Source organism: Psychrobacter sp. Arc9 (genome assembly GCF_041431295.1).
GTDB lineage: Bacteria > Pseudomonadota > Gammaproteobacteria > Pseudomonadales > Moraxellaceae > Psychrobacter.
Genome location: NZ_JASMRK010000025.1, coordinates 1 through 43,107 on the forward strand (window position 1 = coordinate 1; position 43,107 = coordinate 43,107).

General features: G+C 42.6%; 32 protein-coding genes and 3 pseudogenes. 17 read left to right on the forward strand and 18 right to left on the reverse strand.

Translation table 11 applies throughout. The features are described from left to right. Positions 1-102: 102 nt before the first annotated feature. Positions 103-408 carry a hypothetical protein gene (locus QO187_RS11310; RefSeq protein WP_102094549.1) on the reverse strand — a complete coding sequence of 102 codons (306 nt, stop codon included), beginning with the start codon at positions 406-408 and terminating at the stop codon, positions 103-105. 431 nt (positions 409-839) lie between these two features. On the opposite strand from QO187_RS11310, the gene QO187_RS11315 reads away from it, so the two are divergent. From QO187_RS11315 to QO187_RS11325, 3 genes are all read left to right on the forward strand, one after another. Further along, complete coding sequence (locus tag QO187_RS11315) at positions 840-2,141, forward strand: glutamate-5-semialdehyde dehydrogenase (protein ID WP_102094548.1); 1,302 nt, start codon at positions 840-842, stop codon at positions 2,139-2,141. Positions 2,142-2,262: 121 nt separating this feature from the next. Beyond that, the gene (locus tag QO187_RS11320) at positions 2,263-3,015 is read left to right on the forward strand and encodes a ribonuclease domain-containing protein (RefSeq protein WP_102094547.1); all 753 of its coding nucleotides are present in this window, start codon (positions 2,263-2,265) and stop codon (positions 3,013-3,015) included. Between the two features lies 1 nt (position 3,016). Then, positions 3,017-3,466, forward strand: coding sequence for a barstar family protein (locus QO187_RS11325; protein ID WP_240990915.1), 450 nt, complete (start codon positions 3,017-3,019; stop codon positions 3,464-3,466). 149 nt (positions 3,467-3,615) lie between these two features. Here the strand turns inward: QO187_RS11325 and QO187_RS11330 are convergent, their stop codons facing one another. From QO187_RS11330 to QO187_RS11345, 4 genes and pseudogenes are all read right to left on the reverse strand, one after another. Further along, on the reverse strand, positions 3,616-4,374 hold the full coding sequence (locus QO187_RS11330) for an IS5 family transposase (RefSeq protein WP_102078915.1): 759 nt from the start codon (positions 4,372-4,374) through the stop codon (positions 3,616-3,618). Between the two features lie 71 nt (positions 4,375-4,445). Then, positions 4,446-4,619, reverse strand: a pseudogene (locus tag QO187_RS11335) (IS1595 family transposase); the annotation flags it as partial. A 202-nt stretch (positions 4,620-4,821) separates the two neighbouring features. Then, positions 4,822-5,565 carry a TorF family putative porin gene (locus QO187_RS11340; protein ID WP_071001644.1) on the reverse strand — a complete coding sequence of 248 codons (744 nt, stop codon included), beginning with the start codon at positions 5,563-5,565 and terminating at the stop codon, positions 4,822-4,824. Between the two features lie 348 nt (positions 5,566-5,913). Further along, positions 5,914-6,141 (reverse strand): annotated as a pseudogene (locus QO187_RS11345) (threonine synthase); the annotation flags it as partial. Positions 6,142-6,314: 173 nt separating this feature from the next. Between QO187_RS11345 and QO187_RS11350 the strand changes: the two are divergent. Further along, positions 6,315-6,461: pseudogene (locus tag QO187_RS11350) on the forward strand (DUF3817 domain-containing protein); the annotation flags it as partial. A gap of 64 nt (positions 6,462-6,525) precedes the next feature. On the opposite strand, the gene QO187_RS11355 reads toward QO187_RS11350, so the two are convergent. Next, positions 6,526-7,284, reverse strand: coding sequence for an IS5 family transposase (locus QO187_RS11355; protein ID WP_093071332.1), 759 nt, complete (start codon positions 7,282-7,284; stop codon positions 6,526-6,528). Between the two features lie 94 nt (positions 7,285-7,378). Here QO187_RS11355 and gltS point away from each other — a divergent pair, with 94 nt between their 5' ends. After that, a complete protein-coding gene (gene gltS, locus QO187_RS11360) occupies positions 7,379-8,653 on the forward strand; it encodes a sodium/glutamate symporter (RefSeq protein WP_102093316.1) in 1,275 nt (424 codons plus the stop codon). A gap of 156 nt (positions 8,654-8,809) precedes the next feature. Next, the gene (locus tag QO187_RS11365; protein ID WP_102093286.1) at positions 8,810-9,673 is read left to right on the forward strand and encodes a TIR domain-containing protein; all 864 of its coding nucleotides are present in this window, start codon (positions 8,810-8,812) and stop codon (positions 9,671-9,673) included. A 286-nt stretch (positions 9,674-9,959) separates the two neighbouring features. Here QO187_RS11365 and QO187_RS11370 read toward each other — a convergent pair whose 3' ends face one another. The 4 genes from QO187_RS11370 to QO187_RS11385 all read right to left on the reverse strand — a co-directional run bounded on the left by QO187_RS11370 (position 9,960) and on the right by QO187_RS11385 (position 15,897). Beyond that, complete coding sequence (locus QO187_RS11370) at positions 9,960-11,468, reverse strand: sodium:alanine symporter family protein (protein ID WP_102093288.1); 1,509 nt, start codon at positions 11,466-11,468, stop codon at positions 9,960-9,962. A 608-nt stretch (positions 11,469-12,076) separates the two neighbouring features. After that, a complete protein-coding gene (gene glyA / locus QO187_RS11375; RefSeq protein WP_057758295.1) occupies positions 12,077-13,333 on the reverse strand; it encodes a serine hydroxymethyltransferase in 1,257 nt (418 codons plus the stop codon). 551 nt (positions 13,334-13,884) lie between these two features. Then, a complete protein-coding gene (locus tag QO187_RS11380; RefSeq protein ID WP_102093289.1) occupies positions 13,885-14,385 on the reverse strand; it encodes a chorismate lyase in 501 nt (166 codons plus the stop codon). A gap of 99 nt (positions 14,386-14,484) precedes the next feature. Next, positions 14,485-15,897, reverse strand: a complete 1,413-nt coding sequence (locus QO187_RS11385; RefSeq protein WP_371548410.1) for a GNAT family N-acetyltransferase — start codon at positions 15,895-15,897, stop codon at positions 14,485-14,487. Positions 15,898-16,504: 607 nt separating this feature from the next. On the opposite strand from QO187_RS11385, the gene QO187_RS11390 reads away from it, so the two are divergent. Next, the gene (locus tag QO187_RS11390; RefSeq protein WP_191114679.1) at positions 16,505-18,724 is read left to right on the forward strand and encodes an NADP-dependent isocitrate dehydrogenase; all 2,220 of its coding nucleotides are present in this window, start codon (positions 16,505-16,507) and stop codon (positions 18,722-18,724) included. Between the two features lie 233 nt (positions 18,725-18,957). Here the strand turns inward: QO187_RS11390 and icd are convergent, their stop codons facing one another. Beyond that, entirely contained in the window at positions 18,958-20,217 is a 1,260-nt protein-coding gene (gene icd, locus QO187_RS11395) for an NADP-dependent isocitrate dehydrogenase (protein ID WP_371548411.1), read from the reverse strand. 445 nt (positions 20,218-20,662) lie between these two features. Between icd and QO187_RS11400 the strand changes: the two genes are divergently transcribed. Continuing rightward, a complete protein-coding gene (locus tag QO187_RS11400; protein WP_102093296.1) occupies positions 20,663-21,277 on the forward strand; it encodes a pseudouridine synthase in 615 nt (204 codons plus the stop codon). A 213-nt stretch (positions 21,278-21,490) separates the two neighbouring features. Next, positions 21,491-22,354, forward strand: coding sequence for a DUF305 domain-containing protein (locus QO187_RS11405; protein WP_102093298.1), 864 nt, complete (start codon positions 21,491-21,493; stop codon positions 22,352-22,354). Positions 22,355-22,540: 186 nt separating this feature from the next. On the opposite strand, the gene QO187_RS11410 is transcribed toward QO187_RS11405, so the two are convergent. Beyond that, the gene (locus QO187_RS11410; RefSeq protein WP_102093300.1) at positions 22,541-24,571 is read right to left on the reverse strand and encodes a M61 family metallopeptidase; all 2,031 of its coding nucleotides are present in this window, start codon (positions 24,569-24,571) and stop codon (positions 22,541-22,543) included. A 323-nt stretch (positions 24,572-24,894) separates the two neighbouring features. On the opposite strand from QO187_RS11410, the gene QO187_RS11415 reads away from it, so the two are divergent. After that, positions 24,895-25,380 (forward strand): peptidylprolyl isomerase, encoded by a 486-nt coding sequence (locus QO187_RS11415; RefSeq protein WP_057758283.1) that lies wholly within the window; start codon positions 24,895-24,897, stop codon positions 25,378-25,380. A gap of 506 nt (positions 25,381-25,886) precedes the next feature. On the opposite strand, the gene QO187_RS11420 is transcribed toward QO187_RS11415, so the two are convergent. Then, positions 25,887-28,097 carry a carboxy terminal-processing peptidase gene (locus QO187_RS11420; protein ID WP_102078101.1) on the reverse strand — a complete coding sequence of 737 codons (2,211 nt, stop codon included), beginning with the start codon at positions 28,095-28,097 and terminating at the stop codon, positions 25,887-25,889. A gap of 430 nt (positions 28,098-28,527) precedes the next feature. On the opposite strand from QO187_RS11420, the gene nagZ reads away from it, so the two are divergent. After that, on the forward strand, positions 28,528-29,604 hold the full coding sequence (gene nagZ, locus QO187_RS11425) for a beta-N-acetylhexosaminidase (protein WP_102093301.1): 1,077 nt from the start codon (positions 28,528-28,530) through the stop codon (positions 29,602-29,604). 112 nt (positions 29,605-29,716) lie between these two features. On the opposite strand, the gene QO187_RS11430 is transcribed toward nagZ, so the two are convergent. Beyond that, positions 29,717-31,315 carry an OmpA family protein gene (locus tag QO187_RS11430; RefSeq protein ID WP_102093303.1) on the reverse strand — a complete coding sequence of 533 codons (1,599 nt, stop codon included), beginning with the start codon at positions 31,313-31,315 and terminating at the stop codon, positions 29,717-29,719. Between the two features lie 302 nt (positions 31,316-31,617). After that, on the reverse strand, positions 31,618-33,261 hold the full coding sequence (locus tag QO187_RS11435; protein ID WP_102093304.1) for a hypothetical protein: 1,644 nt from the start codon (positions 33,259-33,261) through the stop codon (positions 31,618-31,620). A gap of 414 nt (positions 33,262-33,675) precedes the next feature. Between QO187_RS11435 and QO187_RS11440 the strand changes: the two genes are divergently transcribed. The 6 genes from QO187_RS11440 to QO187_RS11465 all read left to right on the forward strand — a co-directional run bounded on the left by QO187_RS11440 (position 33,676) and on the right by QO187_RS11465 (position 38,906). Continuing rightward, on the forward strand, positions 33,676-34,284 hold the full coding sequence (locus tag QO187_RS11440) for a rhomboid family intramembrane serine protease (protein ID WP_165598370.1): 609 nt from the start codon (positions 33,676-33,678) through the stop codon (positions 34,282-34,284). A gap of 103 nt (positions 34,285-34,387) precedes the next feature. Then, positions 34,388-35,344, forward strand: a complete 957-nt coding sequence (locus tag QO187_RS11445; RefSeq protein ID WP_371548415.1) for a metallophosphoesterase — start codon at positions 34,388-34,390, stop codon at positions 35,342-35,344. Between the two features lie 107 nt (positions 35,345-35,451). Further along, positions 35,452-36,003 (forward strand): 5-(carboxyamino)imidazole ribonucleotide mutase, encoded by a 552-nt coding sequence (purE, locus tag QO187_RS11450; protein WP_371548417.1) that lies wholly within the window; start codon positions 35,452-35,454, stop codon positions 36,001-36,003. A 197-nt stretch (positions 36,004-36,200) separates the two neighbouring features. Continuing rightward, the gene (locus QO187_RS11455) at positions 36,201-37,580 is read left to right on the forward strand and encodes a 5-(carboxyamino)imidazole ribonucleotide synthase (protein ID WP_102093308.1); all 1,380 of its coding nucleotides are present in this window, start codon (positions 36,201-36,203) and stop codon (positions 37,578-37,580) included. Further along, entirely contained in the window at positions 37,580-38,029 is a 450-nt protein-coding gene (locus QO187_RS11460; protein WP_102093310.1) for a DUF188 domain-containing protein, read from the forward strand. Before QO187_RS11455 ends, QO187_RS11460 begins: the two co-directional genes overlap by 1 nt. A gap of 235 nt (positions 38,030-38,264) precedes the next feature. After that, complete coding sequence (locus QO187_RS11465; protein WP_102093312.1) at positions 38,265-38,906, forward strand: NAD(P)H-binding protein; 642 nt, start codon at positions 38,265-38,267, stop codon at positions 38,904-38,906. 157 nt (positions 38,907-39,063) lie between these two features. Here the strand turns inward: QO187_RS11465 and epmA are convergent, their stop codons facing one another. The 3 genes from epmA to QO187_RS11480 all read right to left on the reverse strand — a co-directional run bounded on the left by epmA (position 39,064) and on the right by QO187_RS11480 (position 42,488). Beyond that, positions 39,064-40,092 (reverse strand): EF-P lysine aminoacylase EpmA, encoded by a 1,029-nt coding sequence (gene epmA, locus QO187_RS11470; RefSeq protein WP_102093313.1) that lies wholly within the window; start codon positions 40,090-40,092, stop codon positions 39,064-39,066. Between the two features lie 50 nt (positions 40,093-40,142). Next, positions 40,143-41,252, reverse strand: a complete 1,110-nt coding sequence (locus tag QO187_RS11475; RefSeq protein WP_102093318.1) for a 4-phosphoerythronate dehydrogenase — start codon at positions 41,250-41,252, stop codon at positions 40,143-40,145. Between the two features lie 108 nt (positions 41,253-41,360). Further along, positions 41,361-42,488: an AI-2E family transporter gene (locus QO187_RS11480; RefSeq protein ID WP_102093315.1), complete on the reverse strand. Its 1,128-nt coding sequence runs from the start codon at positions 42,486-42,488 to the stop codon at positions 41,361-41,363. Positions 42,489-43,107: the final 619 nt, after the last annotated feature.

Genomic DNA, 43,107 nt, shown 5'->3' on the forward strand with positions numbered 1-43,107 from the left:
TTTTATGATTATGTTTGATGACCGTATCAGTAAGCATTTAATCTAAATGGCAGTTACACAGAATCTGGGATGGTCTCAGCTAATATATTCTATAATATGCGATTAATACGTCGATACATGCTCTGAGTCTTCAGTACCATCCATCACATCCGCATCTTCTGCTGTCGCCACTGCCACATCATCGTTATTGGTAACGTCCATACCTTCATCATCGGCACTAGCAACGGCCACATCATCATTGTCGCTTGCTGTTGCACTTTCTTCTACAGAGGTTTGAGCGTCTACAGTAGTATCAGCTTCAGTCTCCATCGGTGTCTCGTCTTTTTTGCTACAAGCACCTAATGCCAGAGCGCCTGCTACCAAGCCAACCGTTAACCAATTTTTATAAGTTGTATTTTTCGTAGCCATGTTCGTTCTCCATCACTCATCATAATAAGATTAAGTACTATCTACTGATAGCCTTGCTGTTTTAATGCTTACTATACTGAGGATATCTCGCAGCTACCTTAGTATTTACAGCGCAATTCTGTTAAAAACACGTAAAGATATAGTGTAGTACTGATAACGCGGCTATCTTAAATAAATATTGCTTAGCATGAACAATATTACTTTGAATAAGCCCCTACAAGAGCGCTACAAAGCGGATTCTGTTCACAAAATCATCTTTACTATCGCCTCAATCTGCTCTATGTTAAATAGCATAATGACCTATCGCTATTTCAGTAGGCATTCAAAACTTCTTTTTTTGCGACATTTTTCGCCTTTTTAGGTACTTTTACCTATATAAAACTGGGCGCTTTTAGTTATAAAAAACCTGTACCACATAAGGAAAATAATTTATGAGTCAATCGAATACTACGGATATTACGACCTATATGCAGTCTGTCGGCAAGCAAGCACGAGCTGCTTCTCGCGCACTCGCTGCTGCCAATACTGGCGATAAAAATTCAGCACTCTTGGCCATTCATGATGAGCTGGTCAATGCCAAACAAGATATTTTGGCTGCCAATAAAATCGATATGGACAACGGTCAAAAAAACAATCTTGATAGCGCACTCCTCGATCGCTTGGAGCTAAACGAAGCACGATTTAACGGTATGCTACAAGGTCTTAAAGACGTCGCTGGCCTTCCTGATCCAATCGGTGAAGTCACTGACATGACCTATCAGCCATCGGGTATTCATTTGGGCAAAATGCGGGTGCCACTTGGCGTAGTCGGTATGATTTATGAGTCGCGCCCTAATGTGACTTTAGAGGCTGCCTCACTGGCACTCAAATCAGGCAATGCTATTATCTTGCGCGGTGGTTCTGAAGCATTTGAATCTAACCAAGCGATTGCCAAATGTATCATCAAAGGACTTAGTCATACTGATCTATCGGAACATAGTGTACAAGTGCTACAGACGACCGATCGTGCAGCCGTTGGTGAGCTGATTACCATGACTGAATATGTCGATGTCATCGTACCACGTGGCGGTAAAGGTCTGATTGCGCGTATTAGCAACGATGCCAAAGTACCTGTAATTAAGCATTTAGACGGTAATTGTCATACCTTTATCGATAGTGATGCGGATCCTGAGATTGCGATTAAGGTCAGCGTCAATGCCAAAACACATCGCTACGGCACTTGTAATACGATGGAGACGCTACTGGTCGATGAAACAGTCGCAGATGAGCTATTGTCTAAAATAGCAGAGGCCATCGTCGCTGCTGATGATGCAATGCAACTACGCCTTGATGACAAGTCACAAGCTATCCTAAATGAAAACGCTAAGCTTGAAGGTCATTTATCCGCTGCCACGGCTGAGGATTGGGATACTGAATATTTAGCTCCTATCCTAGCGGTAAAAGTGGTCGCAGGTATTGACGAAGCGATTGAGCATATCAATACGCACGGCAGCCATCATACCGATGTCATCATCACTGATAACTATACCAAGTCGCAACGCTTTATCCGTGAAGTGGACTCGGCCAGCGTTATGATTAACGCCTCTAGCCGTTTTGCTGATGGTTTTGAATACGGTCTCGGTGCTGAGATTGGTATCTCAACGGACAAAATCCATGCGCGCGGCCCTGTCGGTCTCGAAGGTCTGACTTCACAGAAATGGATCGTTTATGGTCATGGCGAAACCCGTGCTTAATCATACTAGCATCGACTATCGAAACGAGTAATCAGAAACGTCAGCAATTATGCTGGCGTTTCTTCGTTTGCATCATAAGTATTTTAGTTAAGGCATTTAAATTATAGGGAGCGGTACGAGCATGCAAAGTGGCAAGATTAAGCACTGGAACGAAGATAAAGGCTATGGCTTTATCGATGTAGATAATCAAAGTGAAGATGTGTTCTTTCATATTAGCAAAGCACAGTTGGCGAAGCCTATAACGGTTGGTCAAAACGTCTATTTTAACAGTGCCCGTAACGACAAAAATCAATTAAGAGCCACTGAAGTGACCTCGTCTTCATTGAGCCTTGACCAAGATACTGCATCAGATATTCCAAACTATACACCTACTAATGCTAATAGAAATAGCAATCAACGCACTCGTAACTCAAATCGTAGCAGTCACAATAGCAGACCCAATAAAAGAAGCTTAGGCTCTACGCTATTTAGCCTTATCGCTATAATCGCCGTCGCTTTCTATTTCTTTGGCGATTTAAATTCGACATTGCTTGCTGATAGCATCGAGTCGACAACGGTATCGCAGGACGTCGCTAATAATACGAGTCAGGCCGCAGTATCAGGAATAACAGGTGACGCACAGGTCGATAATACGATTGCGCTTATTCAGCAAGGCGGCCCGTTTCCGTATCCAAATAAAGATGGCACGACATTTTATAACCGTGAAGGCAGACTACCCACCCAGTCACAAGGTTACTACCGCGAATATACCGTACCCACCCCTGGTGTCTCTCATCGCGGCGCACGGCGTATCGTCACTGGTGGCAACCCACCTACTGTCTATTACTTGACTGTCGACCATTATGATAGTTTCCAAAGACTACAGGTGCCTTAATATGAAACGAGCTGATATGAAACAAGCGAATACGGACAAAGCCGATATGAATCGAGAAAGTATGAACCAAGCCATCCACTATGTTAGTCAAAGCCATGTTAATCAGGACCACATTAACCAAAACGGTACAGCACTGGGTACTAGCATTCCTGCGCAGGCTGTTACTATAGCCGTCGGTGACACGCTCGAAAAAACTGAGCTATTGACGAGTTTGGCTAAGGCTTGTGATTTTCCTAGTCATTTTTCGCACAACTGGGACAGTGCATGGGATTGTCTAACAGACAGTGAGGTAATTCATTTAAGGCTGGATTTGACAGACGTCAAAAGAATAAACACTGAGGACTTCAATGTCTTTAAAAGCATCATTGAGGATGCCTTTAGAGAATTTGGCAAACCACAATTGTGGATCATCGTGCCATCTGAGGATGAAGCTTATAAGTTAGAAAGTTAGTCGCTAAAAGCCTGTATATTGCAAGCCCGACCGCCGATAGTCACCGATAATTATTCGTCATCATAGAAACCTGAATTCGAGATAAAGCCATATTTATCCCGAATTCAGGTTAATTTATTTTACAGAAAGGATTAGGGTGTGTATAGAATTCAAATGAGTGGCAACCAGATAAAGACACAAGCAAGCATTACCGCCGCTGCATAGCTATCTTTGAGCTTATCATATCGCGTGGCAATGCCCCTAAAATGTTTCAATCTAGCAAAAGCGTTTTCTACCAAATGACGGCAACGATACAAATACCAATCTAGTGTGTCGTTACAGCTTTTAGAGTTCGACTTAACGGGTATGACTGACTCAGCACAGTGCTTGAAGATACACTCTCTAATATCACTACTATCGTAGCCCCTGTCTGCAATCACCGCTTTAGTCTGGTTATTAATCGTGCTATCTATCAACGTCTTTGCCATCTTAGCGTCATGCACTTGCCCACCTGTCAGCTCAATATGTATAGGGTTACCACAAGCATCGACCACTAAGTGCAGTTTGCTGCTATTACCTGCAACACTTTTACCAATGGCCTCATCAAGATGACTGGCTACACCTGAACTATGCTGATGAGCTTTGACCACGCTACCGTCTATAAATAACCATTCACTATCATAGTTTGCTGTGACTATCTTCATGAGCTTTTGCCATTTACCGGTTTTACGCCAGTAACGGTATTGATGATATATGCGAGACCAATGACCAAAATAAGAAGGTAAGTCTCGCCATGGACAGCCTACTCGTATGCGGTACAACATGCCTTCAACGGTACGTCTTAGATTGGGCTTGTTATATACGTTAATTTGTCGCAATATAATAAATAGCTTGTGCCAATGTTCATCGTTGAGCTTGGTGCGAGTCATAAGTGATGCCTTATTTCTTTGTTGTGGTAAACATTAGAGTAAGGCGTTGCTTATTTTTTTCAATGTTTTCTCAATTCTATACAGCCCCTATTCTCGTAAATAAGCAGTCTTAGCCTATGAAAGTAATAACTGGCTGTGGTTTTATTAACACCAATTAGGCTTGCTGCTGTTCTCGCGGTAGAACCGGCAACAAATAACTCGATGAGTCTGCTTTGTTTATACCAACTTAGTTTACTCTTTCTCATAGTGCTATCCTAAATAATTTTACTCATCTAGGACAGCCCCTTCTTTTTAATCTATTCAAACAATCTTTATTCGATATAAATATTAAGCATTTAACATGCCAAGACGTATTTAGAACCAATTCTCCATAAAAAAATCCTGCCTTGAAGTAAGACAGGATTTTTTTATCGCAAGGCTAATTTTCTAGCCTATGCTATTTACAACTTAGAATGCTTTAGTAATTGTAAATACAGCACCAGTCTCTACACCACGTTTGTACGGGTTGGTGTCGGCGTCAATATTTGTGCCGACAGCAGCAAGCTCAGCTGACAGGTCTTCAACAGAAGCAAAGCTGTAAGTCACACCAACTTTCCAGTCGATGTAGTTATCATCGCCACTAGCGTTATCACTGAAATCATAATCGTCAGCAGTGGTATAACCTAAGCTTGCTACACCACCGAAAGATGCGCTCAATGGCATGCTATAAGTCAGGTTTAAATACCATGCATCAGTATCTAAGCCAAAAAAATCATTAGTGAAATTCACGCTTGCAAGCAAACTGTCACCAACAGTGATGGTGTCTGCAAAACCTAGACGTGCATACAGCTCAAGCCAATTCAAATCAGAAGCACTTGGATAGCCGTAGTACCATAAACCGACATCTAAAACTGGTTTAGACGCCAAAGAGCCAAGTTCAGTGCTATAACCTACATATGGATCGAGCTCTAATGAGCTACCAAAGCCGACATTCGAGCCCCAGACACCTGCGTATAAGCCAGAGCTATGGGTTAATCCATAACCAACTTGAACGGCAGGGTCGCTTTCAGTTTGTGTCATACCACGATAGCGGTAATCTGAAGTCATTGCTGCAGTACCAGAGAATGATACATCGCTTTCAGCTGCCATAGTCAAGCCACTTGCACAAGTGAGTAAAGATGCAGCCACTAATGTAGAAAGTTTAAAGTTCATGTTGGTATTCCCCCAAGCTGTTTATTACAAATGTTCAAATCGAAATGATTTGACTCTGAACTTGTTATTGAAATAGCAAAGGGCGTGCCAACTTTATTAAGTTACTGTTTTATCTTATTTCTTTGCAATAAAACTGCAATAACTTACAAAACCAACTTTGAAGCATTATTGTATTGCACAAATATTGGGCGATTTATTGATTTTGCACCAAAACAAATCAAACTGTATCAAATTGTTTGTAAATAGGAATTATTCTTATACAGTTTATATTCTGCACGATGCAATAAAAAAAACCAACCGCAGTTGGTTGGCTTTTTAAGTATTTTCTTCTGAGCAAAGCATGAAAAATTATTTTTCCATATTTGATAGGATTGATGTTCTGACATCATCCAATGTGGCATTGATGGTGAGCATCACGGCATCGGCACATTGTTTGATCGCAGTGTCAGGATCTTTTAGACCATTACCCGTCACTGTGCAAACGATCACCGAACCTTCAGCGATTTTACCTGCTTTAATATCACGGATTGCACCGCCGATTGAAGCCGCCGATGCAGGCTCAACGAATACGCCTTTTACTTCTAATACTCTTGGATTAGGTTTGGTCATTTTTTATCCTTTTAGCTGTCTAGTTAACCCACTTTAAAAATGATACAGTGCTACTGGGATGAATTTTGTGCAGCCTCTGTGTAAGCAGCACGCAAAGAAAATTTATACCAGTAGCGCGTTTAAATCCATAACATTTTTACATTCAGCTGACTATAGGCTATCTAGAAGGCACCTCTTTCTTATTATTGCTCTTCATCGCCATGCCACTAAAATATATGATGGACATTCCAGAAGGTGTGAAATACATCGGTATGGCACACGGTATGTTGTTTATTACCTATATCATACCCCACTCTCAACTTCGAAAGTGATTGAAAAAAGAAGAGCACCTCACTAGGGTGTGTATAGAACTCAAATGAGTGGCAACCAGATAAAGACACAAGCGAGCATTACCGCCGCTGCATAGCTATCTTTGAGCTTATCATATCGCGTGGCAATGCCCCTAAAATGTTTCAATCTAGCAAAAGCGTTTTCTACCAAATGACGGCAACGATACAAATACCAATCTAGTGTGTCGTTACAGCTTTTAGAGTTCGACTTAACGGGTATGACTGACTCAGCACAGTGCTTGAAGATACACTCTCTAATATCACTACTATCGTAGCCCCTGTCTGCAATCACCGCTTTAGTCTGGTTATTAATCGTGCTATCTATCAACGTCTTTGCCATCTTAGCGTCATGCACTTGCCCACCTGTCAGCTCAATATGTATAGGGTTACCACAAGCATCGACCACTAAGTGCAGTTTGCTGCTATTACCTGCAACACTTTTACCAATGGCCTCATCAAGATGACTGGCTGCACCTGAACTATGCTGATGAGCTTTGACCACGCTACCGTCTATAAATAACCATTCACTATCATAGTTTGCTGTGACTATCTTCATGAGCTTTTGCCATTTACCGGTTTTACGCCAGTAACGGTATTGATGATATATGCGAGACCAATGACCAAAATAAGAAGGTAAGTCTCGCCATGGACAGCCTACTCGTATGCGGTACAACATGCCTTCAACGGTACGTCTTAGATTGGGCTTGTTATATACGTTAATTTGTCGCAATATAATAAATAGCTTGTGCCAATGTTCATCGTTGAGCTTGGTGCGAGTCATAAGTGATGCCTTATTTCTTTGTTGTGGTAAACATTAGAGTAAGGCGTTGCTTATTTTTTTCAATGGTTCCTCAATTCTATACAGCCCCTAACCTATGGAGATTACTTTAAACGGTTATTACACCCTGATATTGGCCACCTTAGTGCTGCTGCTTGGGCGGTTTTTGGTGCGAAGAGTCAAGTTTTTAGAAGACTTTAATATTCCAGAACCTGTCGCAGGTGGCTTAGTCGCAGCGGTTGTGGTCTATATTCTCAATATGGTTTGGGGATATAGCTTCAACTTTCATCAAGGCTTACAGACCGCCACTATGCTAATGTTCTTTGCTTCTATCGGTCTGAGTGCTGATTTTAGTCGCCTAAAGGCAGGCGGCACACCATTATTGATTTTTACTATCGTTGTTTCAGTGTTTATTGTATTGCAGGACGTCGTTGGTGTGGCCATGGCAAGTGCATTGGGACTTGATCCTTTGCTCGGTCTAGTGACAGGTTCTATCGCTCTAACGGGTGGTCATGGTACAGCAGGCGCTTGGGGAATCACGTTAGAACAAGACTATGGTGTGGTCGGTGCGACTACATTGGGTATCGCGGTTGCTACTTATGGTTTGGTCGCGGGTGGTATTGTTGGCGGTCCTGTTGCCCGTCGCTTGATTAATCGACTTGGACTAAAACCAACGCCAGCTAACCCTGATCCTAGCGATATCGAAAAAGTTGCTGGTGCACAGTCGTTATATAGCACCAAACACGATGAGGAGTCTGCAGGTAGTAATAAAGATATCTTTGAAAGACCTGATAGCATGCGCTTTATCACCGCTTCTTCTACTATCGAAACCTTGGCACTATTCGCAGGTGCTTTGGCTTTTGCTGATGTAATGGCCATCGTTGCTGAAGGTACATGGTTTGAGCTGCCCACTTTCGTATGGGCGCTGGCAGGCGGCGTCATCATTCGCAATGTACTAACGATGGTCTTCAATTTTGAGATGTTTGATCGCTCGATTGATGTGCTTGGTAATGCGTCTTTAAGCCTATTTTTAGCGATGGCATTGCTGTCCCTGAAACTCTGGCAATTAACGGACTTGGCAGGTCCTGTACTGATCATATTGGTCGTACAGACCATCATTATGATTATCTATGTCTACCTCATTACCTTTAAAGTGATGGGCAAAGACTATGACGCGGCAGTATTATCAGCGGGTCATTGTGGTTTTGGTATGGGTGCAACACCGACAGCAATTGCAAATATGCAGGCAGTCACGGATCGCTACCTACCTTCACCTAAAGCATTTCTAATTGTACCAATGGTTGGTGCGTTCTTTGTTGATATCGTCAATGCCACGATCTTGCAGATTTTTACGAAGTTGCCGTTTATGTAGAATAGAAAGAAAAAATTATCTATCATAGATTGTCATGTGATTTGGCTTTACTATTGTAAGGTAAAGGCTACTAATACGGAACGTATAATATATTTTTACCTTAATTTGTAATCATAACTTACCTTCAAATCAAACATCAAAAACGGGTATTCATCTATGTATTATCATGTAATTTTGGAACTTGATGGTAAACATCATAAAAACGCATGGGATAAAATTGAAATAAAATCAGATATAGAGGACTTAGATAATTTAAAAGCTAAATTTTCTGAACCTTATCAAGTAGGACGCCCAATATTGATAAATGGTAGAACTATACCGATAGATCATATTGAGCGTTTAAGATTCTTTTCGAGTAATGATCCTAGTAATATTTTAGAAGCGCGACAGGCGACACAAAGAAAGGCTGAGGAAAGAGCATCTGATGTGGCATTTATAGGTTTTTATGAAAATTATTTAGAGTCAGCACTTTTGAAAGAAAAAGATATTACCGATGAATTGATTACGTATGCGAAAGGAACGAAAACCTCAACCTTGGCTGCAGAAGACCAAAAAAATGTGAGCTTACCAACTAAGGTTTTTATTGTTCATGGACACGATGACGCGCTTATAAACGAAGTCAAATCGTTTTTGCTAGCTCAATCCATCAAGCCAGTTGTACTTAGAGAGCAACATGATGCTGGTATCACGATCATAGAAAAGCTAGAACGCTATACCAAAGATCCATCGATTGGGTTCGGTATAGTTTTATACACACCTGATGACGAGGGAAAAGCAGTTGGCGCAGAAAGCTATCAATCCAGAGCCAGACAAAACGTTGTTTTTGAACATGGTTTGCTAATAGGATTATACGGTCGGGAAAAAGTTGTAAGCTTGGTAAAGAAGCAATCTAATATTGAAATGCCAGGTGATGTAAACGGTGTAATATACGCTGATCATGGTTCTGGAGATTGGCGTCTGAGTGTCGCTCATATGTTGAAAAAAGCTAATTACAGTATTGACTATAACGAAATAACTTAAATATTTTTAGTTGGGGACTCCTGACAACCTAAACTATGAACAATTAACAGATCACAAAAAACCGCCCTATCACAGGCGGTTTTTTGCATTATATAACTTGCAGCAAAATCTGATTACTACTGACTGCTTTTTTTCGTAAGTAGGCAATGCTTTACAGATCGCTTCTATTTAAAGTTTAACAGCTATCTAGCAAATAACAAGTACCAGCCATCGAAAAGCCCGCCAAGACTCATCTTGGCAGGCTTTTTTAATTATCAAGTTATAATAGATTGTTCAATCAAACCTATTATTTATACTTTTTAATTTCACCACTTTTCACACGCGCTATGAAAGAATTAACCTCTCTTTTCACAATTGGCATTAAGAAGTACAGGCCGATGATGTTAAAGATAGCCATAGCGAACAGAGCCGCATCTGAGAAGTCGATAACGAAGCTAAACTGTACGATGGTACCGATAACAACGAAGATTAAGAAGATAAGTTTGTATATCATCTCACCGCCTTTCCCTTCACCGAAGAGGTAAGTCCAAGCTTTTAGACCATAATATGACCATGAAATCATCGTTGAGAAAGCAAACAACAATACCGCGACAGCTAGGAAATACTGGAAGATAGGTGCCGTTTCCATGAATGCTGTACGGGTTAGATCCACACCAGTAAGCGCTTGGGTTTGTAAGTTTGCGGCAGTATTTACCCCAGAGATAGTAATAACAAGTGCCGTCATCGTACAGATAACAACTGTATCAATGAAAGGCTCTAATAGCGCTACTAGGCCTTCAGTAGCAGGCTCTTTGGTTTTTACTGCTGAGTGAGCAATAGCGGCTGAACCAACACCCGCTTCGTTAGAGAAAGTTGCACGTTTCAAACCTTGAATCAACGCGCCAATAAAGCCACCAGCCACGCCAGCACCAGTAAAGGCACCCGAGAAAATCTCGCCAAATGCAGTGCCGATATGATTAAAGTTAGCAATCAGTACGATTACCGCCATAGTAATGTACAACAAGGCCATAAAAGGTACGACTTTTTCGGTAACGGTTGCGATGCGCGGCATACCGCCAATGATAACCATACCGACTAAAAACGCTAAGCCAATACCAAAGAAAACACTGTAATCCGTTGGAATGCTAAAAGTAGAGCTCATGACTGCAAAGGCTTGGTTACCCTGAAACATGTTACCAGCACCAAAGGTCGCCAATATACACATGAGTGCAAAACCAACAGCCAGGAACTTACCTAATCCGCCCATACCACGTTCAGCCATACCGCGGCTTAGGTAGTACATAGGGCCACCTGATACGACGCCAGATGGTAGTACCGTACGGTATTTGACACCTAGCGCACATTCTACAAACTTAGTCGCCATACCGAATAGGCCGACCATAATCATCCAAAAGGTAGCGCCAGGTCCACCAATAGCGAGTGCTGCACCGACACCAGCAATATTACCAAGACCAACCGTACCTGACAAAGCAGTGGCTAGTGCTTGAAAATGGCTAACCTCGCCTTCTTCTTTGACAGCAGGGTTTGGATCAGTATATTTACCTCTGACAATATCTAGAGACAGGCCTATTTGACGAAACTGAATAAATCCAAAGTAAAAAGTGAATACGAGTGCGGCAACTAATAACCAACCCACAATGAGGGGGAAGCTGACGTCTCCAAGAGGTACTGAAAAGAAAATAAGGTCGACGAACCAGCCAAATATATTGGCCATAAAGCCATCGAGACCTGCTCCAAATGCTGCTAAACCTGATTGTTCTGCTGCTTGCGCAAGAGTCGTGCTGAGTAATAGCATCGTTGCGACTAAAGATTATTTTTTCATGTAAATCCCTTTAGTGAAAATAACATTTATATAATTATTCAATCAATTACAGCGATACTAGGGCGTGTCTTCAATTCACTCGATAGTCATCTAAATGGGCTAAAAATGGCTAAATCTTGCCAAACATCGTCAAATAGTTGGTCAATATCCCGATATTATCTGCGCTATTTTTCTTGTTTGGCGGCAATTTATCTCATTTTTATCACCATTTTTGAAATGAAGACACGCCCTAATACAAAGTGTAACTATTTATTATAATTTGTATTAGTATTATTACTAAATGTTCAATACTGACTATATACTAATAGTTTTGTATAAACAAAGAGATTTACATATTTTTCTTAATTAAACATCAACTTAGCTCCTTAAAACTAATAGCGGAACTCAATCAAGCTCACTACACTTATCGAAAAATGTCGGTAGTAATTTTCAGGTTAAATAACGGACTTAAATATAATTAAAAGAGCTCAATGGCAATATCAACATAGGTTTGCGTTACATGACATAATATTCATAGAGAGCAATAACAAAAAAACCGCTAAGCAAAAGCTTAGCGGTTTTTTTTATTACCTTTCTAAAGTTTACTGATTTTTAGCATAGACTGGTAATTCTGCACAAATCGCTTCTACTTTAGCGCGTACTTCAGTAGCAACCGCTTCATCACCGCGGCTATCTAGTACGTCACAGATCCAACCTGCCAACTCACCCGCTTGTGCTTCGTTGAAACCGCGAGTAGTAATCGCTGGCGTACCGATACGGATACCAGAAGTCACGAATGGTGATTTTGGATCGTTTGGTACAGCATTTTTGTTGACAGTAATGTGTGCTTCACCAAGCCATTTGTCCGCTTCTTTACCCGTCATTTCTTGCTTAACGAGGCTGATCAGCATTAGATGGTTTTCAGTACCACCAGAGATGACTTCATAGCCGCGCTCTTGAACCACTTTTGCCATTGCTTGCGCATTTTTCACTACTTGCTGCTGATACGTTTTGAAGTTATCTTCTAACGCTTCTTTAAAGCAAACCGCTTTTGCAGCGATAACATGCATCAATGGGCCACCTTGGTTGCCTGGGAATACAGCTGAGTTTAGCTTTTTAGCCAATACTTCATCACGCGCCAAAATCATACCTGAGCGTGGGCCACGTAGAGTTTTGTGCGTAGTCGTCGTAACCACGTCAGCGAAAGGTACTGGATTTGGATAAACACCGCCAGCAACTAGGCCTGCAACGTGTGCCATATCGACCAATAGATACGCGCCTACTTCGTCCGCGATGTCACGGAAACGCTGCCAATCAACTACTTGTGAATATGCTGAGAAACCCGCGATGATCATTTTTGGCTTATGCTCACGCGCCAAGCTCTCTACTTGATCATAATCAATAAGGCCAGTGCCATCTACCAATCCGTACTGTACGGCATTGTAGTTCAGACCTGAGAAGTTGATGTGGGCGCCATGCGTCAAGTGACCACCAGCGTCTAAGCTCATGCCTAGTACCGTGTCATTTGCTTCTAGCAATGCTAAAAATACGGCTGAGTTTGCTTGGCTACCAGAATGTGGCTGAACGTTCACATACTCTGCACCGAACAACTCTTTAGCACGGTCAATAGCCAATTGCTCAACTACGTCCACATGCTCACAACCACCATAGTAACGCTTGCCAGGATAGCCTTCTGCGTATTTGTTGGTAAGGTCAGTACCTTGTGCTTCCATCACTGCTTGTGAGCAGTAGTTTTCAGAGGCGATAAGCTCGATGTGGTTTTCTTGACGAACGCTTTCTGCGGCCATCGCTTCAGCAAGTACTGGATCAAAATCTTTGATAGAAATATCTTTAAACATAGTGATGTCCTAAGTAGTGACTGTCATTAAAAAACGTCATTGAAAAGAAGCTTATAGCCTGCCCACAATAAAACAACTACTGCGTCAACGTCGCTGAAGTACGCTTGATACCTCTGCACGCTGTTTTTCTGCAGTCTATTTTATGGTATGACCCTTATTGTGAATGGAGTCTATTAGCAAAGATTGAAATAAGAATAAATACAGGCGACTGACCTGTTATTAACTTGACTGATTCGTCAATAAAATCGATGTACATTTGCATCGATATCATCGCGAAAGATTAAGTGTAACATGAAAATTTGTGCTGTGAGCGCAAAAAAACCTCACCTTAAGATGAGGGAATTAAATGACTATATAACACAGATAAATAGCCAATAAAATAAAGGATTTACCCGCTGAATATTTTCACCAATATGCCTTCTTATGCTGTTTTAGGCATAAAATATTTTTAAGCGTTGCTAGATATAGTCAATTCAATTTAAAAGTAATACAAGGCAGCCGAGTGTAGATGTATATTAAATACATCAAGCGAGGTTAACCCAGTAATACTTTTATAGGTCGCTAGTTAAAAACGTAGGTAAGAACGTTTCACTGATCATAAGCGTGCGACCATACCAATCATAACGCGTTTGTCGTTGCCAACCGTCACTGGTATGACTGATAAAACGCTCATTTGGCAAAGTACGGCAACGCTTAAACAGCACATAGCCGATAGGGGTGTTTTTGAGTTGTTGAAGGCGGCGTGCTTGACCTTGCAAACTATATAGAGGGAAAATACTTTGGGCTTGTACCCATGGCGCGTCATCATAGCCATAGAGTTGTACCTCGCGTACCCATGCCAGCATCGGTCGTCCTAACATGCCACCTGTTATACCCAGCTGCTTTTTTTGACCTAAAGTCAGCGAACGATAGCCCTCAAAGCTGCGTTTTACACGCAGTGGCTGCCCTGCCTTCTCTTCTAATATCGCAGTGAGAGAACCTTCAGCAGTTAGCCAAGGTAAGAGTTCAGTAGGAGGTAAATCATTGGTAGAACTAAAAGAATTGCTGGTCATAGTTTATGGCTAGTATTTTTTAAAGAGTGTTTAACAGTTAAAAGGTGCTTGCAAATAGAAACAGAGTGAGTCACAGCTGATTACCGTGATGAAGCACTGCTATGAAGCACGGCCATCAAATTCAGGCATATTGTCTGCGTTAAAAGGCAGAGCTTCAAAGGCCTGCTGACGATACTGCGCCATGTGCAGCCGATCTCTGGCACAAAAATCGCCAATCGCCGGTACAAAACGCGGATCATAAATACGGTGGATAGAATGGGTCGTCGTTGGGACAAAACCACGTACTAGCTTATGCTCGCCTTGCGTACCAGGATCAAAAGATATCAATCCTTGCTCAATAGCAAACTCGATACCTTGGTAATAACACAGCTCAAAATGCAAGCTGTCATATTCACCGAGCGCACCCCAGTAACGACCATATAAGGTGGCATTATTATCGCCACCAACATTGTCACCACCAACATTGTCACCACCAACATTGTCACCATCAGCCTTGTCGCTATCAGGTCTGTCATATAAGAACAAACTACTCGCGATAATCTCACCACTGGCGTCGAGTGCTTGTGCAAGCATTATATGCTCAGGCATGCTCACTGCCAATGCCATAAAAAAATCTATCGTCAAATAAGGCTGCTGTCCGCGTACTGCATAGGTCATCACATAACAGTGATAAAAAGCCTTCCAATCAGCATCGCTAATAGCATCGCCGCATTTTCGCTGGCAAATAATGCCTTGCTCGGCAACTTTACGGCGCTCAGCCCGAATGGTTTTACGCTTTTTGGCTTTTAAGGTCATCAAAAACGCATCAAAATCTGCAAATGGCTTACTGTCATTAAGCAAGTCTTTGTTTTGCCATAAGAACTGGCAGCCTTGACGCTCAAATATCGGTAGCTCAATAGCAGCTGATTCTACGCCGCTTTCTTGAGCCGCTATCGCATGCTCTACATCAATTTCAGTTGGCATAGAGGTGGTGGCGATAGAGGCAAGCTCTGGTGTCACAAACAGTCCATGCCAGCTTGAGGCGCCCACTTGTTGAGCGATATCATCGATACCTGCGATGGCTGTTTTGAGAATATCTTCATTTAAGGTTTCACCTTTGGCCAACCAAACTCTCTGACCAGTAATCGGTGTATACGGTGCGCTAGTGACCAATCGCGGATAATAATCAACGCCATAGCGTGCATAAGCTTCAGCCCATGCATGATCAAATACAAACTCACCGCGATGATGACCTTTTATAAATACTGGCATGACAGCCACAGGCTGCAATGCATTTTCTACCGCGTCATCTACTAAGGTATCGGTGTTATCTTCACTATCGGCACTATTAGTAGCATCAGCGACACGGTGGACCAAGATAAATATCGGTAACCATCCCGCCTGCTCACCAATGGCACCGGTATCAGCCAACGCTTGCCAAAATTTGAATGACATAAAAGGGGTATCTGGCGTCTGCCACTCTGTTTGGCTCTGCCAGCTGGTATCATTAATCAGCGCATACTCTAAACTCATATTCACCGTCACTATTATAATCGCGATATATTTATCGATAACCAATCTATTGATGACCTAGACTAGCAAATTTTTACGTCATTGCTGTCACAATTTGCAAAAACTTATCCGCACCCAATAGAAAACCACCAACGATAACGCGGGTGGTTTGTAAGAATGCGCTCATGGGCAGTAAGATCAATATAAAACGTCATGAAAAAACAGTAGTTGTATGGAAAAGATGATATCGAAGCCGATGACTGGTAGAATAAGGTTGTTATTAGCTTAGTATAATTCGAAACCATAGGATACGAGCTAAAACAGTATACTTAGTTCATGGTATACGATTGACATCCTATCGGATTTATAGTGGATTGATTATAATGTAGCGTCAGTGATTCACTTTTAGGCAATTTTGCACCGACCGTTAACGTGTTGCCTTTAAATGCTTTTTTCATGAATATTATTAAAAGAAAATGTCTGACCTGTCTTAAAAATTTCTAAGAAGCTACATATGAAGTACTTGTTCTAACCATATCAGGGATTATTGCATAGTATCATTGACGCATATTCAACACTATATTTGAGCTTTATTATTAACTACAGCCTAAAGGAAGATCTAACTAAAATGTCAAAAATTATTTATACAAAAACTGACGAAGCCCCAGCGCTGGCGACTCTATCGTTCTTACCTATTGTCGAAGCATTCACCAAAACGGCAGGCGTTGAAGTTGAAACCAGCGACATCTCTGTTGCAGCGCGTATATTGGCCGAATTCCCTGAATACTTGACCGAAGAACAACGTGTTCCTGACAACTTAGCTGAGCTAGGTCGTCTGACTCAAGATCCAAATACCAATATCATCAAACTGCCAAACATCAGTGCTTCTGTACAGCAGTTAAAAGCCGCTATCAAAGAGCTACAGAGCAAAGGCTATGCTATTCCTAATTTCCCAGAAGATCCACAAACTGACGAAGAAAAAGAGCTACGCAAGCGCTATGGCAAAAGCTTAGGCAGTTCAGTGAACCCAGTACTGCGTGAAGGTAACTCAGATCGCCGCGCTCCTAAAGCCGTCAAAAACTATGCGCGTAAGCATCCACACTCTATGGGTGAATGGAAGCAATGGTCAAGCACGCACGTATCACACATGCATGGCGGCGACTTCTACGATGGCGAGCAATCTATGACATTAGATAAAGCTCGTACGGTACGTATGGAGTTGTTACTTGATGACGGTACTCAAAAAGTATTAAAGCCTAAAATTGCTTTGCTTGATAAAGAAGTCATCGATCTGATGGTCATGAGCAAAAAAGCACTATTAGAATTTTATGAGCGTGAAATGGAAGATTGCCGCGAAGCTGGTATCTTGTTCTCATTGCACGTGAAAGCAACCATGATGAAAGTCTCACATCCTATCGTCTTCGGTCATGCAGTTAGAATCTACTACAAAGAAGCCTTTGAAAAGCATGGCGCATTCTTTGACGAGCTAGGTATCAACGTCAACAACGGTATGGCAGATCTATACGATAAGATCTCAACGCTACCAGCTTCAAAACGTGAGGAGATTGAGCGTGATTTACATGCGTGTCAAGAGCATCGCCCACGTCTGGCGATGGTCGACTCTTCAAAAGGTATCACCAACTTCCATTCACCAAGTGATGTAATCGTTGATGCTTCTATGCCAGCGATGATTCGTTCAGGTGGTAAAATGTGGGGTGCTGATGGCAAAATGTATGACTGTAAAGCAGTGATGCCAGAGTCTACCTTTGCGCGTATTTACCAAGAAATGATCAACTTCTGCAAATGGCATGGTAACTTTGATCCAAAAACAATGGGCACCGTTCCTAACGTTGGCCTAATGGCTCAAAAAGCTGAAGAGTATGGCTCGCACGACAAGACTTTTGAGTCTAGCGATGCTGGTATTGCACGTATCGTCGATATTGATACTGATGAAGTATTACTCGAAAAACGTGTTGAGAAAGGTGATATCTGGCGCATGTGTCAGGTTAAAGATGAGCCTATCCAAGACTGGGTAAAACTTGCCGTACGCCGTGCTCGTGAATCAGATACGCCTGTTATCTTCTGGTTAGACCCATACCGTCCACATGAAAACGAGCTAATCAAAAAAGTTAGAACGTATCTAAAAGATCATGATACCACTGGCTTACATATCGAGATTATGTCTCAGGTTCGTGCGATGCGTTATACCCTAGAGCGTGTTGCTCGTGGTCTAGATACTATCTCTGCGACCGGTAACATCCTACGCGATTACCTAACTGACTTGTTCCCTATCCTAGAGCTAGGTACCAGTGCTAAGATGCTATCAGTTGTACCATTAATGAAAGGCGGCGGTTTGTTTGAAACTGGCGCTGGTGGCTCTGCACCGAAGCACGTTGAGCAGCTGACAGAAGAAAACCATTTACGTTGGGATTCACTCGGTGAATTCTTGGCATTGACGGTATCTTTAGAGCATCTAGCAAACAACGACAACAATGCTAAAGCTCAAATCTTGGCAGACACGCTAGATACAGCAACAGAAAAACTGCTACTAAATGATAAGTCGCCATCACGTAAAACTGGCGAGCTCGACAACCGTGGTAGCCACTTCTATCTAGCAATGTACTGGGCAGAAGAGCTTGCAGCGCAAGATAAAGATAGCGAGCTAAAAGCGCAATTTACACCATTTGCGCAAAAGCTAAAAGAGAACGAAGAAGCCATCGTTAAAGAACTTAACCAAGCTCAAGGCAAGCCAGTAGATATCAAAGGCTACTACTATGCTGATGAAGAATTGGCTAAGAAAGCAATGCGTCCAAGCGCTTTGTTTAACGAGACATTGGCATCGCTATAATTTTAAGCGACTGCTCTTAGACATTAAGCCTAATCGCTTTTGGTTTTTATACCCAGAAGCGATTATGCGAGTTTAAGTCTTAGTAAAAAACACCTCAACCGTTTTCGAACGTTGAGGTGTTTTTTTGTGTTTTCTAAAAGTTTTATAAAGAGTGAAATAAAAAAAGCCACCTATATAATCAGGCGGCTTTTGATACATAGTAATAAAATAGAATGCTGAGAGCTTAAATAGTCTTAGGCTTCCATATGCTTAATAATCGCCTTACCAAACTCAGAAGTACTCAGTAAGGTAGCATCTGGCATCAGACGCTCAAAATCATACGTGACTGTTTTATTGGCAATCGCACCTTGGATACCGCTAATGACAAGATCAGCTGCTTCCGTCCAGCCCATATCACGAAGCATCATCTCAGCAGACAATATCAGTGAGCCTGGGTTTACTTTATTCTGACCAGCGTACTTGGGCGCAGTACCGTGCGTCGCTTCATAAACCGCAATCGCGCCGCCTTTGTTTGCACCAGGCGCGATACCAATACCGCCTACTTCAGCCGCCAATGCATCAGAGATATAGTCACCGTTTAGGTTAAGCGTTGCTACTACAGAATAATCTGCTGGACGCATCAAAATCTGCTGCAAGAACGCATCAGCGATGACGTCTTTAATAATAATATCGTTACCCGTTTTCGGATTTTTCATGGTCATCCATGGACCGCCATCTAATAACTCTGCACCAAAACGCCCTGCCGCTAGCTCATAACCCCAATCCTTAAATGCGCCTTCAGTGAACTTCATGATATTGCCTTTGTGCACTAGGGTCACATTTGGCAGATCATTATCAATGGCATGCTGAATCGCTTTACGTACTAAGCGCTGAGAGCCTTCTTTTGAGACAGGCTTGATACCGATGCCACAGTCTTCAGGGAAGCGAATACTGGTCACACCCATCTCATCTCTTAAGAAATTGATAACTTTTTTGGCATCATCGCTGCCCGCTTTCCACTCGATACCCGTGTAGATGTCTTCTGTGTTTTCACGGAAGATAACCATATTGGTCAGCTCTGGATGCTGTACTGGACTTGGCACGCCCTCAAACCAGCGTACGGGGCGTTGACAGACATACAAGTCAAGGTTTTGGCGTACTGCGACGTTTAACGAGCTAAAGCCACCACCCACTGGTGTGGTCAATGGACCCTTGATACTAATGACGTAGTCTTTTAGAATCTCTAGCGTCTCGCTTGGCAAATAGTCGCCGTCATATACTTTCGCTGCTTTTTCACCAAGATAAGTTTCCATCCAAATGATAGACTTCTTGCCGTGATACGCTTTATCAACCGCAGCATTGACTACTTTTATCATGACAGGCGTGATATCTACACCGATTCCATCACCTTCTACAAACGGAATAATCGGATGGTTGGGAACATTTAATGTTAGATCTGCGTTTACGGTCACTTTTTCGCCGTCTCTTGGCACGATAACCTTATCATATGACATAGATGATACTCCTTGGTTGTATGTTGGACGTCGCAAGCGAACTAGACACTTTGTTATGCTAACCGTTTTATTATAGTTTTAACGCTCTGAGCGCTTATCGGTTAAGCAAAGCTTTGATGAGTACGCCACTTGCGGCATTGATTTGAACAATATGAAAGATAGCTTTAAGCTAAAAAAATTAAAATAGAGACCCAAACAATGATTGCCGCTTGCAGATAGTAGATAGTAGATTTTTCTATATCAGAAATATAAATACCACTATTAGAATACGGATTTAGGATAACAGCAAATTTATACAAGCGCTGTCCTACTTTTGTAGCAGGTCATGTAGCATACAGCACATTAAATATATCGCCTTTAGTCTTGTCGCTTAATACTAGCTCTACATCACAAAACATACGCTACAATGATTCATTGTCCATCAAAAAATAGGAAACACCATTTTATGTCTACGTCTAGTCTCATTCTATTCAACAAGCCTTACGGCGTGCAAAGTCAGTTTAGAGATGACAGTAACAACGACCACACCACCCTATCGCAATACTTTACCGATAAGGCCTTGCGAGTTGCTGGTAGGCTAGATGCCACTTCAGAGGGCTTGCTGATTTTGACCGATGATGGTCGAGTTAATAAAGCAATTACTCATCCGCCAAAAGCCAATGCAGGGCGCAAACAAGGTAAAACTTATTTAGTACAAGTAGAAGGAACGCCTACTGCTGAGCAACTCAACAAGCTCAAACGTGGCGTGGTTTTAAAAGATGGTAAAACGCTACCTGCTGAGGTCAAACACGTCAGTGAAGATGAGCTACCGATGGTACTCTGGCAACGTAGTCCACCAATACGTGAGCGTAAAAGCGTACCGGACTCATGGCTAATGCTGACAATATATGAAGGTAAAAACCGCCAAGTCAGACGTATGACAGCGCACGTCGGTCTGCCTTGTCTGCGTTTAATACGTTGGTCAGTGGCAGGATTTGAGCTAGGTGATTTAGCTGTTGGGGAGTTTGTACGCGTTCATCTAACTAGCGAACACTGTCGTCAGCTAGGCATTTCTAGTTAGTTTAGATAGTTTTAAGCTTAGATACTGTTGATTAATTCACACTGTTTGGCTATTTAGCCACGAATATAAAGCTCTGACACTAATATATTACGACCTGTTAAACATAGTGTCTCGAATGGGTAAGGTTTATCTGCTAACATTCAGCACGTAATTGATTATGTATAATAAGTATTATCCATTTATCGTTTGGTTTTTTCACAATAGGGATATGTCATGATTGCTTCTCGTCGTTTTCTTTCGTTGGTCACTAGCATTTCTGCAGCGCTTGTATTGAGTGCCTGTCAGCCAACGACAGAGGACAACCAATCAAATCCTGCAGAAGAAACCTCACCACCAGTAACTGATATACCACATGCTGAGCATGACGATATGGCAGACGATACTCTAACAAATGACAGCGATAACAGTGTCAGCGATGAGTCTCAAATGAGCGATATGCTCAGAGACTATACGAGATCGATGACTAGAATGCATGACGAGATGATGATTGGTATGGGGTATAACGATCCTGATACCGCTTTCGCTAAAGGTATGTTGGGACATCATCGCGGCGCGGTAGATATGGCAAAAATAGAGCTCAAGTATGGCACTGATGAAGCGATGCGCCAACTTGCTCAAGACGTCATCACGGCACAGCAAGCTGAAATCGATGTCTTAAACAAGTGGTTGGCTAGCCATCCTGATGCTGCCAAACCTAAGCCAAATACTGTGGCGATGCAGCAAGCATATGCTAAAAGCATGGAAAATATGCATGGCGAAATGACTTTGGGTGTGGCTGATCCCGTGCCTGATATGGCATTTGCACGCGGTATGCTACCGCATCATATTGCCGCTGTTGATATGGCAAAAGTTCAGCTCGAATATGGGACAGATGAAGAGATGCGTCTGTTGGCGCAAGACGTCATTGATAACCAGCAAACTGAAATTGATGTGATGAAAAACTGGATTGCTGCGCTTGAGGCTGCAAGTAGCAACGAAGACGATAGTTCTGTAGATGAAAGTATTGAGCCTGAAACTACCGATAATAAGAATCCAGATAACTCAGATAATCTAGATAACAGAGCTAAAGAGCAGTAAACGTATATCTTCTCGCCAACCTCTGACCTATCGAGCATTTAAGTTGCTTGGACATATCTACGATATTAAAAGTTATTAAAAAACCCTCTTCTAAGCAGTATTGCTCGGAAGAGGGTTTTTTATATGGAAGGGTTTTTTATATGGAAGGGTTTTTCGTATGGAAAGGTATTTGATATAGCATCAAAGCTACCGCTTCATAACATTAAGCCATGTCTCCCAACCTGCCTCACTTTTTAATTGCTCATTATCATTCTCTAGAGTCTTATCTTCTTTTGCTAAGCGTAGGCTTACTTTATGAGGAGGTACTGCTCCAGTCATGCCAGTTGTCTCATCTCGCGGCTTCACTTTAGTTGTCGTTTCGGGTTGAACCTGAACACACATCAGCTCATCGCGACGGAATAAATAACATTCAACAGGGTGCGCTATATTAACCAAGGCGGTAAGTTGTTTCGTATCTGCTTTGATGCCGTCAATCGCGATAATAACGTCATGCGCTGAAATACCAGCTCTAGCCGCCAGACTATCTCGCATCACACGATTGACCTTGAGCCCAGCTGGCGTTTCGTTACATCGCATACCCCAAGGCACATGCTTGTCAGCCGTTTCTTTAGTATTCGCCTGTATTTTGACGCCGTTTGCCACTAGCAACGCTTCAATGGGCAGCTCTTCTACCCCATTGACATAACGGCGTTCAAAATCTTCCCATTCTGCTAGCGGCATAAACTGCTCAATGACTGAGCCCATGTCAGCACTACTGATACCAATTCGCTTACTGTCGTTCTGCTTAGCTTGAGTATAAAAAGCTTTGACCACATCAAACAAACGATAACGACCATCACTATTTTTGAGTAAGATTAGATCCAGACATAGAGCTACCAACGCGCCTTTATTATAGTAGCTGATACCTGCGTTGCCTGTATTTTCATCGGTACGATACAGCTTAATCCAAGCATCAAAACTTGATTCTGCTACACTTTGATTACCACGCCCTGGGGTCTGATAATAGCGATTGATTTGCTCGGCTAGCAGACGCAGATAATTGGCTTTATCAATCACACCTGACGCTTGCAACATAAAGTCATCGATATAAGACGTAAACCCTTCGAACACCCAAAGTAATGGCGTAAATGCTTCACGACGCAAATCGACATCGATCATGACATCAGGACGTACCGTCTTCACCCACCATGAATGAAAATACTCGTGACTGCACAAGCCTAAAAACCGCTGATAATCTGTACTTGGTAACTTTGGCTCATTAGTGCTGGGTAAGTCATTGCGCGGGGTGATAAGGCTAGTAGAGTTGATATGCTCAAGCCCACCATAGTCTTGACCGCTGGCAAAGGTCATAAAGGTATAATCGTTAAATGGCGCATCGCCTAACCAATCTACGTAGGTCTGACAAATCTGAGTAATATCCTGCTGCAAGCGACCTAGATTGGCATTCTGCTTACCCGACAGATAAAAACTATGATGTAGCGTCTGATGCTCATTATCATGAATGATAAAATCAAACTTTTCTTGTTCCGCGATTTCGAATGGATAATCAATCAGCTCGTGATAATTGGCTGCCTGTAACTTATAAAGGTGCTGACTGTTCGATGGCTGACTGTCTTTTTGCTGCTGATCAATCTGCAGGTGCGTAGCGTCCAACCCACAGGCCAACAGTACTTTGCTACTTTCTTTGTCTGCAAAAAATGTCTCGGGCACAATCAAGCTAACGTGGACAGGCGCTTGCTCTTGCCCTTCGACGGCGAGCGCAAGTGAGGTGAAATTACCGTAAAGTCGTTGCTGATCGACGTAGGCCGTACGCACAGACAAGTCATAGCAATAGACTTCGTACTCGACGATGACCCTCTGCCCTGCTTGCGCCGCTGGCAGCTGCCATGTATTTTTGTCGATTTTCTGCGCGCGATAAGTCTCTGGCTGCTCGTCACTATCCGCTGTTTGAGCCTCTACTATTTGATAATGTACCGCAGTGATGTTTCGAGCAAACTCGCGCATCAGATAACTGCCTGGTATCCACGCTGGTAACCAAAGCTGCGGCGCATCGATTACTGCTGTAAAGCTTAGTGATACATCGACCAGATGTTCAAAGAAACGGGCAAAATCAAATTGATAGCTTATATCAGCTATCGTTTTAGCCTTAGTAGCATTATGATTGGTTGAAACATTGCTCGCTAGTTGTTTAGTAGTGGTATTGGCAAATGCAGTCATCGTGTCTCTCATCCTTATTTTATAATTATGCTAGAAGTCCTGCTCTAAAAAAGCAACTCCTAAACCATGAATAGCCAATAGCTATGCATTAACTATAGAAAATAGCAGTTATTATTGTAAATTGTGGCATTAATTGGCATTTTTTATGTTTTTTGCCTTGAAAGTTATGTGGGCCATCTCAATTAAAGATGCTAACTGCTAAAGTTACTTTAATAAACTGATGATAATTGACTAATGACGTGGCCTTTTGGCTTGCAGATTGGCTTTTTTAGGTTTATTGCAACCGTATTTAATTTTTTACATAGATATATTTAGGATATTTTATGACTACTATCGCAAAAGACACTGCCGTCAAATTCAATTACACACTAAAAGACGACGAAGGCAATATCCTTGACCAGTCACCAGAAGGTCAGCCACTTGCTTATCTACATGGTCACAGCAACATTATCCCAGGCCTAGAAGCACAATTAGAAGGTAAGTCTGCTGGCGAAAAAGTTAATGCAGTCGTTGAACCTGCTGATGGCTATGGCGAATACCAAGAGCAAGCAGTACAGCACGTACCACGTGACAACTTCCAAGGCGTTGATGACATTCAGCCTGGTATGCAGTTCCAGTCAGAAGCTGGTGGCCAAGTAATGTTGGTTACTGTGACTGCTGTAAACGATCAAGAAGTGACTGTTGATGCAAACCATCCATTGGCTGGCAAGCGTTTGACATTCGATGTTGAAATCCAAGAAGTACGTGCAGCAACTGAAGACGAACTAAACCATGGCCATGTACATGGTGCAGGTGGCGTTGAGCACTAATCTCTTCTAGAGTGTAGTGAAAATAGTTAGATAATAAGTTATTAAATTTATCATCTAATCTAAAAGGCCAGTAGCCGATAAGGTTACTGGCCTTTTTTTATGCTTATCTCATGGTAAGTTTTGAATTAATATAAATATGCTCAACTTTAATACTATCTATTCAAAGAATCCGCTATAAACATTATTAATATCCAGACGTAACAAAGCCGCATAACGACAAGCGTCATGCGGCTTTTATTACCAACCATCCATGTTAGCGTTACGTGATACCTAATCCCGGGGTATCTCATAACTGACAGGCATCCAGCCTTATCATCCTTAATCAGCAAACTACTTATCCCTAGTGCGATCTTTAAGATACCAATCCCTAGTATCAATGAACCGTTTCGTTCAATCGTGCCGTACAGTTATAGTCGCAGATTGACCCTTCGTTGGTAAGAGGTCTAAACGTCAATCTATGTAAGCATATGCTTACATAGATTACGTAACGCTATAATAACTTCACATTATAGCTTCTCTTCAGGGCTAAGCATTGTCTTAGGTTCTGCACTGAGCATAAGGTAAGCTGCCTCATTGATGAACGCTTCATCCTCTGGCAATTCTGGACGCTCAGCGGCTTTCATACGGCTACGTTCTTCAAATTTTGCGTCCATCGCTGCCTGATAAGTGTTCCAGTTAGAGTACGGACGCTCACCAGTTGCGATAAGGCGCTTGTTTTCTGCTTCTAATGAGCGTTTTTCAATTAGCTGCATTTTAGCTCGGCGGCTATTGATATCTAAACGAACAGGTTTCTTTTCATCATCCATGTTACGAATATCATTTAGTGTCGATAGATAAGTAAACTGCGGGTCTTTTTGTTGGCGAATCTTAGACTGCTGATTGAGTGTCGCCAATGTATCACTGGTAAACTTCCCTTCAGGCTTATACGGCGCCGTTCTGATAGTGTCCCAAGGCAATGCTTTTTTCTGAGCGCGCTCGCCAAAGGTCGCATCGTCATAGATATTGACTAGCTCAACATCTGGTACGACACCTTTATTTTGCGTACTACCGCCAGTGACACGATAAAATTTACGCTGAGTTAAGGTGGCAGAGCCTAAAGCTAAGCTATCGAGCTGAATTTGCGCAGAGCCTTTACCAGTTGTCGTACTACCAACCACTAATCCGCGACCATAGTCTTGAATAGCAGCGGCAAAGATTTCACTGGCTGATGCCGATGCTAAGTTGGTAATAACCGACATTTTGCCATCATACAGCTGCTCGCCGCCATCGTTGTCGCGATATACTTGAATATTGCCGCGATTATCACGAATCTGTACTAGTGGTCCACTCTTGATAAAGAAACCTAGCATCTTGGCAACTTCATCTAATGAGCCACCAGGGTTATTGCGCAAATCAACCACTAGGCCATCGATATTTTGTTTGTTCAACTCTTTTAGCGCTTTTTCAGTATCGATACTGACGCTACGATAGTCTTCACCATTGCGACGCGCACGATAGTTTAAGTAAAAGCTTGGTATCTCAAGTACGCCAATACGCTTTGGTGTCTTATCAATATTAGGACGCTGCACTTCTACTACTCGCTGAGTGACGCCTGACTCTTCTTGCTGGATGATATCACGTACTACCGTGACTGTACGGGCGCTAGCATCCGGCGTGTTAGGTTGACGTAATTTCAGTGTGACCGATGTACCGCGTTTACCACGAATCAAGCTGACAATTTCACGCGTTGACCAACCAACCACGTCCGTCATGGTTTCGCCATCTTTTGCGATACCAACGATTAAATCATTGGGCTTAATCTGACCCGACTTAGCGGCTGGACCACCATCGACCAAAGTCACAATACGAGTATAGTCCGGATTTTTGCGATCTGGACGAATAGAGACACCTATGCCTTCTAACTGAAGGCTAGACTGGATTTGGAGTTCGGTCGCTTGAATCGGTGCATAATAATTACTGTGTGGATCATAAGTGAGCATCGCCGTATTTAAGATGGTTTCCATGATTTCATCATCTTTAAGACGCTTAAACTGCTCTTGTTGACGCGACAAACGATTTTGCAAAATCTCATTTGGTGTACGCTCATCGTTACGTACCAAGTCTTGCCCACGTGTGATATCTGGATTGCTTAAAAATACTTTCTCTTTGGCTTTTTCGTCTTCTTGACCGAGGGTAATGCTCATCAACTGGAACTTTAGCTGACGTTCCCAGTAATCGCGCTGCTCTTTTTTGGTTTTAAAATGGCCGAGTTTTTCGCGATCAAGAATGATTGTGTCGTTACCTGTCAAATCAATGTCTGTTTTGAGCATCTTGGTGGCCATCGCAAAGTACTCATTTGAGCGTTTGCGGTAACGATCAAACACCTCTACCCCTGCAGATAGATCACCTTGTTTTAGGCGAGCACCAAAGTCTTCAGCATGTTTTTTCTTCAGCTCATCGACATCAGATTGCAAAAACAACGTATGGTTTGGGTCAAGGCTATCAATATACATTGATAGGATTTCGCTACCAGTCTTGCTATCTAAAGGCTGATTGAGATAATGACTGCGATCCAGCAAAGCGGCTACTTGACGGGTGGTGACCTTTTGCTCAGGGGTCTGAACGAAGCTTCCTGTATTGGTCTCGGCGACTGCAGTACCGTAGCTTTGGGTCAGGATAATACCGGCAATGCCCACTGACGCTGCACTGAGTAACCACTGTGCTGGTTGTTTTTTCATCATATGTACCTAGTTATTTGAAGTTAATAGTATTGGGTAATTCACCAGAATTAGAAATGCTCAAATCTGTTATGACCTATAAATGCTGTGTTTTTTATTCTTATACTTTATGCATCATTAAATACTGATATATAGTCAAAAATCAATCAATATTATCATGCGCATAAATACTGAACTGTCTCAAACTGTATAAGCAATCTTACACGCTACGTCTATACATACCAAACTTTCTATCACTTTTATCATACATAGCAATTGAGGGCTATCAACATCGATTTGATGACTGAATTTGATGGCTATTAGCAAATTGATTTGACCCCAATAACCTGCCACATTATGCTCAATTAATAATAACTGTCATAATAAGATAGCCATAGATAATCATTCACCCTCATAATATAACCATATATAAAATAATAAGGATCACGCGATGTACGGCGTTTTAATGATAGATATCGATAGTACCGCTTTGACCGCTGAGGATGTCAGCTTGATTAAACAAGCACAGGTCGGTGGAGTAATATTGTTTGGTCGTAACGTCACAGATGCGGCCCAAGTCAGAGCACTATGCGACGATATACGTTATCACAATCAAGACATACTTATCGGTGTGGACCAAGAAGGTGGACGAGTCGCGAGGCTACGTGAAGGCTTCACGCCCCTACCTGCTATGGGACGATTGGGTGAGCTATTCAATCAAGACCCGAGCCAAGCACTTAGCTGCGCCTACGATTGCGGTTATTTAATGGCAGCTGAAGTGCTGGCTGTAGGAATCGATTTGAGCTTTGCACCCGTACTGGATAGAGATGGTATTAGCCAAGTCATTGGTGACCGCAGCTTTCATCATGAGCCACAAGCCATCACTGCGCTTGCAACACAGTTTATGCGTGGAATGAAAGCGGCTGGTATGGCAACCACTGGTAAACACTTCCCCGGTCATGGTGCCATCGCTCCTGACTCGCACGTATCAGAAGCCATCGACACGCGTAGCTTAGATGAAATCATCAATAGCGATATGCAACCTTTTGCTCAAACGCTACATAGTCTGGACGCTCTTATGCCAGCGCATGTGATATTTTCGCAGGTAGACGACAAGCCAGCAGGATTCTCTAAAATTTGGCTACAAGATATCATTCGAGATGAGCTTAAATTTGATGGGGTATTATTCTCTGATGATTTATCGATGGCAGGTGCAAAGGCGGCTGGTGATGTCAGTGCTCGCGTAAAAGCGGCCATTGATGCCGGTTGTGATATTGCCCTCGTATGCAACGACCGTGTGGCTGCTCATGAAGCTGCTAAAGCTGCGCAAGATTTGCCTTACCCTAACCAGCAACGTATCAAAACCATGCGCGGCAATATCCCAACATGGCAAGGCGATCTTGAGTCTACCTGCCAGCAATTTGAATACTGGCAGCAAGCCAAGCAAAATGTTACTCAGACTTTTTTTGATGCCCAAGCTGATGTTCAGACTGCTAAAGAATCGACAGACCCTACGCTGTATAAATAATAGCTTGTTTAATTGTCATTGAGTAGCATGCAAAAAACCGCACCTTTATAAGATGCGGTTTTTGTCATTTAACTACTACTGCGTAGCTATAATCAAAATAAGAACAAATAGATTAATTGGTTGGGTCTACCGCAGTACCTTGGGTAGCATCATCGCCATCTGGTAACAAATCATCGTTGTTACTATCTAATGGGTTCATATCTGGATCTAGCGAATCACTGTTTATCATCATGCCATCATTGGCGCTGACCACTTCGTCATTGACCATAAACTCAATACGGCGATTGCGGAAGCGACCTTGTTCGGTTGAATTATCCGCGATTGGTTCTGATTCGCCCATGCCTTTGGTCGTTAATTTACTGGCATCAACCCCTTTAGACACTAGGTACGCTTTCACTGACTCAGCACGCTCCTGAGACAGCTCCATATTATAGGTATCAGAGGCTTGACTGTCTGTATGACCGACAATCATCAGCTTCATATCAGGTACTTTGTTGATGATTTCTGCAGCACGGTCTAACAGCGCTTTATTGACTTCAGGTATAACCGCTTCATCTACTTGAAAGTTAATCACCTGAATACTCAAAGCGCGAGCAACGTCACGTGGATCTGGGTTATCACCCAGATTGGTCATCGCCACATCTGCAGCAGCCAGACTGTCATCAATCTCGCCTTGTAGGTCTAATGGACCTTCAGCTTGCACGGTCATGGCAGGAGCAGCTGCTTGTAGGTCAGCAACCAACTTGTCCAATGCGGCTTTATCAGGAGCATTGACAGTGATGTTATCGCCTTTGATAATCATACTCGCGTTCGGTACATTTTTGATAATTGGTAATATCGTAGCCAATTGAGCGGATGCTGGCATATCTACTGCAAAGTTATCATCAACGTCAGCACGGCATTTATTGGCTTCGTCACCAAATGCACCAGTCAAAGCATTCATGACATTGGTTTGTAATGTCTCATCACCTACGCTCATACGACAAGCATACAGCTCGCTATTTTCACCAGTTGCGATACTCAGTGATGCAGGCTCAATCGCGCCTGCAACCGCTAATGCCTCATTACTTTGCACCCCTTGCTGCACTGTGGCTGCTGGCGTTGCTACAGGTTCAGGGTTTTCTTGACAGCCTCTGAGTAGTGCCCAAGCCAATGCACCCAAGATAATCAAACCAATAATAGGTAGCAGCGCTTTCATAAAGCTCTCTTTTGGCTCTTCTTCTTTTTGTAGTGGCGCTGTACTGGTCGTATCAGAAATCGGTGTGCCAGCCGTAGTAGAAGTGGCAGCGACTGCACTAGCAGGCAAAACAGTACCCGCCCATGCAGGGATATGGTGTTGGTAGCTGTTCAGGTTGTCATTCAAAAATTGTGGAACGGGCGTGGTACCAGCTAAGCTTTTGATCTCATGAAAAGCCAGTGGCGCTGCCATCGCAATCAAACCACGCGAGGCAGTTGCATCGACATTGTGCTTGCCTGCCAGTTCACGAGAAATTTGGTCGCGGTGTGCCCCTTCTGTCCATACACGGTCATAAAAAGCATTGTCATCACGGGCAATGTTTTCATTGGCAAATCGGCTAAAAGTATCATTGTCTGCAAGACGAGCAGCAAAAATAGCATAAAACTGTTCTAGTAGATTTTTCTTAGCTGGGCTACGGTCATCTTCTAATACGGCTGGGCTGACGGTGCGTGTCAAATGGCTAATAATATCCATAATATGGCTCTCCCCTTAATTTTTATTTATATCATTCGTTTGCTCAAAAAGCAGCTGTATCATTCTTTTGTATTCAATCGTTATAGTATTAGGTAATCATGATGCCGATAAATTCATCAAACTACTTTATTTGGTTTTGATTATTATAAAATTCTTAAGCTGCTATTCACAGTCTGTACGTTGTTGTGCAAATGATACAGTAAGTAATGTTTCGGTTGGCACACGTAACTGTAGCTAAATTACATGAAAAGATAGGCCATATAAAAAGACACGCCATATGACACAGCGTGCCTTATAAAAAACTACCTAACTTGAGCTGGTTCAGCAACGATAACCGTGTTTGCCATCTCATCCACTTCTGAAGGTGAAAAAGGGCCTGGCGGTCTGGTCGTTTGATTATTCGAAGGAAAGTTGTTGGGAATATTACTCGCGCCATTGGTAGGCAGATTGTTGGGCGCGTTATTAAAGCTATTATTGTTAGGCAAAGGAGTTGGTATCACACGATCTCCATTATCATCATCTGATGCTTGGTAATCGCCAGAGTTACTATTTACCCCATTATTGTTGAATTGATCATTAATCCCCGCCCCATCATCTATAAACTGGTTATTTGCATTTGCCATATTGTTCGTAGCATCACCAATATTACTATTATTAGGTAACGGTAATGGTGCTGTACTCTCGACTACCATCGCTGGTACTAAACTTCGTATTTCTGTGACCAGTTTTTGCAGCAGCATATTGTCTGGCGCCTCCAGTGTGAGACGGTCATTTTGCACATGTAAACGCGCAAATGGTGTTGATCGTAGCATCGTCAAGACATTGGGCAGTGTCTCCGCAGGCATATTAGCGATTGTGGTTGTTACCCCGTCCTGTATGTTCAATTCACAAATACTTGCCTGCTCACCAAAGCTTGTATTAAGCGCCTGTTGCAACGTGCTTTGTAGCGCAGCATCGCCAACGGTCGCACTACAAGTGTACAAGTTACCGCCGTTGTCTACACCGACAATAAGCTCAACAGGAGTCGTTGTTGGTACAGGAGTCACGTGTGCTGGCGGTGGTTCAACAGGTACCGTGGCCACAGGTTCTACTGGTATTTCATTATTGGGTTTCACTAATAATGCCCATGCTGCTAGTGCAAGCGCAGCTAGGGCTACTATTAATAGAAACACACGTATTAGCAGATCGTTTCGTTGATTACGAGTACGCACCTGCGCACGCTTTAAGTTACTGTTTTCTGCCAGATGATAGGCTGCTGGATTGGCATGAATAGCATCACTATTGGCAATCGTATTGTCATCTAACGCTTCAGTGTTTGCGCGCTCAGCAGTTGATATTTGCTCTATACTTTCTGCATCAGTGTTCGTTATTGGTGTGTCTATGCCAGCTATGCCAGTATCTAAAGTAGCGTCATCAAGTCTATTCGATATGTCGTCACTTACTGGCACATGTACTGGTACATAGTCATCATCTGAACCAAAGCTTGTTTGTATTTGCTGACCAACGCCTTGAGTAGCAGTAATCACAGTGGCTGCCCAGATAGGCAAACATGGTCGTAAAGCAGCCTGTTTGTCTTGTAGAAATGCTGGCAAAAACTGTCCATTGGCCAATACTTTTAGCTCACGATATGCCAACGGGGTAGCACTAATCAGTAGTTGCTCAGTTGTCTGCTCATCAATGTGATGGGTGGCTGACAACTCTTGGATGATCGTCTCTTGTAGGATTTTATCTTGCCATATTTGTTCAAATAGAGGGCTTTCATTGTTGCTGCTAGTCATTACTTGATCAGTACGCAGCAGCTGTGAGTAAATTTGTGGCACAGCTAGGCGCGCGGCCAAAATAGCATAAAATTGCTCAAGTAGATTGACATAGGCGACATTATTGCTGTCATCATTACCCATTACAGCTGGGGTTACCGTTTGTTCTAGCTGGTCAATAATGTTCATAATCCACTGCCTCTATCAGCCTTATTTGAATGTGCAAAATCAAGCACTTATTTTATTTTAGTCCATGTCACTTGTGTATTTTGCTTCTTTGTCTAAAAGATTAATCTCAGCGCGGATGAATGAACACTACTCTCGTCTTTAACCTTGCTTTAAAAGTTTCACTTATGTTGCATGGTACACTGCTACATTATTCACTATAACCGCATAAAAAAGCATCGTTTTGTCACACAATAGGTATTCGCGTTATCGCAACTGCTGTTAGTATTAGTCTATTGCTAATGGTTAGTACTTAATACGGATCAGACGTCAAACTTACTTTTTAATCAGCCGTAACGCTTAGGCTTTGAATATTGTCATTTGTAGCTTGTCATTTGTAACATTGTCACATATCAGGCACGGCCTAAGGATTTTCCTTTGTTAAACCATACGACGCTTATTATCATTATTACCGTTATTGTCAGCTTATTGGCTTGGCAAAACAAGACGCTATTTAATCGACTGATTTTTTACCCGCCAGCAGTCAACAATGGGCAATGGGATCGATTTGTGACCCATGGCTTTATTCATGCTGATAGTATGCATTTGCTCTTCAACATGTTTACTTTGTATTTCTTTGGACGTGCTATTGAAGGACTATATCAGCCGTTTTTATTTGGCTACGGTTTTGTAGTCTTTTATGTGTTGGCAATTATCGTTGCCATGATTCCAAGTTACGTGAAAAATAAGAACAACGCCAGTTATTTGAGTCTAGGCGCATCAGGCGGCGTATCAGCTGTGCTGTTTGCTTTTATCCTGCTAGCACCATGGGAGAGAATTTACCTCTTTGCCGTGATTCCTATTCCGGCGATACTATTTGCCGTGGCTTATATATTTTATAGTATCTATGCGGATCGACGCGGTGGCTCAAATATCAATCACATGGCTCATATGTGGGGCGGTGCATTTGGCGTTATCGCTACGATTGTTTTGGAACCAAAAGTACTACCGCACTTTATCAATGCGTTACTATCACCAGGATTTTAGACATTTCTACGTATAGTAAAGCTATCACTTTAAAGACGGTTATACTCTATAAATACTATTTTGCGCAGGGTACACTTCTACATTTGAGATTTAGTAATACATTATGATTATAGATATTATCGGTGATATACACGGTTATGCAGACAAACTGATCGGTTTGCTGCATCAGTTGGGCTATAAGCATAACGGTCAGCATTTCGTGCCACCGACAGGTCATAGGGCTTTGTTCATTGGTGATTTGATCGATCGTGGTTCGCAGCAATTAGCCACGTTAGAGATTGTCTTTGCAATGCTAGATGCCGATGTAGCCGATGCAGTGATGGGCAACCATGAATATAATGCGCTGGCCTATGCCACGCGTGATCCTGATAATACTAGCCAGTATTTACGCTCGCACAATGATATCCATAGACGCCAACACGAGGCGTTTTTGGCAGAGATACCATTTGGCTCAGAGCAACATGAGTACTGGTTGCAGCGTTTATATGAAATCCCATTATGGATTGAGACCGACTACGCCTGCTTTGTACATGCTTGCTGGGATACAGATAGCATGGCGATACTAAAGCCCCTTCTGACTGACGATAACTGTCTGACTCTAGCAGGTCTAATCGCAACGGCTAAAGAAAATACCGTTGCCTTTGACGCTTTAGAGCGAATGTTAAAAGGGGTTGAAACAGGCCTACCTGATGGCATTGTGATGGTAGACAAAGAAGGTACCGAGCGTACGCGAGTGCGAGTACGCTGGTGGCTAGATGAGCTAAATACACGTACCCTGCGTGAAGTGTCTCGTGCTCCATCGTCCGCATTGGCACAAATACCGCCTGATGCGTTGGCTAAAAATATTGACTTTGCCCTTAAAACTCACAAGCCTGTGTTCGTCGGGCACTATTGGCTCACTGGTACACCTGAGCCACTCAGTCCACAAGTTGCCTGTACTGACTACTCTGCAGCAGTAGATAGCGGCTATCTAACGTGCTATCAACTGGATACCGAACAACCATTACCATTGACAGTCAATCACTTTGTTCAGCATTATCACGATGAAAAACATATATAAAATCGTGATATCAATGCAATTAGCGCCATACCAGTATTAAAAGTCAAACTTGGCTTTACGACCATAGCTAAATTTTTGTATGATGGTCTTTTTGAGGATATCCAATCATGAGCACCACGAATACTGCTGCTAACCAGAACGGCCCAATCATCTCTCCTGCTGGTCAGCCAAAAGTCGGCATTATCATGGGTTCGCAGTCTGACTGGGCAACTATGAGTGCTGCTGCGCAATTGCTTGCAGACTTTGACATTGCTTTTGATTGTGAAGTTGTCTCTGCACACCGTACGCCTGACAGATTATTTGATTATGCCAAAAGCGCAAAAGATAATGGTCTACAAGTGATCATCGCTGGTGCAGGCGGTGCCGCTCATCTGCCGGGTATGTGTGCCAGTCAAACACCGCTACCTGTCTTTGGTGTCCCCGTAAAATCATCTATGCTGAGCGGTTGGGATAGCCTACTGTCTATCGTACAAATGCCAAAAGGCGTCGCTGTTGGTACTTTGGCGATTGGTGCTGCTGGTGCTTATAACGCCGCCCTACTTGCAATTCAAGTACTGGCATTGCATGATGATACGATTGCTACTAAGCTCGATCAGATGCGCCAGTCTCAGACTGAGACCATTCTCGCCAGCCCAACACCAGGTATTATCAATCCTTAGGTAGATATAAGTCGATCGGCTTTTATAGCAGCGTCTTTTATATTGATAGCCTAACGATTAAAGTTATCAATATATATTTTTAAGCAATTCCGAGTAGAGATAAGGTGCATACAGTGCACCTTTTCCTATTTTCACCCATTGAGTTTTAGATTTTAATAGACCAAACATCTTATTCACCTTTATTCAAAGAGCCTGCCATGACTACAGCAAACGCTTATCCTGTTACCCAAACCATTCGTACCATCGGTATTTTAGGCGGTGGTCAGCTTGGTATGATGCTTGCCGAAGCCGCCATGCCACTGGGTTACCAATGCGTATTCTTAGAAGACAATCCAGAATGCCCTGCCAGCTTATACGGTCGTGTCTTTCATAGCGATCAATTAGAAGACTTTATCGCAGCAGCGGACGTCTTTACGTTAGAGTTTGAAAACACGCCAACGTCTACTGTTGAGCAACTGGTTAGCTTGTCAAAATCTGGTAGCAAGCAAGGCATGTTCCCACCGCTGATTGCGCTTGATATCGCCCAAGATCGTCTAAAAGAAAAGCAGATGTTCAACACGCTTGATATTGCAACCGTGCCATTTATGGAAGTCAATTCTGAAGCTGAGCTCAAGCACGCTTGTAAAGAATTAGGACTGCCTATCGTTCTAAAAACCAGCCGAGGTGGTTACGATGGCAAAGGACAGTTCGTTATCAAGCAAGACAGTGATATTAAAACTGCTTGGCTAGATTTAAAAGACGCAGTCAGCGGTAAAGGCTCACTTACGCCAACACCTGCGCCGTTAATTGCTGAAGGTTTTATTAACTTTAGCCGTGAAGTGTCTATCATTGCAGCAAGAGCGCAAAATGGTCAGGTACGCTGTTACGATTTGGTCGAAAACCATCATCACAACGGTATATTAGCCAAAACTCAAGCACCTGCTGTTGGTACGAGTCACCTGTTCCAGCAAGCAACAGATGCTATCACTAAAGTCATGAACCATTTGGATTATGTCGGTGTTATGGCGCTTGAATTATTCGTCACCAAAGATGCTCGCGGTCATAATGCGATATTGGCGAATGAGATCGCACCACGGGTACACAACTCTGGACACTGGAGTATCGAAGGCGCTATTACCAGTCAGTTTGAGAATCATATCCGTGCCGTGGTTAATTTACCATTAGGCGATACAGATAACGTGCATCCTGCGATTATGGTAAATGTGCTGGGTCAATATCCTGATATCAGTGCAGTGCTAAATATCGATGGCGCTCATTATCATAGCTATCATAAGGCTGAGCGTGACGATCGTAAGATTGCTCATATCACCTTGATGCCTAATGACGTGACTGATTTAGAGCCTGCTATGGCAAAATTGGTTGCTATCTTGCCAAACAAGGTTGGTCTAGATAAAGAGTATACAAGCTTGGATACTCAGCCTAGTAAAGCAGACGTCGATACTAAGAGTAATGCTAAAAACAGTGTTCAGAACAGTATTCAAAATGATGCCACAGCTGATGAACTAGACAATAAAGACAGCCAAGCAGGCAGCCTGACTGCTACTCCTTCAGCAAAAACTGAGAAGGCCAAAAAATAATGCAGATATGGGTGGATGCAGATTCGGTACCATTGATTGCCAAAGACTTGATTATTAAAACGGCTGAACGTACCAAGACCATGGCTATATTTGTGGCCAATCAGCCGATCAAGCTACGCAAGTCGCCCTTACTTGTTATGACTGTCGTGCCCTCAGGGTTCGACAAAGCGGATGATTATATCGTCGAGCAGATACAAGCTGGTGACTTGGCTATCACTAGCGATATCCCATTGGCCAATGATATTTTGGATAAAGGTGGTATGGTATTGACGACGCGCGGCGTAGTCTACGATAAGAACAACATCAAGCAAAAGCTCAATATGCGCGACTTTATGGATACTATGCGCGGTACTGGCGTCCTAGAGTTACAGGAGATGAGCGGTCAGAAACCCTACGGCGATCGAGATAAAAAAGCCTTCGCCGACGGGCTTAATCGCTTGGTTCGTTAGTGCTTTTTATCGTTTTATCTGACGCCTACCCATCCTGTCTTCTATTAAATAACATTATCTAGCCAACGTTTGCTTCCTTGCAAACTGTATACACTCTATAACCAAACACTATTCAATCAGCACGCTTTATAACGAAGCATGCTACCTATCTTTGTTACTCTATATTCGGTTTTTAAGATAAACAAACTTACTGAATAATTCAAACAATAGCATTTAAATAAGAATAGGAATGATTATGAAAATTTTAGTCGTTGGTGCAAGTGGTCGAGTGGGCGGAGATTTGGTTAAGCAATTATTGGCTGATGACCATCAAGTTATTGGCACGACTCGTCAGAAAGAAAAACTATTTGATAATGACAATTATACCCAGCTAGATTTAGACATTACAGCCAGTAAAGAGTCTATTGAAAAACAACTGGATCAGGACATTGAGGCTGTTTACTTTGTTGCAGGGTCTGGTGGTAAAAACGTCTTAGAAGTTGATTTGCATGGTGCTGTAAAAACGATGCAAGCGGCACAAGATAAAGGCATTAAACGTTATATTATGCTGAGCTCAGTCTTCTCATTAGAAACTGATAAATGGGATGAAAACCCAGGTATTGCGGACCTAAAAGAATACTACATCTCTAAACACTACGCCGATCACTGGTTAGTGAATAACAGCTCGCTTGATTACACTATCGTACAGCCAGGCGCACTAAAAGAACGTGCTGGTACAGGCAAAATCACTATTAATGATACAAGTTCTGGTGAGAATGCCATCGAAGATGTAGCGACAACGCTAGCCGCGGTGCTAACCGCAGATAACACGATAGGCAAAGTCTTCAATCTACAAAATGGTGATATCGATATCAATGAAGCAGTTGCTACGGTATAAATAAATTTAGTATTAGCAAAATTGGTTGTAGACGCTAGATTTTAAAAGCAGCCAATACAAAAGGTCGTTATCGAGTCGCCAATATCTAATTGGTAAATCGGCAACGACCTTTTTATTATGTATTTAGATTACAGCTAATCTAAAGATGCTCATTCAATTATGCTTGCCCACTGGGAAAAGGGATGACTTCTTCTAAGCTACTTGCACCTGTTAAAACCATTAGCAATCTATCCATACCAACTGCGATACCGCTACATGGCATCAAATCATTGGATGCGGCTAATAGATGCTCATCAATTGGCATTTGAGGTAGGTTATGACGCGCACGTAATTGATTGTCTTGTGCAAAACGGTCGCGCAGTGCTTGACCATCTGCTAATTCATCATAAGCATTGGCGATCTCAACGCCATTAATATACAGCTCAAAACGTTTCGCAATTTTATTACCGTCTTTATCCATAGCGGTTTTCGCTAACGCAGCGGTCGCAGGTGGATACTCTATAATTAATGTCGGTAAATCATGACCTAGGTTTGGCTCTACGGCATGACTGAATAACAAATCCAACCAGCTCTGACGACGGTTTTCTTCGCTATCATCAGCATTATTAAAATCAAATCCGGTCAAACCCATATCTTCTGCCACGGCTTGCAATGCAGTTAAACTCGCTGTCAACGGATGTATGCCCACAAAGTCCATAAAGGCATCGACATAGCGATAATGACTCATCACAATTGAATGACCATAGAGCGTCTCCAACAACTCATTAAGCTCAGTTGCCATCTTGTCCAGACTATAATTAGGTTGATACCATTCAAGCATCGTAAATTCAATATTATGACGCGTGCCTATTTCGTTATTACGAAAGACAGGACAAATTTGATAAATAGGTACTTGCCAGCTTGCTAATAAACGCTTCATCGCAAACTCAGGCGAGGTATGCAAATAATAAGTGCGTGGACGGTCTTGATAGGTCACATGAGCTGCTACAGACTGCAAAAAAGTGTCTGTATTGCCTGCTTGGGATAATAGCGGTGTTTGCACTTCTAGCACTTGTCGACTGGTAAAAAACTGACGAATATTGCTGACGAATTGCGCGCGCTGTTGTGCCATCGCAAGTGTCATGGTTGGTGCGTAGCTAGGCTTAGAAGTAATAGGGTGCGAAGAAATGTTGTTTGCTTGAGTCATTGGGCTCTACTGTGACTGATGAATAATTGGTTGCTCAGTATCTTATTTAATTAAAACTGCCACTCACGGCGCAGGTGGTAATCACGTCTCAAACCGTCGAAGTCAGCACCGTTTACTTGCCCATCAACTGCTTTATTTCGCAACGAGGTATCATCCTGCATGATGTCATAAAACTTTGGCAGTCTGTCTGGATATGATTTTAATTCAGACCATAAGAACATATTTAGCGGTAGCAGATTGGACATAGATTGAGCTGGAGGTATCGATAATTTTTCGCACAGTGCATCATAAATGATTTGTGTGCCACGCAGCTTACCTTCTAGCGTATAGCCAGCGATATGCGGTGTGGCAATAGCAAGTTTAGATAGTAAGCTTGCTGCGACTTCTGGCTCATGCTCAAACACATCTAGCACCACTTGACGGCCAGTACACTCAATATCTGCTTCAAGCGCGCTTTCCTCAATCACAGGCCCGCGCGCACTATTAATCAATATCGTATCGGCAGGCATCATTGCCAATGCAGCTGCATTAATCAGATGACGTGTTGGGTAATCACTACCTTTAGGATTCGTCGCATTCTTCTCATTAGTCAAAGGCACATGCAGACTAACTACGTCACTTTGGCTAAGTACCTGCTCCAAGCTAGCATTGTTAGTTTTAGAGGCTGGCAACAGGGGATCATAACCTAGCACCTGCCAACCCAGATCATAGGCATATTGAGCAAGTGTACTGCCGATATTGCCAAGGCCAATGATACCTAAGGTTAATGACGCCGACTGCTGCCAATATTGCGGACACAAAGTAAAAACAGCCGTCAACACATACTGAGCCACAGAATGCTTGCTACAACCAGCCGCATTGGCAAAAGTGATATTGCGAGACGCTAGATAATCTTGATCTACATGGTCGGTACCAATAGTCGCAGACCCAACAAACTGCACGCTGTTATTGTCAGCCAATAGCGCTTCATTTACTTTCGTCACAGAGCGTATCAGCAGCACATCTGGCTGTACTTCGGTAAGTAGCGCTGCATCAATATCTCGACCAGCGACAGTAATAATCTCAACCGTATGCTCAGTCAGCTGACCAAGCGTAGAATCATTAAAAAAATCATTCAGACTGGCGATGTTGCTGTCCGCTAAAATAGTGATATTTTTAATTGTACTTAACTTATCGATTTTATTATTCGTCAACTCTGCCATATTCTCATTTGTCATTATTCATCGTCTCTATCGATAATTTTTTACATCGTATTTGCTAGCGACTCATTATTCCGGTCCATGCACAGGATCTATCGCACGAGAGTCAGAAAGCATCACCTCTTGCTGAGCAAATATCTCATTCTTATGCTGCGATATCCACTCGCGCCATACTGCAAGCCCGATAGCCAATACGACAGGCCCAATAAACAAACCAACAAAACCAAACGCTGTTAGACCACCTAATACACCAATAAAAATAATGATAAAAGGGATTTTGGTCGCGCCGCTAATGACGATAGGACGAATCAAATTATCCACCCAGCTAATTACCAGTACACCCCATAGTGCCAATCCAATACCCTCTGCAGTATGTCCTTGGCTCAACAGCCAAATCGATACCCCGCCCCAAACGAATGGCGTGCCAAACGGAATCAAGGCAATAATAAAAGTAACAATGGTCAATAAAATAGGACTTGGTGCACCAGCGAAGTAATAGCCGATACCTGCCAGTGTCGCCTGTGCCAACGCTGTTAAACCAATACCGTAGACTACGGCACGTGTGGTTGTACCTACAGAATCGATGTAACCGTCGATGCGATTGCCGATGATGTTACGCAGCGCTTGACGAATCTGCCGAACCAGACTGGTGCCATCTCGGTAAAAGAAGAAGAGCGTCATTAATGCCATACCGAGTTTAGCTAAACTACTGAACACCACATCAAAGGCTATTTTGCCATAATATAAATGCGACTGAACCCAAATGCGAAAAGCTTCTAGCGTTCCTTCTGGGTTTTTATTGATACGCCACAGTACGTCTTTGACTTGCTGACCGATGATAGGCAAATCTTTGAGGGAGTCAGGCACATCTAAGTAACCTACCTTGATACGGTAAATCAAATTACTGATTAAACTTAAAGCTTCTTGCTGCAAGATAAACACACCGATAACCACTGGCACACCAATTATCAGTGAAATACTCACCGTCATAATAGCGGCGCTAAAGTCTGGGCTTAGCTTTACCTTTTCATGGAAGAAATTATAAATAGGAAAGGTCACATAGGCCAAAATCGCTGCCCACAGCGCTGGCACAATAAAAAATTGCACCACTTGAAAACACAATACGAACAGTACCACTAGCAACGTAATTGCCAATAAGCGCTGAATAATAAATTCTTTTGTCCAGTTTTCAATCATAGCGTATAAACCAAAAGCGGACAGCAAACGATAGTTTTGCTGGCGAGTTTATAAATGTGTGATGAATATCAGCTCTTAGACACTGTCTGTAAGCCATATCCATTAGCGAGAATTGCGAATCATACAAAAAAGCATTGGGTCGGACTTATGAAATCATATAACGATTAAGTAATATGGCAATTAAATAGTATGACGATTAAATAGTATGAATGTGCCCAGTTCCATACCGCGAATTCAAAGCCCTTTCTCATTATAGATAAAATAATAAAAATGCGGTTAGCACGCTTTATTATGCAATAAAGCATGTGAATTATATAACGCGTTGTTGTAATCTTTACTTACAACTTTGTCTATGCAAGCTTACTAGATGGCGACGATAATGACTAGCGCATAATGCATGAATTTAGTGTGTAAAAATGATGTATTGAAAACTGCTTTTATGTTCAGCTTTTAAACTGTTATCTTATAAGGGAATCCACTGGTGCGTTCTATTTGTCGCGACAATTGATGTTATACTAAAGCAATTATTTTAAGCTTTTCAGTAGACCTCTTGCAAAAGTAGCAGAGGGAATTAAAATAAGAAGAACATTCATCGTTGTCTAGGAACCATGCCAAACAT

Bases quoted from the DNA above. Each gene is read 5' to 3' on its own strand.
- QO187_RS11480 (WP_102093315.1), bottom strand. From the start codon at position 42,488: ATGATTGAAAACTGGACAAAAGAATTTATTATTCAGCGCTTATTGGCA.
- QO187_RS11370 (WP_102093288.1), bottom strand. From the start codon at position 11,468: ATGCTATTACTCAGCACGACTCTTGCGCAAGCAGCAGAACAATCAGGT.
- QO187_RS11430 (WP_102093303.1), bottom strand. From the start codon at position 31,315: ATGGATATTATTAGCCATTTGACACGCACCGTCAGCCCAGCCGTATTA.
- epmA (WP_102093313.1), bottom strand. From the start codon at position 40,092: ATGACTCAAGCAAACAACATTTCTTCGCACCCTATTACTTCTAAGCCT.
- QO187_RS11465 (WP_102093312.1), top strand. From the start codon at position 38,265: ATGAAAATTTTAGTCGTTGGTGCAAGTGGTCGAGTGGGCGGAGATTTG.
- QO187_RS11330 (WP_102078915.1), bottom strand. From the start codon at position 4,374: ATGACTCGCACCAAGCTCAACGATGAACATTGGCACAAGCTATTTATT.
- QO187_RS11320 (WP_102094547.1), top strand. From the start codon at position 2,263: ATGCAAAGTGGCAAGATTAAGCACTGGAACGAAGATAAAGGCTATGGC.
- glyA (WP_057758295.1), bottom strand. From the start codon at position 13,333: ATGTTTAAAGATATTTCTATCAAAGATTTTGATCCAGTACTTGCTGAA.
- QO187_RS11325 (WP_240990915.1), top strand. From the start codon at position 3,017: ATGAAACGAGCTGATATGAAACAAGCGAATACGGACAAAGCCGATATG.
- QO187_RS11400 (WP_102093296.1), top strand. From the start codon at position 20,663: ATGTCTACGTCTAGTCTCATTCTATTCAACAAGCCTTACGGCGTGCAA.
- QO187_RS11435 (WP_102093304.1), bottom strand. From the start codon at position 33,261: ATGAACATTATTGACCAGCTAGAACAAACGGTAACCCCAGCTGTAATG.
- QO187_RS11365 (WP_102093286.1), top strand. From the start codon at position 8,810: ATGTATTATCATGTAATTTTGGAACTTGATGGTAAACATCATAAAAAC.
- QO187_RS11340 (WP_071001644.1), bottom strand. From the start codon at position 5,565: ATGAACTTTAAACTTTCTACATTAGTGGCTGCATCTTTACTCACTTGT.
- QO187_RS11390 (WP_191114679.1), top strand. From the start codon at position 16,505: ATGTCAAAAATTATTTATACAAAAACTGACGAAGCCCCAGCGCTGGCG.
- QO187_RS11455 (WP_102093308.1), top strand. From the start codon at position 36,201: ATGACTACAGCAAACGCTTATCCTGTTACCCAAACCATTCGTACCATC.
- purE (WP_371548417.1), top strand. From the start codon at position 35,452: ATGAGCACCACGAATACTGCTGCTAACCAGAACGGCCCAATCATCTCT.
- QO187_RS11405 (WP_102093298.1), top strand. From the start codon at position 21,491: ATGATTGCTTCTCGTCGTTTTCTTTCGTTGGTCACTAGCATTTCTGCA.
- QO187_RS11415 (WP_057758283.1), top strand. From the start codon at position 24,895: ATGACTACTATCGCAAAAGACACTGCCGTCAAATTCAATTACACACTA.
- QO187_RS11410 (WP_102093300.1), bottom strand. From the start codon at position 24,571: ATGACTGCATTTGCCAATACCACTACTAAACAACTAGCGAGCAATGTT.
- QO187_RS11420 (WP_102078101.1), bottom strand. From the start codon at position 28,097: ATGAAAAAACAACCAGCACAGTGGTTACTCAGTGCAGCGTCAGTGGGC.
- QO187_RS11380 (WP_102093289.1), bottom strand. From the start codon at position 14,385: ATGACCAGCAATTCTTTTAGTTCTACCAATGATTTACCTCCTACTGAA.
- nagZ (WP_102093301.1), top strand. From the start codon at position 28,528: ATGTACGGCGTTTTAATGATAGATATCGATAGTACCGCTTTGACCGCT.
- QO187_RS11315 (WP_102094548.1), top strand. From the start codon at position 840: ATGAGTCAATCGAATACTACGGATATTACGACCTATATGCAGTCTGTC.
- QO187_RS11310 (WP_102094549.1), bottom strand. From the start codon at position 408: ATGGCTACGAAAAATACAACTTATAAAAATTGGTTAACGGTTGGCTTG.
- icd (WP_371548411.1), bottom strand. From the start codon at position 20,217: ATGTCATATGATAAGGTTATCGTGCCAAGAGACGGCGAAAAAGTGACC.
- gltS (WP_102093316.1), top strand. From the start codon at position 7,379: ATGGAGATTACTTTAAACGGTTATTACACCCTGATATTGGCCACCTTA.
- QO187_RS11355 (WP_093071332.1), bottom strand. From the start codon at position 7,284: ATGACTCGCACCAAGCTCAACGATGAACATTGGCACAAGCTATTTATT.
- QO187_RS11385 (WP_371548410.1), bottom strand. From the start codon at position 15,897: ATGAGTTTAGAGTATGCGCTGATTAATGATACCAGCTGGCAGAGCCAA.
- QO187_RS11445 (WP_371548415.1), top strand. From the start codon at position 34,388: ATGATTATAGATATTATCGGTGATATACACGGTTATGCAGACAAACTG.
- QO187_RS11460 (WP_102093310.1), top strand. From the start codon at position 37,580: ATGCAGATATGGGTGGATGCAGATTCGGTACCATTGATTGCCAAAGAC.